The 57,671-nt window shown below is 29.6% G+C and carries 58 protein-coding genes (2 of these 58 only partly in view); 25 read left to right on the forward strand and 33 right to left on the reverse strand.

What is annotated here, in order from left to right:
* Positions 1 to 1,106: the 5' portion of an adenylate kinase gene (locus LXD69_RS01135; protein ID WP_246916781.1), read on the reverse strand. The gene continues 7 nt to the left of window position 1, outside the view; 1,106 of the gene's 1,113 nt are visible here — the first part of the coding sequence; its start codon is at positions 1,104 to 1,106; the stop codon falls past the left edge of the window.
* A 97-nt stretch (positions 1,107 to 1,203) separates the two neighbouring features.
* Between LXD69_RS01135 and LXD69_RS01140 the strand changes: the two genes are divergently transcribed.
* The gene (locus tag LXD69_RS01140) at positions 1,204 to 1,746 is read left to right on the forward strand and encodes a hypothetical protein (RefSeq protein WP_246916783.1); all 543 of its coding nucleotides are present in this window, start codon (positions 1,204 to 1,206) and stop codon (positions 1,744 to 1,746) included.
* 32 nt (positions 1,747 to 1,778) lie between these two features.
* Here the strand turns inward: LXD69_RS01140 and LXD69_RS01145 are convergent, their stop codons facing one another.
* Entirely contained in the window at positions 1,779 to 3,323 is a 1,545-nt protein-coding gene (locus tag LXD69_RS01145) for a T9SS-dependent choice-of-anchor J family protein (RefSeq protein WP_246916786.1), read from the reverse strand.
* Between the two features lie 170 nt (positions 3,324 to 3,493).
* Between LXD69_RS01145 and LXD69_RS01150 the strand changes: the two genes are divergently transcribed.
* The 5 genes from LXD69_RS01150 (at position 3,494) to LXD69_RS01170 (ending at position 9,369) form a co-directional block, all read left to right on the forward strand.
* Positions 3,494 to 4,651, forward strand: a complete 1,158-nt coding sequence (locus LXD69_RS01150) for a 5-(carboxyamino)imidazole ribonucleotide synthase (RefSeq protein WP_246916789.1) — start codon at positions 3,494 to 3,496, stop codon at positions 4,649 to 4,651.
* Positions 4,652 to 4,792: 141 nt separating this feature from the next.
* Positions 4,793 to 5,275, forward strand: coding sequence for a 5-(carboxyamino)imidazole ribonucleotide mutase (gene purE / locus LXD69_RS01155; protein ID WP_045968492.1), 483 nt, complete (start codon positions 4,793 to 4,795; stop codon positions 5,273 to 5,275).
* Between the two features lie 149 nt (positions 5,276 to 5,424).
* Positions 5,425 to 7,452 carry a M3 family metallopeptidase gene (locus LXD69_RS01160; RefSeq protein WP_246916792.1) on the forward strand — a complete coding sequence of 676 codons (2,028 nt, stop codon included), beginning with the start codon at positions 5,425 to 5,427 and terminating at the stop codon, positions 7,450 to 7,452.
* Between the two features lie 58 nt (positions 7,453 to 7,510).
* Positions 7,511 to 8,749, forward strand: a complete 1,239-nt coding sequence (gene pepT / locus LXD69_RS01165; RefSeq protein WP_246916795.1) for a peptidase T — start codon at positions 7,511 to 7,513, stop codon at positions 8,747 to 8,749.
* Positions 8,750 to 8,793: 44 nt separating this feature from the next.
* The gene (locus LXD69_RS01170; RefSeq protein WP_246916799.1) at positions 8,794 to 9,369 is read left to right on the forward strand and encodes a YdeI/OmpD-associated family protein; all 576 of its coding nucleotides are present in this window, start codon (positions 8,794 to 8,796) and stop codon (positions 9,367 to 9,369) included.
* 73 nt (positions 9,370 to 9,442) lie between these two features.
* Here the strand turns inward: LXD69_RS01170 and yajC are convergent, their stop codons facing one another.
* From yajC to LXD69_RS01190, 4 genes are all read right to left on the reverse strand, one after another.
* Positions 9,443 to 9,715 carry a preprotein translocase subunit YajC gene (gene yajC / locus LXD69_RS01175; protein WP_246916802.1) on the reverse strand — a complete coding sequence of 91 codons (273 nt, stop codon included), beginning with the start codon at positions 9,713 to 9,715 and terminating at the stop codon, positions 9,443 to 9,445.
* A 23-nt stretch (positions 9,716 to 9,738) separates the two neighbouring features.
* A complete protein-coding gene (locus tag LXD69_RS01180) occupies positions 9,739 to 10,200 on the reverse strand; it encodes a DUF1573 domain-containing protein (protein ID WP_246916806.1) in 462 nt (153 codons plus the stop codon).
* Between the two features lie 19 nt (positions 10,201 to 10,219).
* Positions 10,220 to 11,161: a transcription antitermination factor NusB gene (gene nusB, locus LXD69_RS01185; protein WP_246916809.1), complete on the reverse strand. Its 942-nt coding sequence runs from the start codon at positions 11,159 to 11,161 to the stop codon at positions 10,220 to 10,222.
* Positions 11,162 to 11,312: 151 nt separating this feature from the next.
* Positions 11,313 to 12,416 carry a Glu/Leu/Phe/Val dehydrogenase dimerization domain-containing protein gene (locus tag LXD69_RS01190; RefSeq protein WP_045968501.1) on the reverse strand — a complete coding sequence of 368 codons (1,104 nt, stop codon included), beginning with the start codon at positions 12,414 to 12,416 and terminating at the stop codon, positions 11,313 to 11,315.
* A gap of 188 nt (positions 12,417 to 12,604) precedes the next feature.
* Between LXD69_RS01190 and LXD69_RS01195 the strand changes: the two genes are divergently transcribed.
* A complete protein-coding gene (locus LXD69_RS01195; protein ID WP_246916812.1) occupies positions 12,605 to 14,365 on the forward strand; it encodes an ABC transporter ATP-binding protein in 1,761 nt (586 codons plus the stop codon).
* 69 nt (positions 14,366 to 14,434) lie between these two features.
* On the forward strand, positions 14,435 to 14,809 hold the full coding sequence (locus LXD69_RS01200) for a PUR family DNA/RNA-binding protein (protein WP_045968505.1): 375 nt from the start codon (positions 14,435 to 14,437) through the stop codon (positions 14,807 to 14,809).
* Between the two features lie 51 nt (positions 14,810 to 14,860).
* Here LXD69_RS01200 and LXD69_RS01205 read toward each other — a convergent pair whose 3' ends face one another.
* Positions 14,861 to 15,202, reverse strand: coding sequence for a tRNA-binding protein (locus LXD69_RS01205; RefSeq protein WP_045968507.1), 342 nt, complete (start codon positions 15,200 to 15,202; stop codon positions 14,861 to 14,863).
* Positions 15,203 to 15,324: 122 nt separating this feature from the next.
* Here LXD69_RS01205 and LXD69_RS01210 point away from each other — a divergent pair, with 122 nt between their 5' ends.
* Positions 15,325 to 15,879, forward strand: coding sequence for a thioredoxin family protein (locus tag LXD69_RS01210; protein WP_045968509.1), 555 nt, complete (start codon positions 15,325 to 15,327; stop codon positions 15,877 to 15,879).
* A gap of 31 nt (positions 15,880 to 15,910) precedes the next feature.
* Here the strand turns inward: LXD69_RS01210 and LXD69_RS01215 are convergent, their stop codons facing one another.
* The 5 genes from LXD69_RS01215 to LXD69_RS01235 all read right to left on the reverse strand — a co-directional run bounded on the left by LXD69_RS01215 (position 15,911) and on the right by LXD69_RS01235 (position 20,143).
* Positions 15,911 to 16,414 (reverse strand): hypothetical protein, encoded by a 504-nt coding sequence (locus LXD69_RS01215; RefSeq protein WP_045968511.1) that lies wholly within the window; start codon positions 16,412 to 16,414, stop codon positions 15,911 to 15,913.
* Positions 16,415 to 16,529: 115 nt separating this feature from the next.
* On the reverse strand, positions 16,530 to 17,546 hold the full coding sequence (locus LXD69_RS01220) for an MvdC/MvdD family ATP grasp protein (protein WP_045968513.1): 1,017 nt from the start codon (positions 17,544 to 17,546) through the stop codon (positions 16,530 to 16,532).
* A gap of 78 nt (positions 17,547 to 17,624) precedes the next feature.
* Entirely contained in the window at positions 17,625 to 18,614 is a 990-nt protein-coding gene (locus tag LXD69_RS01225; protein WP_045968515.1) for an MvdC/MvdD family ATP grasp protein, read from the reverse strand.
* A gap of 103 nt (positions 18,615 to 18,717) precedes the next feature.
* Positions 18,718 to 18,960 carry a microviridin/marinostatin family tricyclic proteinase inhibitor gene (locus LXD69_RS01230; RefSeq protein WP_045968517.1) on the reverse strand — a complete coding sequence of 81 codons (243 nt, stop codon included), beginning with the start codon at positions 18,958 to 18,960 and terminating at the stop codon, positions 18,718 to 18,720.
* Positions 18,961 to 19,210: 250 nt separating this feature from the next.
* Positions 19,211 to 20,143, reverse strand: a complete 933-nt coding sequence (locus LXD69_RS01235) for a peptidylprolyl isomerase (protein WP_246916817.1) — start codon at positions 20,141 to 20,143, stop codon at positions 19,211 to 19,213.
* 239 nt (positions 20,144 to 20,382) lie between these two features.
* Here LXD69_RS01235 and LXD69_RS01240 point away from each other — a divergent pair, with 239 nt between their 5' ends.
* The 8 genes from LXD69_RS01240 to rplS all read left to right on the forward strand — a co-directional run bounded on the left by LXD69_RS01240 (position 20,383) and on the right by rplS (position 28,611).
* A complete protein-coding gene (locus LXD69_RS01240; RefSeq protein WP_045968522.1) occupies positions 20,383 to 21,102 on the forward strand; it encodes a 3-ketoacyl-ACP reductase in 720 nt (239 codons plus the stop codon).
* Between the two features lie 107 nt (positions 21,103 to 21,209).
* A complete protein-coding gene (locus LXD69_RS01245) occupies positions 21,210 to 22,007 on the forward strand; it encodes a class I SAM-dependent methyltransferase (protein WP_246916820.1) in 798 nt (265 codons plus the stop codon).
* Positions 22,008 to 22,081: 74 nt separating this feature from the next.
* Entirely contained in the window at positions 22,082 to 22,597 is a 516-nt protein-coding gene (locus LXD69_RS01250; protein ID WP_246916823.1) for a DUF2975 domain-containing protein, read from the forward strand.
* A gap of 2 nt (positions 22,598 to 22,599) precedes the next feature.
* Entirely contained in the window at positions 22,600 to 22,806 is a 207-nt protein-coding gene (locus LXD69_RS01255; RefSeq protein ID WP_045968528.1) for a helix-turn-helix domain-containing protein, read from the forward strand.
* A 99-nt stretch (positions 22,807 to 22,905) separates the two neighbouring features.
* Positions 22,906 to 23,781: an ABC transporter ATP-binding protein gene (locus LXD69_RS01260; RefSeq protein WP_246916826.1), complete on the forward strand. Its 876-nt coding sequence runs from the start codon at positions 22,906 to 22,908 to the stop codon at positions 23,779 to 23,781.
* A gap of 4 nt (positions 23,782 to 23,785) precedes the next feature.
* A complete protein-coding gene (locus LXD69_RS01265; RefSeq protein ID WP_246916829.1) occupies positions 23,786 to 27,268 on the forward strand; it encodes an ABC transporter permease/M1 family aminopeptidase in 3,483 nt (1,160 codons plus the stop codon).
* Positions 27,269 to 27,398: 130 nt separating this feature from the next.
* Positions 27,399 to 28,076, forward strand: a complete 678-nt coding sequence (gene trmD, locus LXD69_RS01270) for a tRNA (guanosine(37)-N1)-methyltransferase TrmD (RefSeq protein WP_246916832.1) — start codon at positions 27,399 to 27,401, stop codon at positions 28,074 to 28,076.
* A gap of 181 nt (positions 28,077 to 28,257) precedes the next feature.
* Entirely contained in the window at positions 28,258 to 28,611 is a 354-nt protein-coding gene (rplS, locus tag LXD69_RS01275) for a 50S ribosomal protein L19 (RefSeq protein ID WP_045969279.1), read from the forward strand.
* Between the two features lie 149 nt (positions 28,612 to 28,760).
* Here rplS and lpdA read toward each other — a convergent pair whose 3' ends face one another.
* From lpdA to LXD69_RS01300, 5 genes are all read right to left on the reverse strand, one after another.
* Positions 28,761 to 30,164, reverse strand: a complete 1,404-nt coding sequence (gene lpdA / locus LXD69_RS01280; RefSeq protein ID WP_045968534.1) for a dihydrolipoyl dehydrogenase — start codon at positions 30,162 to 30,164, stop codon at positions 28,761 to 28,763.
* A gap of 183 nt (positions 30,165 to 30,347) precedes the next feature.
* Positions 30,348 to 30,539, reverse strand: a complete 192-nt coding sequence (locus LXD69_RS01285; protein ID WP_045968536.1) for a hypothetical protein — start codon at positions 30,537 to 30,539, stop codon at positions 30,348 to 30,350.
* A 162-nt stretch (positions 30,540 to 30,701) separates the two neighbouring features.
* Positions 30,702 to 30,905 (reverse strand): hypothetical protein, encoded by a 204-nt coding sequence (locus LXD69_RS01290; RefSeq protein ID WP_045968538.1) that lies wholly within the window; start codon positions 30,903 to 30,905, stop codon positions 30,702 to 30,704.
* A gap of 108 nt (positions 30,906 to 31,013) precedes the next feature.
* Complete coding sequence (locus LXD69_RS01295) at positions 31,014 to 31,205, reverse strand: hypothetical protein (protein WP_246916835.1); 192 nt, start codon at positions 31,203 to 31,205, stop codon at positions 31,014 to 31,016.
* Positions 31,206 to 31,620: 415 nt separating this feature from the next.
* Positions 31,621 to 32,085 carry an Lrp/AsnC family transcriptional regulator gene (locus tag LXD69_RS01300; protein ID WP_045968540.1) on the reverse strand — a complete coding sequence of 155 codons (465 nt, stop codon included), beginning with the start codon at positions 32,083 to 32,085 and terminating at the stop codon, positions 31,621 to 31,623.
* 149 nt (positions 32,086 to 32,234) lie between these two features.
* Between LXD69_RS01300 and LXD69_RS01305 the strand changes: the two genes are divergently transcribed.
* The 3 genes from LXD69_RS01305 to nhaC all read left to right on the forward strand — a co-directional run bounded on the left by LXD69_RS01305 (position 32,235) and on the right by nhaC (position 36,524).
* Positions 32,235 to 33,437, forward strand: a complete 1,203-nt coding sequence (locus LXD69_RS01305) for an aminotransferase class I/II-fold pyridoxal phosphate-dependent enzyme (protein ID WP_045968543.1) — start codon at positions 32,235 to 32,237, stop codon at positions 33,435 to 33,437.
* A gap of 81 nt (positions 33,438 to 33,518) precedes the next feature.
* On the forward strand, positions 33,519 to 34,874 hold the full coding sequence (locus tag LXD69_RS01310) for a M28 family peptidase (protein ID WP_246916837.1): 1,356 nt from the start codon (positions 33,519 to 33,521) through the stop codon (positions 34,872 to 34,874).
* 192 nt (positions 34,875 to 35,066) lie between these two features.
* The gene (gene nhaC, locus LXD69_RS01315; RefSeq protein ID WP_246916840.1) at positions 35,067 to 36,524 is read left to right on the forward strand and encodes a Na+/H+ antiporter NhaC; all 1,458 of its coding nucleotides are present in this window, start codon (positions 35,067 to 35,069) and stop codon (positions 36,522 to 36,524) included.
* Between the two features lie 77 nt (positions 36,525 to 36,601).
* Here the strand turns inward: nhaC and katG are convergent, their stop codons facing one another.
* Positions 36,602 to 38,818: a catalase/peroxidase HPI gene (gene katG / locus LXD69_RS01320; RefSeq protein ID WP_262916263.1), complete on the reverse strand. Its 2,217-nt coding sequence runs from the start codon at positions 38,816 to 38,818 to the stop codon at positions 36,602 to 36,604.
* Positions 38,819 to 39,113: 295 nt separating this feature from the next.
* Here katG and LXD69_RS01325 point away from each other — a divergent pair, with 295 nt between their 5' ends.
* From LXD69_RS01325 to LXD69_RS01340, 4 genes are all read left to right on the forward strand, one after another.
* Positions 39,114 to 39,749, forward strand: coding sequence for a peroxiredoxin (locus LXD69_RS01325; RefSeq protein ID WP_045968551.1), 636 nt, complete (start codon positions 39,114 to 39,116; stop codon positions 39,747 to 39,749).
* A 74-nt stretch (positions 39,750 to 39,823) separates the two neighbouring features.
* Positions 39,824 to 40,132 (forward strand): thioredoxin family protein, encoded by a 309-nt coding sequence (locus LXD69_RS01330; protein WP_045968553.1) that lies wholly within the window; start codon positions 39,824 to 39,826, stop codon positions 40,130 to 40,132.
* 7 nt (positions 40,133 to 40,139) lie between these two features.
* Positions 40,140 to 40,400, forward strand: a complete 261-nt coding sequence (locus tag LXD69_RS01335; protein WP_045968555.1) for a DUF6952 family protein — start codon at positions 40,140 to 40,142, stop codon at positions 40,398 to 40,400.
* A 107-nt stretch (positions 40,401 to 40,507) separates the two neighbouring features.
* Entirely contained in the window at positions 40,508 to 42,247 is a 1,740-nt protein-coding gene (locus tag LXD69_RS01340; RefSeq protein ID WP_246916844.1) for an alpha/beta fold hydrolase, read from the forward strand.
* Positions 42,248 to 42,257: 10 nt separating this feature from the next.
* Here LXD69_RS01340 and LXD69_RS01345 read toward each other — a convergent pair whose 3' ends face one another.
* The 12 genes from LXD69_RS01345 to LXD69_RS01400 form a co-directional block, all read right to left on the reverse strand.
* Positions 42,258 to 42,911, reverse strand: coding sequence for an MIP/aquaporin family protein (locus LXD69_RS01345; RefSeq protein ID WP_246916846.1), 654 nt, complete (start codon positions 42,909 to 42,911; stop codon positions 42,258 to 42,260).
* On the reverse strand, positions 42,901 to 43,518 hold the full coding sequence (locus LXD69_RS01350; RefSeq protein WP_246916850.1) for an arsenate-mycothiol transferase ArsC: 618 nt from the start codon (positions 43,516 to 43,518) through the stop codon (positions 42,901 to 42,903). The genes LXD69_RS01345 and LXD69_RS01350 overlap by 11 nt, the downstream gene beginning before the upstream one ends.
* A 38-nt stretch (positions 43,519 to 43,556) precedes the next feature.
* Complete coding sequence (locus LXD69_RS01355) at positions 43,557 to 44,030, reverse strand: DUF6428 family protein (protein ID WP_246916853.1); 474 nt, start codon at positions 44,028 to 44,030, stop codon at positions 43,557 to 43,559.
* A gap of 33 nt (positions 44,031 to 44,063) precedes the next feature.
* Complete coding sequence (locus tag LXD69_RS01360; protein ID WP_246916856.1) at positions 44,064 to 44,387, reverse strand: ArsR/SmtB family transcription factor; 324 nt, start codon at positions 44,385 to 44,387, stop codon at positions 44,064 to 44,066.
* A 113-nt stretch (positions 44,388 to 44,500) separates the two neighbouring features.
* A complete protein-coding gene (rpsA, locus tag LXD69_RS01365) occupies positions 44,501 to 46,264 on the reverse strand; it encodes a 30S ribosomal protein S1 (protein ID WP_246916860.1) in 1,764 nt (587 codons plus the stop codon).
* A 239-nt stretch (positions 46,265 to 46,503) separates the two neighbouring features.
* Positions 46,504 to 47,187, reverse strand: a complete 684-nt coding sequence (cmk, locus tag LXD69_RS01370; RefSeq protein ID WP_045968568.1) for a (d)CMP kinase — start codon at positions 47,185 to 47,187, stop codon at positions 46,504 to 46,506.
* Positions 47,188 to 47,238: 51 nt separating this feature from the next.
* Positions 47,239 to 48,258, reverse strand: coding sequence for a type IX secretion system protein PorQ (porQ, locus tag LXD69_RS01375; protein ID WP_045968569.1), 1,020 nt, complete (start codon positions 48,256 to 48,258; stop codon positions 47,239 to 47,241).
* Between the two features lie 226 nt (positions 48,259 to 48,484).
* The gene (locus LXD69_RS01380; RefSeq protein ID WP_161794130.1) at positions 48,485 to 48,658 is read right to left on the reverse strand and encodes a hypothetical protein; all 174 of its coding nucleotides are present in this window, start codon (positions 48,656 to 48,658) and stop codon (positions 48,485 to 48,487) included.
* Positions 48,659 to 48,782: 124 nt separating this feature from the next.
* Positions 48,783 to 51,239 (reverse strand): endopeptidase La, encoded by a 2,457-nt coding sequence (gene lon / locus LXD69_RS01385; RefSeq protein ID WP_246916862.1) that lies wholly within the window; start codon positions 51,237 to 51,239, stop codon positions 48,783 to 48,785.
* A gap of 199 nt (positions 51,240 to 51,438) precedes the next feature.
* Positions 51,439 to 52,650: a hypothetical protein gene (locus tag LXD69_RS01390; protein WP_246916865.1), complete on the reverse strand. Its 1,212-nt coding sequence runs from the start codon at positions 52,648 to 52,650 to the stop codon at positions 51,439 to 51,441.
* 42 nt (positions 52,651 to 52,692) lie between these two features.
* A complete protein-coding gene (locus LXD69_RS01395) occupies positions 52,693 to 53,982 on the reverse strand; it encodes an MFS transporter (RefSeq protein ID WP_045969281.1) in 1,290 nt (429 codons plus the stop codon).
* 60 nt (positions 53,983 to 54,042) lie between these two features.
* Complete coding sequence (locus LXD69_RS01400; protein ID WP_045968575.1) at positions 54,043 to 54,861, reverse strand: M48 family metallopeptidase; 819 nt, start codon at positions 54,859 to 54,861, stop codon at positions 54,043 to 54,045.
* A gap of 125 nt (positions 54,862 to 54,986) precedes the next feature.
* Here LXD69_RS01400 and LXD69_RS01405 point away from each other — a divergent pair, with 125 nt between their 5' ends.
* Positions 54,987 to 55,859, forward strand: a complete 873-nt coding sequence (locus tag LXD69_RS01405; RefSeq protein WP_246916868.1) for an alpha/beta hydrolase — start codon at positions 54,987 to 54,989, stop codon at positions 55,857 to 55,859.
* Between the two features lie 51 nt (positions 55,860 to 55,910).
* Here LXD69_RS01405 and LXD69_RS01410 read toward each other — a convergent pair whose 3' ends face one another.
* The 3 genes in view from LXD69_RS01410 to LXD69_RS01420 are tightly spaced (at most 42 nt apart) and all read right to left on the reverse strand, a layout consistent with a single transcriptional unit that may run on beyond the window.
* A complete protein-coding gene (locus LXD69_RS01410; protein ID WP_045968579.1) occupies positions 55,911 to 56,477 on the reverse strand; it encodes a chalcone isomerase family protein in 567 nt (188 codons plus the stop codon).
* Between the two features lie 42 nt (positions 56,478 to 56,519).
* Positions 56,520 to 57,083 (reverse strand): chalcone isomerase family protein, encoded by a 564-nt coding sequence (locus LXD69_RS01415; RefSeq protein ID WP_045968581.1) that lies wholly within the window; start codon positions 57,081 to 57,083, stop codon positions 56,520 to 56,522.
* A gap of 25 nt (positions 57,084 to 57,108) precedes the next feature.
* Positions 57,109 to 57,671, reverse strand: the 3' portion of a protein-coding gene (locus tag LXD69_RS01420; protein WP_045968583.1) for a YihY/virulence factor BrkB family protein. 364 nt of this gene lie beyond the right edge of the window; the window shows 563 of its 927 coding nt (coding positions 365–927); the start codon falls outside the window, past its right edge — the gene reads right to left on this strand; it ends in the stop codon at positions 57,109 to 57,111.

Here is a 57,671-nt window from a genome sequence, read left to right on the forward strand (position 1 = left end):
TTATCAATCACTTTTGACAACCTTTCCGTTATTTCTACAATTTCACCTATTCCATCAACTGCTTTAAACTTACCTTGTTTCTTGTAATAATCCATTAATGGAGCTGTTTTTTCATTATATTCTTCATAACGATTTCTTATTTTTTCCACATCTTGGTCGTCTGTTCTACCTGAAGTTTTCCCTCTTTCTAATAATCGCTGTACTAAAATTTCATCATCTGCTTCTAATGCAACTGTAGCTGTGACTTCCCAATTTTTAGATTGCAAAAAACTATCTAATGAATTTGCTTGATTAATTGTTCTTGGAAAACCATCAAATAAAAAACCTTTTGAGTTTGGATTTTTCTCTACCTCATCTTGTAACATTTTAATAGTCACTTCATCTGGTACTAAATCTCCTTTATCCATATACGATTTAGCTAATTTACCAAGATCCGTATCATTCTTAATATTGTACCTAAAAATATCTCCTGTAGATAAATGAACAAGATTATATTTCTTTTTTAAAAATTCTGCTTGCGTACCTTTTCCTGCTCCCGGCTTTCCAAATAATACGATGTTAATCATTTTGTTGTGTGTGTTTGATAATTGATATACTTGTTTCAAATTTCTTCCTAAACCATCGTAATCTAACCCAAAACCTACAATAAATTTATTAGGAATTCGTATTCCTATGTAATCTATTTTAATGTCTTTTGTATAAGCTTCTGGTTTAAAAAACAATGTAGCTATTTTAAAATGCTTTACTCCTAATCCTTTAAAGAGTTTCTTCAACTCTTCCACTGTGTTTCCTGTATCTACTATATCTTCTATAATTACTACACTTCTTCCTTCTACATCTTGGTTTAAGCCAATTAATTCTTTTACTTCATTTGTAGTTTTCGTCCCTTCATAAGATGCCATTTTAATAAAACTCACTTCACATGTACTGGAATATTGTTTCATCAAATCAGACAAGAACATGAATGATCCATTCAAAACTCCAATGAATATCGGAACTTCATCATAGAAATCATCTTCAATTTGTTTAGCAACATTTTGAATTGCAAAATTTATTTCTTGTTCTGGAATAAAAGCTTCAAATTTTTTGTCGTGTAGTTGAATCACAAGAGTTAGTTTTAAAAATAAACGACAAATTTAATAAACTATAAAGTATTACAGTATTAAGTATCAATATTTTTTTCATTTTTACTATTTTTAACTCATGAAATCGGCTTTTTATATTAAAATAGAAAATAGCACTGCACATAGAAAATCACGAGACTCTATTTGTGAATTGGCATTAAATAATTCTCAAAACTTAGAAAAATTGTTTGATTTTGCTTTAGACTTAGAAAATAAAAATCACTTTAAGGCATGTTGGAGCTTAGAATTAGTGCTAGAACAAAACATTCTTTTAATAATTCCATATTTAACTTTATTTTGTGACACCCTTTCAAGATACAAACATGATTCTGCAATTCGATCTATTTCGAAAATTTGTCTTTTTATTTCAAAATCAAAACAAATTGAATTATCTGACAAACAAGAACAACAAATAATTGAAACTTGTATGGATTGGTTAATTCAAGATGAAAAAGTTGCGACAAAAGCTTATGCTATGCGTGCACTTCATAATTTTAGTAAAACTCATTTATGGATTAGAGATGAATTAAAAGTAATTTTAACTCAAGATTACAGTTTTCATTCTGCTGCATACAAAGCCGCTGCAAAAGATATATTAAACAAAAATAGACACCTAAAATAAGTGTCTATTTTTTATCCTTTTTAAAACGAATCTTACTCTTTTACTATTTTAATAGTCTCAATATTCTCTCCAATATAAACCTTAACCAAATAATTACCAGAAGGAATACTACTCATATCTAATTCGGCAGTTGTCAAATCTATATTTTTATACAAAACTTTTTGTCCTAACAAATTAAATACCTCAACAGTATTAATTTCTGAAGAATAAGACAAACTCAAACTATTTTTTACAGGATTTGGATAATATGAAAACTCACTCTTATCAAATCCATCTGATGATAAAACTGATGATTGAACAGTTACATCGTCTAAATTTAATCCTCTTGCCCAGTTTGAAGTTCCTTCAAATGCTATATAATATGTTGCTGAAGGATTTGGTAAAGCTAATGTGACTTGCGTCCATGCAGCTTGTTCATCAACATAATCCGTACCTATTTGTACCCAAGGAGAAACTGCACTTTCTTTATAAAAAACTCTTAACTCATCTACATCACCGAACCAATTAACATTTGCGTAATAAAACTCTAATTCCGGACTCGCTACACCTGTTAAATCTAAAGGAGGTAATACTAATTTTGTTGCATTTCCTGCATTAGCCGTTCTAAACTCAGCCATTACAGCTCCTGTTCTTGGTGTAATTGAATTATTTCCATTTGCAGCAACATATGTCCAATCTTCAGATCCTGACACATTCTCATCATCCCAACACGTAGGAATTGTTCCATTCTCAAAACCCTCCACAAAAGGAAATGAAGTTAAAGAAGAGCATAATGTTGTAAAGGCTTTAGGACCTTCCCAAGTACTAAAATTAGAACTTCCACAATCTCTTCTAACATAATATTCATAATCCGTATTAGGCATCAACCCAGTTAATGTAGTATTTGTAGCTCCCATTACTGTTGGAACTATAGTGCCTGTTCCTACTACAAAACCTGGCGCACCATATTCCACCTCAAAATCACCTATATCAGAAGTCCAAGACAAGTCCACTTCTGAATCACTAATTACTATAGCAGCAGGATTAGTAGGAGACAAACAAGATGGTAAAGCAGTAACTTCAACATCATCTAAGTCGAAAGCAAACATATCTGTTGTTAAAGAATAAAAACCAATATAAATGGTTTGTCCAACATAAGCAGATAAATCATACTGATACTTATAAAACTCTAGACCACTTACAGGAGCAACACTTGCTTCTAAAGTTTCTGTAAAATCTGCTGGTGCAACTCCAGTAGTCGATAATTTCAAACTAATAACTTCTGGATATAGCGGATCTCTACTTCGTGCCCAAAAAGTTAAAAAATCAGAAACTCCAGTTGTAACATTAACCGCTGGAGATATCAAATAGTCATCATGAGCAGTAGAACCATACAATATTACAGCAACATTTGTTCCACTATGTGCTAAAATCTCCGATGTAGAAAAATCAGCTATTTCCCAAGTTTCAGAATCTCCACCATTTAATACAGTCCATCCTGTAGGTAAAGTTGTTCCTCCATCAAAATTCTCTAAAAACTGTGCACTAACCAAAGTTGGCAGTGTCAATAACCCCAATAAAAGTAATTTTTTAATCATAATTTAATTTTCATTTAATGTTTATAGCACAACAATATACAAAAAAATGTAACTGAATATCAAATGCTTGAAAAATAAATTTTATATTATCATTTGTCTAAGTATCTTTGCATAGATAACTACAAACAACAAAAATAGCAACCGAAATAACAGTAGGTTCACAATACACAATGAATTACTTTTCATCAGATTTTAGACTTGGCATACTTGGTGGTGGTCAATTAGGTAAAATGTTACTAACTGAAACACGAAAATTTGACATTCAAACATTTGTTTTAGATCCAAGTGAAGAAGCTCCTTCTCGTTTTGGTTGTAATAATTTTTACAAAGGCAGTTTAATGGATTTTGATACCGTTTATCAATTCGGAAAAATGGTTAACCTTTTAACTATTGAAATTGAAAATGTGAATTTAGATGCTTTAGATTTACTCGAAGAAGAAGGATTACCCATTTTCCCCTCTCCAAAAACGTTACGATTAATACAAAATAAGGGAAAACAGAAAGACTTATATGTTACTAATAATATTCCAACTTCTAAACACTTACGATTTGTAGGGCTAGATGATTTAAAAAACAGTTTATCAAAAGACGAATTAGATTTCCCTTTTGTATGGAAAAGTGCTCAATTTGGATACGATGGCAATGGAGTTAAAATATGTCGTTCTGCATTAGATCTAATTAAATTACCTGATGTAGAATGTATTGCAGAAGAATTAATTCCTTTTAAAAATGAATTAGCCGTAATTGTAGCTCGAAATTTTTCAGGCGAAATAAAAACCTATCCTGTTGTAGAAATGGAATTTCATCCAGAAGCAAATCAAGTTGAATATGTAATTTGCCCTGCTAGAATAAACGATTCTATTACTCAAAAAGCACAAGAAGTTGCTCTTAAAGTATCTGAAACTTTTAATCACGTAGGGTTATTAGCAGTAGAAATGTTTCAAACAGAAGATGATGAAATCTTAGTAAACGAAGTAGCTCCAAGACCTCACAATTCTGGGCATTATAGCATCGAAGCGAGCTATACATCACAATTTGAAAATCATTTAAGAGCAATATTAGATTTACCATTAGGAAGCACCGACAGTAAAGTTGCTGGAATTATGGTTAACTTAGTAGGCGAAGAAGGTTTTGAAGGACCAGTTTACTACGAAAACATAGAGCAGATAATGGCAATTAATGGTGTCATACCTCATATTTATGGAAAAAAAGAGACTCGCCCTTTTAGAAAAATGGGACATGTTACTATTGTAAACAGAGATATGGTAGTAGCTCGAAGAATTGCTGAAGAAGTAAAGAATAGCATTAGAGTGATTAGTATTCAATAGAAAGTTTTAAGTATTTATCTATTAGAAAAATAAAACAATTTTTTACCCAGTAAGAAATTTATTTATCTTTTTAAATCATAGCCTTATTATATTTCTAATTCAAACAGAATCTTAAAAACCTTTTAAACAAAATAAATACAAATGAGTAAAGTAGCCGTAATAATGGGTAGTATTTCAGATATGCCAGTAATGCAAGATGCCATAAACATATTAAAAGAATTCAATATAGAAACCGAAGTAGATATAGTTTCTGCACATAGAACACCTGAAAAATTATTCGATTTTAGTAAAAATGCTCATAATCGTGGAATTTCAGTAATAATTGCGGGTGCAGGTGGAGCAGCACATTTACCTGGAATGGTAGCTTCTATGTCTCCACTTCCTGTAATTGGTGTTCCTGTAAAATCAAGCAATTCAATAGATGGCTGGGATTCTGTTTTATCTATTTTACAAATGCCTGGAGGAGTTCCTGTTGCAACTGTTGCACTAAATGGAGCAAAAAATGCAGGAATACTAGCCGCTCAAATCATTGGAAGTAATAATGAAGAGGTTTTAAACAGTATTATCAGTTACAAAGAAGAACTTAAACAAGCTGTATTAAGAGCTTCAGAAAATTTAAAATAAAAAAATCCCGATGCAAGAAACATCGGGACAAAAATCTATTCACATTTAAGTGACAACTATAAAAAAATTCTCTTTTGGGGCAAAAAGGTGTTTTTTAAACATCATTTCGTCGACAAAAATATACACTTTATCGATATAAAAAAATATTTATGACACTTTTTTTAAATAAATTTGAAAAAAAATACAATTCAGCTCCTTTCAGTAATATAAATCTTACAGACTATAAGCCTGCTTTTGAAAAATGTATTAAAAAAGCGAAAGATGAGATTAATTCAATTATAAACAATGATCAAAATCCTACTTTTCAAAACACAATTGAGGCATTAGATTTTGCTGGTGAAAATTTAGACCGTTTATCTAGTATCTTTTTCAATTTGAATTCTGCTGAAACTTCAGATGAAATGCAAAAAATAGCACAAGAAATATCTCCTCTATTAACAGAATTTAGTAATGACATCACTCTTAACGAGGATTTATTCAAAAAAGTAAAAATAATTTTTGATAATAAAAGCACATTATCTCTAACTCCCGAACAAAACACATTACTAGAAAAAAAATATAAAGGATTTGTTAGAAATGGAGCTCTATTAAATGAGGAGCAAAAAACAAAGCTTAGAGAAATTGACACTAAACTAGCTAAACTAAAATTAACTTATGGCGAAAATGTTTTAGCAGAAACAAATAATTACCACTTACACATTATGGAAGAATCAAAACTAAAAGGTCTTCCAGAAGGAGCAAAAGAAGCCGCAGCTTCATTAGCTAAATCAAAAGAATTAGATGGTTGGGCTTTTACTTTAGACTATCCAAGTTACATTCCTTTTGTTACTTATATCGAAAATAGAGAATTAAGAAAAGAATTAAGTATTGCAGCAGGAAAAAAAGGATTTCAAAACAACGAATTTGATAATCAAGATAACATAAAAGACATTGTTAAGTTTCGTCATGAAAGAGCCAATTTATTAGGCTATAATTCCCATTCTCACTTTGTTTTAGAAGAACGAATGGCTCAAAATCCAGAAAAAGTAATTTCTTTTTTAAATAATTTATTAGAAAAAGCCAAACCAGCTGCAGAACAAGAATTTAGTGAACTAACCTCTTTTGCAAAAGAATTAGATGGAATTGAAAAATTAGAAAAATGGGATGGTGCTTATTACTCTGAAAAATTAAAACAAAAACGTTTCAGTTTAGATGATGAAAAATTAAAACCGTATTTCAAATTAGAAAATGTTTTAAATGGTGCTTTTACAATAGCGGAAAAACTATACGGTATTACATTTAAAGAAATTCACGATATTGACAAATATCACGAAGACGTTCAAACATTTGAAGTATCAGACTTAGAAGGAAATTTTGTTGCTTTATTTTATACCGATTTTTTTCCAAGAAAAGGAAAAAGAAACGGAGCTTGGATGACATCATATAAGCCACAATATATAAAAAACAATATAAATGAACGACCTCATATTTCAAATGTTTGTAATTTCACTCCACCAACACCAACAAAACCATCACTCTTAACGTTTAATGAGGTAACTACTCTTTTTCATGAATTTGGTCATGGTTTACATGGAATGCTGGCTAACACAACTTATCCTAGCTTATCTGGAACATCAGTCTATTGGGATTTTGTAGAACTTCCTAGTCAAATTATGGAAAACTGGTGTTATGAACCAGAAGCACTAGCATTATTTGCAAAACACTACGAAACTGGTGAAATTATTCCTCAAGAATATGTAGAAAAAATTAAAGAAAGTGCTAATTTTTTAGAAGGCATAGCAACTATGCGTCAAATCAGTTTTGGCTTATTAGATATTGCCTATCATGGAAAAGTGCAAACCATTGAAGATGTAAAAAGTTTTGAAGAAACTGCTTTCGAAAGCACTAAATTATATCCTGATGTAATTGAAAACTGTATGAGTACTTCTTTTTCTCATATTTTCCAAGGTGGTTATTCTTCTGGATACTATAGTTATAAATGGGCTGAAGTATTAGATGCCGATGCTTTTGCATATTTTCAAGAAGAAGGAATTTTCAACAAAGAAATTGCAACAAAATTCAAAGAAAATATCTTATCAAAAGGAGGAACTGAACACCCAATGATATTATACAAAAAATTTAGAGGACAAGAACCAAAACCAGATGCATTGTTAAAGCGTGCTGGACTAATAAATTAATTAACAAATATCGAATTCAAATTATATAGTATATTTGCAACTGAATAAAAAATAAAAAATGCAACACATTATTGATCGCTTTATAAGCTATGTAACTATAGATACAGAATCTGATCCAAACTCAAGTTCAACTCCTAGTACTGAAAAACAATGGGATTTAGCTAATAAATTAGTTGAAGAATTAAAAGCAATGGGAATGCAAGATGTTACCATTGATGAAAACGCTTATATAATGGCTACTTTACCAAGTAATGTTGACCATGAAGTTCCAACTATTGGTTTCGTTTCACATTTTGACACTACTCCAGATTTTACAGGTGCCAATGTAAAACCTCAAATTATTGAAAATTATGATGGGAAAGATATTATTTTAAATGCTGAACAGAATATAGTTTTATCCCCAAATTATTTTGAAGACTTATTACTATATAAAGGACAAACTATCATTACTACTGATGGAACAACTCTACTTGGAGCAGATGATAAAGCTGGTATTACTGAAATAATGAGCGCCATGGAATACTTAATTCAACATCCTGAAATAAAACATGGTAAAATTCGTGTTGGTTTTACTCCAGATGAAGAAATTGGACGTGGTGCACATAAATTTGATGTAGAAAAATTTGGTTGTGACTGGGCTTATACCATGGATGGAAGCCAAATAGGTGAACTTGAATATGAAAATTTCAATGCAGCAGGAGCAAAAATAACTTTCAAAGGAAAAAGTGTTCATCCTGGTTATGCAAAAGGAAAAATGATTAATTCTATGCTTTTAGCAAATCAATTTATATCTTCTCTTCCATCTAATGAAGTTCCAGAAAAAACAACTGATTATGAAGGATTTTTCCATGTGCATCATTTAAATGGAACACTTGAAGAAACTGTTTTAGAATTAATCATCAGAGATCATGATAAAGAAATATTTGAAGCTAGAAAGGAACTAATTCATACAATTGCTAATCAAATAAATACGCAATATGCAAAACAATTTGGAGAAGATATTTGTATTGCCGAAGTAAAAGATCAATATTACAATATGCGTGAAAAAGTAGAACCTGTATATCATATTGTAGAAATTGCAGAAAAAGCAATGAAAGAATTAAATATCACTCCTATTATTAAACCAATACGTGGAGGAACAGATGGTTCTCAATTATCTTACAAAGGATTACCTTGTCCTAATATTTTTGCAGGAGGACATAATTTTCATGGTAAATATGAATATGTACCGGTAGAAAGTATGATAAAAGCAACCGAAGTAATTGTAAAAATTGCAGAATTAACAGCATATAATTAATAATAAAGCGGAAATTAATTTCCGCTTTATTTTTTATAAAGTATATGACTGATAAAAAAATATGGGATAAAGCGAATCAATGGAATGAAGAATTAGAACTTCTAAAATCTATTATTAATACTACTAATTTAATTGAAACTACAAAATGGGGAACATCTGTCTATACACATAATAATAAAAACATTATTGGCATAGGAGGTTTTAAATCTTATTTTGGACTTTGGTTTTTTAATGGTGTATTTTTAAAAGACGAGTACAATCTTTTAATAAATGCTCAAGAAGGGACTACAAAATCACTTCGCCAAATGCGTTTTCAGTCTAAAGCAGATATTAATGAAAAAATTATTCTAGAGTATCTTACAGAAGCCATTAAAGTAGAAGAAAATGGTCTTTCTATAAAGCCTCAAAAAAAAGAACAATTAGTTTCTGCTTTTTTACAAAATGAATTTAAATCAGACTTAAATTTAAAAATAGCATTTGAAAAATTATCTCCATATAAACAGCGTGAATTTATTGAATATATTGAAACTGCTAAACAAGAAAAAACGAAGCTTTCAAGATTTGAAAAAATTAAACCAATGATATTAGCGAACATTGGACTAAATGACAAATACAGATAGTATATTTCTTATAAATGAAAAACCTCGAATTTTTTTCAAAATTTGAGGTTTTTCATTTAGTAATATTTTTTTATTACTTTTTTTCTGCAAGTTTTGCACTCATCTCTAAAGAAATTGCTGACTTTTCCATCTTAATTTTTCCAGCCATTGTTTCAATTACAACTGTTGTTTCAGATAATTCAGCTATTTTGCCATGAATCCCTGCTTTAGTAATTATTTTATCTCCTATTTTTAAAGCTGCTTCAAAAGCTTTTTCCTTTTTTGCTCTTTGCTGATTTGGTCTTATCATTAAAAAATAAAAGATTGCAATCATTAACAATATTTGTATTACGAGTGTAGAATTCATATTCTCTTTAATTTAATATTATATTATTTAGCTTGTTCCTTACCTAATACATTTGCTTTAATCGTGAAAGTTTCTTTTCCAGATTCTGTATTAGTTGTTAACGTAACTGTTTTACTTTGTTGTCCAGATTTACCTGATGAATCAAATGTTACTTTTATAGGAGCTGTTTCTCCAGGCTTTAAAGGTTGCTTAGGATAATCTGGAACAGTACATCCACATGTAGCTTCAGCATTTGAAATAATTAAATCGCTTTCACCTATATTTTTCACTATAAATTCAGTACTAACTTTATCACCAGATGTAATAGTTCCAAAATCGTGATCTGCTTTATCAAATTCAACTTTTGGTAATTTACCAACCATTGCTTTTTCTGCTTCCACAACTTTCATGTCTTCGTCTGTTATTTTTAAATTCGCGTTTTCTTTACAAGAAACAACTGAAAATAAAAATGATAAAGTGACTAAGCTTAACGTTTTTTTCAACATAACTATAAAAATTAATTGTTTATAATAATCCTCTTCCCGCTTTATTTAGGCGATTGTCTTTTTCAAATTCTTTAATTAAATTATCTAAAATTCCGTTTATAAAAATACTACTTTTTGGTGTAGAATATTCTTTTGCAATTTCTAAATATTCATTAATTGTTACTTTAACTGGAATTGATGGGAATTTTAATAACTCACAAATTGCCATTTTTAAAATGATTGTGTCTATTTCTGCAATTCTATCTGAATCCCAATTTGGTGTTTTGTCAAGATATTCTTTTGATAATTCAGTTTCATTTAAAATCGTTTTTCTAAATAAACTTTTCACATATTCTTTATCATCAATATCTTTATATAATTTAGAAATCAAAAAATCATCATCAGTTGCTCTAAATTTCTTCAATTGTTTTAAAATCAATGTATTCACAGAAGGTAAATCATCTAACCATGTTAATTTATGCTCTTCTAAATAATCATATAATTTTTCATTTGGAGCAATCACTTCTGTAAATAAATCAGCAATAAAATCTTTATCTTCATTAAACGAATTCTCTGGAGAAGACATATATTCTAAATAGAGACTACTTGCTTTTATAGCTTCAAGTAGAAATAAAATAATATCATCATTTCTTTTCCAATTTGTAATAGATCTACTATCTATAGCATCAATCAATGAATTACTATTTGATAACAATTTTAAAACTCTATTCTCAGTAAACTTTTTGCTTGGATTGCGCTCTTCTTTAGTAGCCAAATGTTTTTTAGAAGCTAATTCTAAATATTCTAGTTCTTTTTCTCTGATTTCAATAAATGCAGACAATATCAAAAGATACAAATCATGCATATTATCAATACTTTGAAACAAGAATTTTTCCTCTTTATCAAGACTTTCTCCTTGATGTTGGTGCATTGCATATATACTTTGCATCACTTTAACTCGTATATGTCTTCTATTTAACATACTAATTTAAGAACTTTTAAAAATTAAGAAAGCGAAAGAAAATCTTTCGCTTTGCAAAAATACATATTTTTTTTATTTTAGGTTGAAAGTTCATAAAGATTTAGAATATACAATTTCTGAAATCAGAAATTATTATTATTCTACAATCGTCTTATTTTAAACTTTCGTTTTTCTTATCATCAATACGTTTTTGTGCAATTGACATTGCTGCTTGATGAGTTGTAATATTGTTTTTAGTAGCAAAATCAAAAATCTCAAGAGAAGTATTATAAATATTCTCTGTTTTTTCCATTACTTGAGCTTTTGTTAAATTCGCCAATTCAGAATAAACATTAATTACTCCACCAGCATTAATTAAGAAATCTGGCGCATAAAGAATTCCTTTCTCTTTCAAGATATTTCCGTGAACTACTTCATTTGCTAATTGATTATTTGCAGCTCCAGCTATAACTTTTGCTTTTAATTTACCAATAGTATCGTCGTTAATAGTTGCACCTAAAGCACAAGGAGCATAAATATCAACATCTGCACCATATAAATCATCTCCTGTAAAAATCTTAGCACCATATTTAGCACCTACATCATGTAGACGTTGCTCATTAATATCAGAAATAGTCACAATTGCTCCATTTTCGGTTAGATGTTGTACTAAGACTTCACCTACGTGACCAATTCCTTGGACTAATACTTTTTTACCTTCTAAATTATCTGTTCCAAATTGATATTTTGCTGCCGCTTTAAGCCCCATAAAAACACCATAAGCAGTAATAGGAGATGGATTTCCTGATCCTCCTTTTTCTTCTGAAATACCTGTTACGTATTTTGTAACCTCACGAACAGTATCCATATCTTTAGTTTCCATTCCTACATCTTCGGCAGTAATGTATTTTCCTGATAGAGAATCTACAAACTGTCCAAAACGTCTCATTAATTCTGGCGTTTTTTGTGTCTTAGCATCTCCAATGATAACTGCTTTTCCTCCTCCAAGGTTTAAACCTGAAATTGAAGATTTAAAAGACATTCCTCTTGACAAACGTAAAACATCATTTAACGCTTCCCATTCATTAGTGTAATTCCACATTCTAGTTCCACCAAGAGCTGGTCCTAAAACTGTATTATGAATTCCAATAATTGCTTTTAATCCTGTATCTTTGTCATGGCAAAATACAACTTGCTCATGTCCGTCAAATGAGATTTGACCAAAAACAGGATCAACTTTATGTAGCTCTTTTGCTAGTAATAAATCTGTTGACATGTAATTTGTGTTGAAAATTATTCAATAATTAATCACAATATTACGAATAAAATTAAAATGAATTGTTTTTTTATGCTTTTTTTAATGATTTGATAATTAATTATTATAAATCAGACATTTACAATATTTTAAATAAATCATAAAATTTTATCTTATTTACACAAATATTTACATCTTTGCACTTTTAAATGAAAGAACTACAATACTTAAATAAATATTTTGCAAAATATAAATACCGATTTTTACTTGGTATCCTTATAACAATTGCTGCACAAATATTCTCACTATTCACTCCTGAGTTGATAGGTAATTCAATAAAAGCAATTGAAAAATACACACAACATAAAGACACTTCTATTGATGTAATAAAAGCCGCTCTTTATAAAAACATATTACTTATCTTAGTAACTACAATAATTGCTGGTTTTTTTACTTTTTTAATGCGTCAGACTATCATTGTAATGTCGAGATATATTGAATTTGATTTAAAAAACGAAATCTTTAATCATTATCAAAAACTTAGTCAAAGCTTTTACAAGCAAAATCGTACTGGTGATTTAATGAATCGTATTAGTGAAGATGTTGGTAAAGTAAGAATGTATGTTGGTCCCGCAATAATGTATTCATTCAATACATTAATTCGATTTACAGTAGTTATTATATACATGTATAATATTTCACCGAAATTAACACTATATTCATTACTACCATTACCTCTTTTATCATATGGCATTTTTAAAATAAGTTCTGAAATTCATAAAAAGAGTAGTTTGTTTCAACAAAACTTATCCACATTATCTTCTTTTGCACAAGAAATGTTTTCTGGAATAAGAGTGATAAAAGCTTATGCAATTGAAGAACATAAATTAAACGAATTTTCAACACTAACAAATGACAGTAACAAAAAAGCAATGAGTTTAGCCAAAACCAATTCGCTTTTTGGACCTTTAATGATTTTACTTATTGGATTAAGTAATTTAGTGGTAATTTATGTAGGTGGAATGATGTACATTAAAGGCACTATTCCTGACATAGGTGTTATTGCGCAATTTATATTATACATAAATATGCTAACTTGGCCAGTAGCATCATTAGGTTGGGTTTCTTCTTTAATTCAAGAAGCTGAGGCCTCACAAAAAAGAATAAATGAATTTTTAAAAATTGAACCTTCAATTACAAATGAAATAAGCACTAGAAGTGAAATAATAGGTAAGATTGAATTTAAAAATGTTTCTTTCACTTATGATGATACAAATATTGAAGCTTTAAAAAACATTAATTTTACTGTAAATCCTGGAGAAACATTAGCAATACTTGGCAATACTGGTTCAGGAAAATCAACGATTCTTTCCTTAATTAGTCGTTTATACGATGTAACAGATGGACAAATTTTGATTGATGAAAAACCTATTCAAAAAGTAAATCTTAATGATTTAAGAAATCATATTGGAGTTGTACCACAAGATGCTTTTTTATTTTCTGATTCTATAAAGAATAACATAAAATTTGGGAACGAGAATGCTTCTGACAATGAAATAATAGACGTTGCAAAAAAAGCAGTAGTTCACCACAACATAGAAGCTTTTACCGATCAGTATGAAACAGTGTTAGGAGAACGCGGCATAACGCTTTCTGGTGGTCAAAAACAACGTGTTTCTATTGCTCGCGCCTTAATTAAGAATGCTCCTATTTTATTATTAGATGATTGCTTAAGTGCAGTTGATACAGAAACAGAAGAAGCAATTTTAAATAATTTAATGTCTTTTTGTCAAAATAAAACAACAATTATTGTAAGTCACAGAATATCATCTGCAAAAAATGCAGACATAATAATAATATTAGAGCAAGGGAAAATAATACAAAAAGGTACTCACAATCAATTAATAGTTGAAGATGGATATTACAAAGAACTCTATTTTAAACAACTTTCAGAAAAAGAAAATGTATAAACTATTGCTTTATACATTTTTTTTTTAGACTTTTGGTAAACTATAAAACAATAAATTGACAGTTGGATTATGAGAGAAAATGAAATGTTAGAAAAAGAAGATATCTTTTCTAAGGTATTAAGAGCTGGAAGAAGGACTTATTTCTTCGATGTAAGAGCTACAAAGGCTGATGATTATTACATTACCATTACTGAAAGTAAAAAATTTACAGAAGAAGATGGATCTTACCATTTTAAAAAACATAAAATCTATTTATACAAAGAAGATTTTGTGGCTTTTAAAGAAATTTTAGATGAAATGACTGATTTTGTAGTATCTCAAAAGGGAGAAGAAGTAATTTCTGAAAGACATCAAAAAGACTTCAAGAAAGAAGTTTACAACGATTCAGATGATACTACACCATCTACTGATAGTTTCACAAATGTAAGTTTTGACGATATTTAATCGCATACTTTAAAAATACGAAAGCCTGAAATAATTTATTTCAGGCTTTTTTTATGCCATTCTTTGACCATTTTCTACTTTAAAATTTGGAGAAAGCAACACAACATCATTAGTTTCTCCTAATAGTCCTAATACCAAGCATTCGCTCATAAAATTTCCGATTTGTTTTCTAGGAAAATTGACAACTGCAATAATTTGTTTCCCTACTAAATCTTCTTTCTTATAATGATCTGTTATTTGAGCAGATGATTTTTTAATCCCTATTTCGACTCCAAAATCAATTTGCAACTGATATGCTGGTTTTCTAGCTTTAGGAAAATCGTTAACTTCAATGATTGTTCCTACTCTTATATCTATTTTTTCAAAATCGTTCCAAGTAATTTCTGGTTTCATGTTTTTTGTTTTTTTTCAAAAATAAGAATTTTCAAACATTCTGTAACATATTTAGGTTTTATAACGTATAACTAATATAGATGTAACATTTTAAAGTCTATATCCTTAAAACAAACCTCATCATGGCACAAACACCTTCAAACATGTTACCATTAGGAACAAAAGCTCCTGATTTTTTATTACCTGCTACTAATTTTAATACAAATTTTAATTTTGATGAATGTAGAGGAAATAAAGGGACTCTTGTTATGTTTATTTGCAATCACTGCCCGTTTGTACTTCATGTAATTGATGAAATTGTCATGATTTCCAATGATTATCGTGTACAAGGATTAGGAATTGTTGCTATTTCAAGTAATGATATTATAAAATATCCACAAGATTCACCAGAAAAAATGGCTGATTTTGCTTTAGAAAATAAAATAGATTTTCCTTATCTCTTTGATGAAACTCAAGAAGTAGCTAAAGCTTATAATGCTGCCTGCACTCCAGATTTTTATTTGTTTGACAACCGTGATCAATTAGTTTATAGAGGACAGTTAGACGACTCTCGTCCAGCAAATGCAATTCCTGTAAGTGGAAGTGATTTAAGAAATGCTATTGATGCCATTATTTATAACAGAAAAGTAGTTGAACCTCAAAAACCTAGTATTGGTTGCAATATTAAATGGAAGTAATTTATTTCAGTGAATAATAAAAAAATAAGCTTTATTTTCTTTCCAAGATAACCTCAATAGGTCTATTCGTTCTTGGACCAAATTGACGTGATTGTTTTTCGTTTTCGCTAGAACACAAAATATACATATTATAACTCTGCAACGGAATTATTTGAGTTTTAAATATTCCTGAAACATCTTCAATTTTTATACTAAAAGTGCTAGCAGGAAATGTATTACTCACAGAAATAAAATAATTATCCTTTGCATATGGAAAAAAATAACGATCTTTTTCTTCTTCTTTATTAATCAAATAATTTTGTTTAAAAGTAAGAGGCTGATTGCTATTATTCCAACTATACATATTGTTTATATTAATAACTTCAATTTCGTTTTCATTAACAATTGTTATTTTCAAATCTTTTTCATTTTCCGTCTTACCATTTTCATGCACATTTACTACTATATACGATGTGAAATCATAACCACAGTGTTGGATTTGACTAAATGTAATTAAAGAAAAAAGAAGAAAAAAAGAAGAATATAAACGTTTCATAAATTAAATAATATTGGTAAAAATACAAAATCAAAAATAATACCATCTTTTATATACAAAAACCACTTGTTAAAAGAATTAATAAGTGGTTTTCTCTCTTTATATAATGACTAAATTAATAAACAGCCGTTTCTAAAACTGGCTTATAACGTCTAGGCTTCTCTCCTAACAACACCTTACTTAACTGAGTTGTTATAGCTCCATCAACTAATAAATCTAGCCAATAAAACTCACCTGCTGAATTAATCTCTAAGAAATAATGTTGACCATCAGGCGTTACAATAATATCTATCGCACCGTAATTTATTTGATAAACATCCATCAACTCTAACAATTTATTTTCAATATCTGATGGTAATTCATAAGGAACCCAATCATTCAACAATGTAGTTCCTTCTCTTCTCCAATCTACTTTTGCATTTGATAATTTTTGAGAGTCTACTGCAAAGGCAAAAACTTCATCTCCTACAATAGTAATTCTTAACTCAACTGCTTTTTCTAATTTCTCCTGAAATTGCATTGGACAATATTGAAGAGTATCTATTGATTCTAAATCTTCTTCTTTAATTATATTTGTAAAAACAACATTCTCTAAACCATCTTGATAAATAGCAAAAGAACTTTGCATCTTAGCAATAGCTCCATTTGGATGTGCTTTCACAAATCTTTTAGCTTCTTCTGGACTATTTGTTATACATGTTTCAGGAACAAGCAGACCTAAAGATGAAGCTATTTTCATTTGTTCTTCTTTACTATCTAATCGTCTATAAGAGCTATATTTTCCTATTTGGAAACAATTCAAGCTTTCTAGCATACCATACAACGTAACCCGAACTTCCCCATGAACACTACTTAAATATTCTCCTTCAAGAATAGAGTTTAATCCTTGAGCTAAATGATGACTTCTTCTATACCACAAAGCTTCAATATCATGTATAGATTCTCTATGTCCTTCATAATCTAAAAAAACTTTCCATTGTTTATCCTCATAACAAGAACTTAATGAATATTTAGTAGGATACTCGTCTACATTAAAGCGAATAGGATATCCTCCCATCTCTTTAATCTTATTAGAAATAACGGTTATGCATTCATTATCCCTAGTATGGGTAATAATCAATACTTTTTTCATATATCTTAAATTAAAAAATTATCAAATTTTATTAGAAAACAGAATTCCCATAAATAAAAAAAATCACACTTTCTTATTTTATGTATTTCTATTATTTTTTCTATTCACTAGTTTTTCGGCAATTGTTTCACCTATAGGATAACCTAAGTCTCTTTGAAGCATTCCCCATTCTCCTTGTGGATTTACTTCTAAAAAAACATATTGTCCATCTTTTTGTCTAATCATATCTATTGCTCCAAAAAACAATCCCATGCTTTTCATCATCTCAGTAATTGAAGAGCAAACATTTTTTGGTAGCTCATAAACATCCCAACCTACATTTTTTTCTTTTGTTGCTCGCCAATCTATCTTACCTGTTTCCGACAATGTTGCATTTATTTTACCCACAAAAAAATCACCATCAATATAAATTATTCTTAATTCATATTGTTTTTCAATCTTTTTTTGGAAAATCATTGGACAATATTCTAAACTATTTTTTAATTGTTGCAAATGATCTTCAACAAGAAGTGTTGTTGGAAAAAAAGAAGTATTTCCTTTCATACTTCTAGACAATGAACCATGTAATTTAGCAATAACTTGCTTATCACATACATCATAAAAAAAATGCTTAACTACCTCCTCATTGTTAGTAAAAACACTTTCTGGAATAGTAAGTCCTGCTTTTTGAGCTAATCTTAATTGCTCAAATTTATTTTCACCTATACTATGGTCTATATCTATTGGATTAATCCAAACTTTATCTTTTAAAGATTCAAAAAACAATCTTCTCATAGTATTATATTCCTGTAGATATATTGATTGATATGTTTTATCTAAATCTTCAGGAATAGTAATTCCCCACAATTTTCTATACCAAACCGCTTCAATAGAATCTGAAGTAAAACGATTTGTCCCATCAATTATTTCTAATACTGGCTTACCTGATGTGTTTCTATAAGACATCGACAATTTACTAGAAAAATCATCTGAGTTTAATCTGTAAACACTTTCACCTAATTCTTTTAATCGTTTTATTACAATATCAATTGTATAGTAATCTTTACTATGACTTATACATAAAATCATAATAATTTATTTAGAATCAGAAAAATTTGCATATTATTTATTGTTTGTTTTTAATAAATTAAAAAAACAAAGAGTAACGGTTTAACCGTTACTCTTATAATTTTTAAAGTAAATCAACTGGTCCACCATCATCAGAATCTGAAGGGTGCTTCATTGTATGAACTTGGTCTGATAATGGAGTAGTAGTATCATCATCAGAATCTGAAGGATATTTTAAAGTATGAGCTACATCTTCTAAAATAGAAGTAACTTTTGCTCCACCTTGTACTTCATTTGACTCTTCTTTAGTCAATTGGCTTTCTAAAAAATTTGCGAAAAATGGCTTTTTCAAATTTTGATTCTTCATGTTTTTGTTTTTTAAAGTTAATTTTAATTTTTAGTTTATTTGCAAATAACTGATGTCGAATTTAGTATTTTTTTACGGAAAAAACTCACAATAAAATCATAATAAAACGTTAAAATAAAAAATAAAATTTATATAACTCTATAAAAAAAAGAGTTTTACATATTTTTTGCGTTATTTTTCTAGAACAAATGCAGTATAAAAACAAAAAAAACCGCCTAAAAGGCGGTTTAACGAATTTAGTATAATAAATTTATTTTACATCCATTAATTCAACATCAAACACTAAAGTTGCATCTGGTGGAATAACTCCTCCTGCTCCACGTGAACCATATCCTAAATATGATGGAATAACAAAACGTGCTTTATCTCCTACTTTTAACAAAGCAATACCTTCGTCCCAACCTTCAATAACTTGTCCAACTCCTAATTGAAAATCAATAGGTTGTTTTCTTTTATATGAAGAATCAAAAACTTGTCCATTTTCTAATGCACCTTGATAGTGAACAGATACTTTTTTTCCTTTCTCTGCTTGAGTACCATTTCCTTTTTGAATAATTTGATAACGTAATCCACTTTCAGTTTTTTGAAAACCTGCTGCTAATTTCTCTAATGCTTCTTCAGCCAACCTTTTTTGATCAGCCAACCTTTTTTCTCTAGATCCTTCAAAAGTTCTAAATGCTTCAATTGCATTCCAGTTTTTAGCTTCATCACCAACTCTAACAATCTCTATAGATTCAATCACATCATTTTGAGCAACAGCATCAACTACATCTTGTCCTTCAACAACATGTCCAAAAACAGTATGTTTACCATCTAACCATCCTGTTTCAACGTGTGTAATAAAAAATTGAGATCCATTTGTACCAGGACCTGCATTTGCCATTGACAACACACCTGGTCTATCGTGCTTTAATTCTGGATGAAACTCATCATCAAATTTATACCCTGCATCTCCTGTTCCTGTTCCTAATGGACAACCTCCTTGAATCATAAAATCAGGAATTACACGGTGAAATTTCAATCCGTTGTAATATGGTGTTCCCATTGATTTTGCTTTATTCTCTAACTGTCCTTCTGCTAGTCCTACAAAATTACCTACAGTTCCTGGGGTTTTATCATGTGTTAGCTTTACTAAAATACTCCCTTTTGGAGTATTAAACTTTGCGTAAATTCCGTCTTGCATTTTATTGAATTTAAATTATATGTCACAAAATTAGTGATTTTATTAGAGAAAAAAAATTACCCTAAAACTTATAAATTGAATACATTTTTAAAAGTATTTTATTCTTTATTTTAAAACCAGATAAACTTCAATTTTTAAATCGCATATCCTTTTCAATCATAAAATTATTTTAAAATTAAACTACAATCCGATCTATTAACTGCTAAATACTTAATTTTACCCCAAATAAAATTACTAAAATGGGAAAATTAAAAGGAAAAAAAGCAATTATAACTGGAGGAAGTAGAGGCTTAGGAAAAGCAACTGCTATTGCTTTTGCAAAAGAAGGGATAGATGTTGCCATCACAGGACGACATGAACAAACATTATTAGAAACTGTTTCAGAATTAAAAGCTCTAGGTGTAAATGCAACCTATGCAATATTTGATGTAAGTAATTATGAAGAGGTTAAAAATGGAATTAAAAAAATTATTAGCGTTCTTGGTTCTGTAGATATTCTAGTTAATAATGCAGGAATTGCCGCTTTTGGATCATTTAATGACATGGAAGTAAGTAAATGGAACGAAATCATACAGACTAATGTTATGGGAATGTATTATGTAACCAAAGAAGTACTTCCTTTTTTAATTGAAAAAAACCAAGGAGACATTATTAATATTTCTTCAACTGCTGGTTTAAGTGGAAACCCTAACACATCTGCTTATTCTGCTTCAAAATTTGCAGTTATAGGCATGTCTGAATCATTAATGAAAGAAGTACGCAAAAATAACATTAGAGTTTGCACATTAACACCAAGTACTATTGCTTCAGATATGTCAATTGAACTAGGAATTGCGAGTAAAGATTCTACAGAGACTGTTTTACAACCTGACGATTTTGCTGAACTAATTGTAACAAGTTTACAATTACCTAGAAGAGCCATGTTAAAAAGCGCATCATTATGGTCAACTAATCCATAGTTTTAAGACAAAATTTTCAATAAAAACAGATGACTAAAAACATATCTTTGGTTATCTGTTTTTTTTTGTAAATTGAAAAATCATTTAAGACCTTAATATAAACACAGATGAAAGTTGAAAATTACATTGAAATCAATAAAAAAACATGGAATAATAAAGTTCCTTTTCATATTGATTCTCAATTTTACGATATGGAAAATTTTCTAAAAGGTAAAAACTCTCTTCCAGAAATAGACATAACACTACTTGAAAATATCAAAGGAAAAAATATTTTGCATTTACAATGCCATTTTGGTCAAGATTCTCTTTCTTTAACTAGACTAGGAGCCAAAGTTACAGGAATAGATTTATCAGACAAAGCTATTGAAAAAGCAAGAGAATTAAATAACCAATTAAGATTAGATGCTTCTTTTATTTGTTGTGATGTTTATGAAACTTTAAAACATTTAAAAGAGAAATTTGATATCGTTTATACCAGTTATGGAACAATTGGTTGGCTACCTGATTTAGATAAATGGGCAGAAGTTATTTCTGGAGCTTTGAAACCCAATGGAAAATTTGTTTTTGTAGAATTTCATCCCGTTTTGTGGATGTTTGATGACAATTTTACCAAAATTCAGTACCATTATCACAATGAGCAACCTATAATTGAAGAATACACTGGAACATATGCCAACAAAAAAGCTGAAATTACCACCAATTATATAGGTTGGAATCATTCTCTTTCAGAAGTATTTCAAGCCTTATTAAAAAATGGTTTACAAATAGAACATTTTAATGAATATGATTATTCCAATTACGATTGTTTCAACGAAACAGTTGAGTTTGAACCTAGAAAATTCAGAATAAAACATTTAGAAAATAGAATCCCAATGATGTATAGTTTAAAATGCTCTAAAAAATAATTTCATAAAAAAAGCGATTAATTATCGTAAAACAATAATTATTTATATATTTACAGTAATAATTTATTCGTTTTATGAAAACTACTAGAATCATTTCTGCATTTTTATTCTACTTAGTAAGAATAATTTCACTTTTTTATTTTGCAACTACTCTTTACATTATTATTGTAACTAGCTTAAAAACAACTGCTTTAAGGATATTAGAAAACAATCGTTTTGCTGTATGCTATCCATTTACTAATAAGAATTTTATTTTAGGTAGCGAATATAATCTTGCTTACATCATTGAAATGGTTGTCACACTAGCTTTTTACAGTCTGTTTTTCTTTGGTTTAAGTAATGTTTTTAAAGCATTCAAACAGACAAAACTTTTTACGTGTAAAGGAGTTTTTCATTTGAAAGCATTTTACATAACTAATCTTCTAATAGCTCCTATTGTTTTTGGAATTATAAGTATACAACCCAAAGAAGATTTTCCTTATTTAGCTATGATAGTTGCTCATGCCATCATTGGAATTTTTGCTTTTTTTATTGCAGCTATTTTCCAACAAGGTGTAAATTTACAAACTGATCAAGACTTAATTATTTAGATATGCCAATTATTGTAAACATTGATGTTATGCTAGCTAAACGTAAAATGCAAAGTAAAGAGTTGGCAGAAAAACTTGGAATAACTCAAGCCAATTTATCCATTCTAAAAACAGGAAAAGCGAAAGGTATTCGCTTTGAAACTTTAGAAGCTATTTGCAAAGTTCTAGAATGTCAACCAGGTGATATTTTGGAATTCGTTACAGAATAATTACTACTTAAAATAATTCTATTTTTTTCGACAAAAAACCGTCGACAGGAATTCTTTTGTTTAAAATTTAAAAATAAAAATCATCAAAATCAATCAAAAATGAACCGTTTAAAAATTAAAAATCTCCAAAAAACATATAAAAATGGAGTCACAGCTACTAACAACATATCGCTTGATATAACAAATGGAATGTTTGGATTATTAGGACCAAATGGAGCTGGAAAATCTTCCTTAATGAAAACTATTGCAGGTTTACAAAGTCCAGATAGTGGTTCTATTTTATTTAACAATGTAGATATTATCAAAGACCCTTCTTTTATTAAAAGGCAATTGGGTTTTTTGCCTCAAGATTTTGGCGTTTACCCAAAAATTAATGCTACAGATTTATTAAATCACATTGCTATCTTAAAAGGATTAACTAATAAAAATGAGCGAAAAGAACAAGTAAACATTTTATTAGAAAAAGTAAATCTTACTTCACATAGAAATAAAGAAGTACATACTTTTTCTGGAGGAATGCGTCAGCGATTTGGTATTGCACAGGCTTTATTAGGAAACCCACAACTTATTATTGTTGATGAACCAACAGCAGGACTTGACCCTGAAGAACGAAATCGTTTCAATAATTTACTAAATGAAATAGGTGAAGATATTATTATTATTCTCTCAACTCATTTAGTAGAAGATGTGAAAAATCTTTGTACACAAATGGCAATTATTGAAAAAGGAACTGTTTTAGCTCAAGGCAAACCAAATGATTTTATTGAAGTTCTAAACGGACAATTATGGCAAAAAACAATTGACAAGAAAGAAATTCTCGAATATGAACAAAAACATAATGTTATTTTAACTCAGTTAAACATGGGCAAATCTACTATTCATGTAAGAGCTAAAAACAAACCAGATGACAGTTTTGAATTAATTCGACCTAATCTTGAAGACGTCTATTTTTCCATTCTAAATCAAAATAAATAATCACATGAATACCTTATTATATTTTGAATTACAATCTTATTTTAAGAAAATAGGATTCTATATAGTAATCGTTTTTTTAATTGGAATAGGAATACTTACTGGTTCTACTTTTTCAATTTCACTTAGCCCTGATATCTATAAAAACTCATCATATACAATTGCTTATATGATAGGTTTTCTAAGTCTCTTATCCATACTTTTTACAACTCTTTTAGCTTCACAAATTTTATTTAAAGAGAAAGAAGCCAACTTTAGTTTGATATTATATGCAACACCTATAACAAAAACAAGTTACTTATGGAATCGTTTTTTTCTAATTTTTGGATTAAGCGTCTTCTTTCTTATTCTTGTTATATTAGGTTTTGGAATAGGTCAATCGTTAAAATTAAACGAATCTAATTATTCTAATTTCGTTCTATTATTTTATCTTTTACCTTTTTTATTGTTTGGCTTTATTAATACTCTATTTTGCAGTGCTGTAATTTGCAGCGTTAGTTGGATAACCCAAAATAAATTAACAACTTACATTTCTGGTTTGTTCATTTACATCTTATACATGGTAATGTTACTCTTTTCTGGCTCACCTTTAATGGCTAAATCAATGCCACAATCAAAAGAAGCCATGAGAATTTCTGCTATTTTAGATCCTTTTGGACTTTCTGGCTTCTTTTCGCAAACAAATCATTACTCAATTCTTCAAAAAAATACTGATTTATTATTTCCAACTGATTTATTTTTAATAAACAGATTAGGCGTTATTGGAATTTCACTACTCTTTTTACTTATTGCTTTTAAACTATTTTCATTTAGCAACTCTGAAAAGAGAACCAGAAAAGACACGTTAAAATTAAATGACACTAATACAAATAAAACTATTCCATTAAAACCTATATCCCCAATCTTTAATAAAAGAAACACACTAAAAAAACTGCTGTCTTTCGTACATTTAGACTTAACATATATCACTAAAGGAATTCCTTTCATTTTAATATGTTTTGGATTGTTATTTAGTGTTTCTATGGAAATCTATGATGCTATTGAAAAAGGAATTCGTTTACCTCAAAAATATGCATCATCTGGATTAATGGCTAATGCAATTATTGACACATTCCCCCTTCTGGGTTTAATAGTTATTCTTTTTTATGCTCATGAAATTATTTGGAGAAGCAGAAATAGTAATTTTCATCTTATTGAAAATACAACTCCTCTAAATGAAACCACAATTTTTCTGTCTAAATGGCTCTCATTATCAATAATCATAGTGTTTTTAAGCACATTAATGCTTTTATTAGGTGTAACTTTCCAATTCTTGTACACTTATCCATACTTTGATTGGCAAGCTTATTTAGGTATATATATATTTGTTAGTTTCCCTTTAATTTTAAGTGCTGGACTTATTTGTATCATTCAAAAATGGATTAACAACAAATATATTGGACTTACTATTTCATCAGTTTTTATTCTTCTTACTGCAACTCCTGTTGGAAAATCAATTTTAATTCATCCATTACTTCGTTTTCAATTGCCTTTCAAAGGAATTTATAGTGACATGAATGAATATGGAACTTACTTTTCTGCATTTTGTTGGCGCAATCTATTTGGTTTAGCCATTATACTAATCTTTTTTATACTTAACCTAAAAACAAAAAGAATAAAATTAAAGTTTACTTCATTAATTTTATTTCTACTCTTACTTCCAGTAGCTTATATTTCTGGTATAATTTTTACAAATGGCTATGTATTTGAAAATCCAAAAACGAAACTAGAAGAACAAGCTAACTATGAAAGAAAATATCGCAAATTTGAAAACATTCCTCAACCATCTATTACAGATGTCGTTACTAATATAGCTTTATTTCCACTTCAAAATAACTATGAAATAAATGGAACTTATACTCTTCAAAACAAAACTGAACAACCTATTTTTCAAATTTTGATAAATTTTGAAGAAGGTTTCACTATTAAAAAAGCAACTTTAAATCATAATAACGAAGTATATAATACTACAAAACAATATGAAATATTAAACTTAAAACAACCCTTATTACCAAATGAAAAGGCCCATTTTTATTTTATTTTAAATTACCAATGGGTTCCTGTTAATGGACACAAATCCTTTAATTCAATCGTAGAAAATGGTTCTTTTATGCGAATCAGCAGATATTATCCGCAATTTGGATATTTATCTAAAAACGAAATAGAAAAAGAAGAAGATAGAAAAAAATTCCAGCTTCAAAATGCTACTACAATTCGTAAACTTGATGAAGCAAAGACTCTAGTTGATGATTTTATTAACTTAAAAATGACTATTTCTACCGAAGGAAATCAAACAGCTATTGGTGTAGGAGAACTAATCAAACAATGGAAAGATAAGGGACGAAATTATTTTATTTACGAAACAACTTCTCCTATTCCTTTTCGTTTTGCAGTTTCTTCAGCTAAATATGCCACAAAAACAACAACTCATAATGGTAAAAAAATTGAAATTTATTATCATCCATCACATTATGAAAATGTAGAACATTTACTTAAAAATATTGAGTTAACATTAGATTATTGTGAAACCAATTTTAAAGAATATCCTTTTAAAACAATTCGTTTTGCTGAAGTTTCCGCTTTTACTAAAGGTTTTGCCGCTACAGCTTATCCAGGAAGCACCTTTATGACAGAAGACATAGTATTTCATACTAATATAAAAGCAGACAAACAACAAGATGTTATTAACGAATTAGCCGGCCACGAATTATCCCATATTTGGTGGGGAAATAATCAAATTAATCCTGACGATAGAGAAGGTTATACGATGCTAACAGAAACATTAGCCATGTATACCGAATTGATGTTGGTAAAAAAAATGTATGGTAAAAAAAGAGTTTTAGAAAATGTCGACTTACACTTAGGAATCTATCTTGATGAAAGAAGTTTCACTATAGAACAGCCATTATACAAAGTAAATCATTATGATACGCATATTAATTATTCAAAAGGGTTGGTTATTATGTATCAACTTAGCGAAATAATAGGAGAACAAAAAATAAATTTAGCGTTACAAAACTTCCTAGAAAAAAACACCTATCCAAACTTAAATCCTATTTCTACAGATTTTATTAATGAATTATATGCAATTACTGACAAAAATTTGCACCCAAAAATCGATGATTTGTTCAAGAAAATTACTATTTACGATTTTCAAACCAAAGACATAATTGTAAAAGAGAAAAAGGGTCTTTACGAAGTATCTTTTGAAATTATTGCAAATAAATTTTATGAAGACGGTAAGGGCAATATATCTAAAACATTTTTTAATGACAATGTTGAAATATTCTTTCATTTTATAGATGGAAGCGAAAAAACAATACAAACAGCATTATTTAAAAACAATCTTGACTTTAAAATAATTTTAGATAAAAAACCGCTGTATTTATATTTTGATCCTAATCAAAAGTTTATAAAAAGAACTAATGAAGCTATTCCCATAAAACAATGATTCAAAATGAAAGTATTTTTGATGAAAACGACAATACAGTTTAGAGTTTAATTTTGTTTCAGATTTAAAGTTAACTAAATTTGCACCTTATACTCATACTTGAAAAACTAAACTTCTAATAAAAGTAAAAATGCGCATTGACATCATAACTGTTTTACCTGAATTAATTAAAAGTCCATTTGAAGCTTCTATTCTGAAAAGAGCTATTGAAAAAGGACTAGTAGAAGTGCATTTTCACAACTTAAGGGATTACACTACTAACAAACAAAAAAGTGTCGATGATTATCAATTTGGAGGTGGAGCTGGAATGGTTATGAATATACAACCAATAGACGATTGTATTACTAAATTAAAGAATGAGCGCGAATATGATGAAATTATTTACATGACACCTGATGGAGAAACGCTTAATCAAAGTATTGCAAATGGAATGTCATTGTTAAAAAATATTATTATTCTATGCGGACATTACAAAGGTGTAGATCAACGAGTACGTGATCATTTCATTACAAGAGAAATTTCAATTGGTGATTATGTTTTAAGTGGTGGCGAATTAGGAGCAGCAATACTTTGCGATAGCGTTATCCGTTTAATTCCTGGAGTATTAAACAATGAAACATCGGCATTAACAGATAGTTTTCAAGATAATTTATTATCTCCACCTATCTACACTAGACCAGCAGATTACAAAGGTTGGAAAGTTCCTGAGATTCTTTTAAGTGGTAATTTTCCTAAAATTGAAGAATGGCGTGAACAAAAGGCATACGAACACACAAAAAACAGAAGGCCCGATTTATTAAATGAATAACAATTACGTCTTTACAATCATAATTACGTCTTTACAATCATAATTATATCTTATTAAAGTAAATAATCTTTTTTTATGGTTTATAATTCATAATTATTTTATAATTTTGCAGCCATATTTGGACCAACCTCTAGCGATAGACGTGTATGTTGCTCTAAATCAAACAATTATTTTATTCAAAATGGCTAATTTAGTAGATTTCGTACAAAACGAATTTGTAACAAAAAAAGATTTCCCAGAATTTAATGCTGGAGACACAATTACTGTGTATTATGAAATCAAAGAGGGTGAAAAAACTAGAACTCAGTTCTTCAAAGGTGTAGTAATCCAAAAAAGAGGTGCAGGATTAACTGAAACTTTTACAATTCGTAAAATGTCTGGAGCTGTTGGTGTAGAGCGTATCTTCCCAGTGAACATGCCAGCTTTACAAAAAGTTGAAGTTAACCAAAGAGGTAAAGTTCGTAGAGCTCGTATATTCTACTTCAGAGAACTTACTGGTAAAAAAGCAAAAATCAAAGAAAAAAGAAGAAGATAATCTTCTATTTCTGTCTCATAAAAAAGTCGCAATATTATTGCGACTTTTTTTTATATCTTCACCCTAACTTAAAATATCATTACATAAAAAAACCGAGAATATCATTTTCTCGGTTTTTCTATTTTTACTACATACCAAAAAGCTTAAAACTAAACATGTAGTGGTCTATTATCTGTTGCAGCTAATGCTGCTTCTTTAATCGCTTCTGCAAATGTAGGATGTGCATGACTCATTCTTGAAATATCTTCCGCACTTGCTCTAAACTCCATTGCAGTTACTGCTTCTGCAATTAGGTCTGCACAACGAGCGCCTATCATATGAACTCCTAAAACTTCATCTGTCTTAGCATCTGCCAAAATCTTCACAAAACCATCAACATCTCCACCTGCTCTAGCTCTTCCTAATGCTTTAAATGGAAAACTTCCGCTTTTATAAGCAACTCCTTCTGTTTTCAATTGCTCTTCTGTTTTACCAACAGCAGCAACCTCTGGCCATGTATAAACCACACCTGGAATTAAATTATAATCAATATGAGGTTTTTGACCTGCTAAAATCTCAGCTACCATAACACCTTCTTCTTCTGCCTTATGAGCTAACATTGCTCCTCTAACTACATCACCTATTGCATAAATATTTGACACATTTGTTTGCAAATGATCATTTACTTCAACAACTCCTCTATCAGAAATTTTAACACCAGCTTTATCAGCATTTAATCCATCAGTATAAGGACGACGACCAACAGAAACTAATGAATAATCTCCTTCTAAAGTGATTACTTCTCCTTTTGTATTTTCCGCTTTTACTGTTACAACATCTCCATTCCTATCAACAGATTGAACTTTATGAGAAGTATAAAATTTCATTCCTTGTTTTTTCAGCACTTTTGTCAATTCTTTCGATAAAGCAGCATCCATTCCTGGTATAATTCTATCCATATACTCTACCACAGAAACTTGAGCTCCCAATCTTAAATACACTTGGCCCAACTCAATACCAATAACTCCTCCTCCAATAATCACTAAGTGTTTTGGCACTTCTGGCAACTTTAAAGCTTCAGTAGATGTGATTACTCGTTCTTTATCTAATGTAATAAATGGCAAAGAAGATGGTTTTGAACCTGTTGCTATAATTATATTTTTAGATTCAATTATTTCAGACGCTCCATCATTTTTAGACACTTTCACATGTGTAGCATCTTCAAATGAACCAATCCCTTCAAAAACAGTAATATTATTCTTATCCATTAAATATTTGACCCCACCAGAGGTTTGATCAACTACCGCTTGTTTACGAGCAATCATTTTTTCCAGATTTACTTTAACCTCACCAGAAACTTCTATTCCGTGATCAGCAAAATGTTGTAATTCTTGATAATGATGTGATGAAGCCAATAATGCTTTAGAAGGAATACATCCTACATTTAAACATGTACCTCCAAGTGTAGAATATTTTTCAATGATAGCTGTTTTCAACCCTAGTTGAGCGCAACGAATTGCTGAAACATATCCTCCTGGACCTGAACCTATAATAACTACGTCAAATGAACTCATAGTATTTATCTTTATTAATGTTGTGTTTAAATAAATTGTGGTACAAAATTAAGGAATTAAGTTTACACGACTTTAGTTTATTTTGAAAATATAACACTTTTTCTTATTCAAATAATTCCTTACAAAGAACAAAAAAATAGCCTTGAAATAATCAAGGCTACTTTTAAAATTTATTTCTAGAAATTACATTTCTTCTTGACAAGTATACACTTGAGCACATGCAAAATAAATTCTACAATAATCTGGACCTGTTACAGAACCTCTGCAATCACATCCACATTTTGAAAAATCCAATTTAGCTTGTCCTTTAATTTGCTTCATGTTTTCTCTTGATAATACTTCTATTCCTGAAATGTTCAAAAATTTAGCTTTCATAATTTAGTTTGTTTTTGTGTTAAAATTCTATCAAATATAGAAAAAAATAATAACCAAACAAATTAAATATTCATATTTTCCCTTTTAATATGTAAAAAATACTTTACAAAAAAACCATCTAATTTAAATTAGATGGTTTCATACAAAACATTCGTTTGTTAATTACATTTCTTGTTCGTCTTTACATGTATAAACTTGAGGACAACCAATATATTGACTACAATAAAATGGTCCAGTTACAGAACCTGCGCAATCACATCCACATTTTGATAAATCTACAGGACCAGAAATCCCTCCTAAAATTTGTTTTTGATTTTTTCTAGTCAATTTAGTAATTCCTGAAATACTTAATAATCTGCTTTTCATAATTTTGTTTGTTTTTGTGTTAAAATAACGTCTAATATAAAAATTTTAATACACATAATTATTATTTATTTAAAAAATAAAACAATTTCAAAATTAATCTAAGGACATTTACTCGTTACATGTATAAACTTGCGGACAATATATATGTCTACGACAGTAAAAAGGTCCTGTTACTGATCCACTACAAGAACATCCACATTTTGACAAGTCTACAGGTTCCAAAATGCCTCCAAAAATTTGTTTTTGATTTTCCCTAGTTAGAACTTTAATTTCTGAGATACTTAATAATTTTGATTTCATAATTTTATCTATTTGTGTTAAAATATTATCAAATATAAAAAATAATAACCAAATTAAACTAAAAAACACTTGTAAAACATTTTCACAAGTGTTTAATTAATTATTTTTATATAATAATCTGTATTGAATATTTAGGACAGATCAATTACCTAAATATATTATATAATAAACAATACAATAAATTTATCTTAACAAGTATATACTTGAGGACATGCAAAGTATTTACTACAATAAAAAGGCCTGTTACTAATCCACTACAAGAACATCCACATTTTGACAAATTTATAGAATCAGAAATTCTAGCAAAAATTTGTTTTTAGTTTTCTCTAGTTAAAACTTTAATTTCTGAAATGTTTAGTAATTTACTTTTCATGATACGTTTGTTATTTATGTTAATAATAACTAATATACAGAATTATTTATTTAGTCTAAATGATGTTGTATTTTTAACTTCACTAATCATAAACGTACTATGAGTACTTCCAATGTGCTGAATAGTTGTTAACTTGGTAACCATAAATTCCCGATATGCTTCCATATCTTTTACAAAGATTTTCAAAATATAGTCATAATCTCCACTTACATGAAAACATTCTAATACCTCATCTAATTTAACAACCTCTTTTTCAAATTGCGAAATAAGATCTATATTATGCTGTGTTAATCTCACATGACAAAAAACAACAAAGTTTTTTTCTATCTTTGCTTTATCTAAAACAGCAACATATTTACTTATAACCTTCTCACGTTCTAATTTTTTAATTCTTTCATAGACCGCTGTTACAGACAGATTCAATTTTAAAGACAATTCTTTTGTTGTCTTTTTTGTATCTTCTTGTAATAATTCTAATAATTTCTCATCAATTTTATCTAACTTCATTTTTGTTTGTTTTTGACAAAATTACAATAATTAAGAATAAAAATCTAATAAAAACAAAATATAAAGAATTAAAAACTGTTTTTTAGTAATTATGTTGAAAATATGAAGCCGAATAATGATATTTGATTTATAAACCTAAAATCAAAATCATGAATTCATTTAATCCCGCTGACAAAATACAAGATTTACAATATTTTGGAGAATTTGGAGGAGTAAATCCTTCTATATCTGATTCTTCAACTTATACATTCCTTTCTGCAAAAACAATGTTTGATACTTTTGAAGGTAACGCAGAAGGCTGTTATTTATATTCCAGACACTCATCTCCTAGTAATTTATATTTAGACAAAGCTCTTGCAGCAATGGAAGGAACAGAATCTGCAAACGTTTCTGCATCTGGAATGGGAGCTATTACCCCTACTCTATTACAATTATGTGAAAATGGAGATCATATCGTTTCTAGTAGAACTATTTATGGAGGAACATACGCTTTTCTTAAGAATTTTGCTCCAAGAATGGGAATCAAAACCACTTTTGTAGATATTACAAAACTTGAAACAGTAGAAGCTTCAATAACACCAAACACAAAGGTTCTATATTGTGAAACTGTAAGTAACCCATTATTAGAAGTGGCAGATTTAACTGGTTTATCTAAAATTGCAAAAAAGCACAATTTAAAATTAGTAGTCGATAATACCTTTTCACCATTATCTGTTTCTCCAATTAAACTAGGTGCTGACATTGTAATTCACAGCTTAACAAAATATATAAATGGCAGTAGTGATACTGTAGGCGGAGTAATTTGTGCTTCACAAGACTTTATAAATGACTTAAAAAATGTAAATTCTGGAGCAAGTATGCTATTAGGTCCAACAATGGACAGTATGCGTAGCGCTAGTATAATGAAAAACCTAAGAACATTACACTTACGCATCAAACAACATAGTACTAATGCAGCTTATTTAGCCGAAAAATTTGAAAAAGACGGAATTAAAACAGTCTATCCTGGATTAAAAAGTCATCCTAGTCATGAAATATATAAAAACATGATAAATCCAGAATATGGTTTTGGAGGAATGATGACTATTGATGTGGGTTCTTTAAATAAGGCTAATGAATTAATGGAATTAATGCAGGAACGTAACTTAGGATATTTAGCAGTTAGCTTAGGGTTTTACAAAACATTATTTAGCGCACCTGGAACATCTACTTCTTCTGAAATTCCACTAGAAGAACAAGTAGAAATGGGATTAACCGATGGTTTAATACGCTTTTCAGTTGGTTTAGACAATAACATTGAAAGAACGTATAGTATGATGAAAGATTGCATGAAAGAATTACACATTTTATAATAAATAAAAGCAAATTTGTGATAAAATCCAATTACAGAATATGTAGTTGGATTTTTTTTACCTTTGAAAGAAAGACTAAAAATGAAAAAATCCCTTTTAATTTTAACTTTATTCTATTTTCTTTTAGGATTTACACAAACCGACTCTAGAATTTACGACATCATCAACCAAATATCATCTGAAAGAATACAAAAAGACATTACAACATTAACAAATTTTGGCACAAGAAACACATTTAGCGATACTATCTCTAAAACAAGAGGAATTGGAGCAGCTAGAAGATGGATTAAATCTGAATTTGAAACAATCTCAAAAGAATGCAAAAATTGCTTAGACGTATTTTATCAAAAAGATTTTGTAACAACTAATGATGGAGAACGCGTTCCAAAAGATACTTGGATTGTAAATGTAGTTGCGATACAAAAAGGAACAAAATACCCAAATCGATATATTATAATGAGTGGTGACATTGATAGTCGAAATTCAGACACAATGGACTTTACTACTGACGCTCCTGGTGCAAATGACAATGCCTCTGGAATGGCTGGAACAATTGAAGCTGCACGAGTTTTATCTAAACATAAATTTGAAAACAGTATTATTTACGTAGGTCTTTCTGGAGAAGAACAAGGACTATTTGGAGGAAAAGGGCTAGCTAATTATGCGAAAAATAAAAACTGGGAAATTATAGGCGTTTTAAATAATGATATGATTGGTAATATTGAAGGAATTGATGGAGTAATTGACAATAGAACTTTTAGAATATTTTCAGAACCAACATCCACAACTGAAACCGAAAAAGAACGTAATATGAGACGCTTTTATGGAGGTGAAGTTGACGGTATTTCTAGACAATTAGCTCGATATATTGAAAGAACAACTAAAACTTATATGCCCGAAATGAACCCAATGATGATATATCGATTAGATCGATTTGGAAGAGGTGGTCATCACAGACCTTTTAATGATTTAGGTTTTGCAGGTATTCGGATAATCGAAGCACATGAAAATTATAATCGTCAACATCAAAATATCAGAGAAGAAAACGGAATAAAATATGGAGATGTTTTAGAAGGTGTTAATTTTGAATATGTAAAAAAACTAACTGCTGTGAATGCTATTAATTTAGCAGCTCTTGCTTGGTCTCCTCCTGCTCCAAAAAATGTTTTAATTGGTGGAATTGTAAAACCAAATGTAAAACTACGTTGGGAAAAAAATTCAGACACTAGTATATTAGGCTACAAAATATATTGGAGATTAACAACTTCTCCACAATGGGAATTTAGCCGATTTGTTGGCAATATTGATAATTTCGAATTAGAAGGTATTGTTATTGATAATTATTTTTTTGGAGTATCAACAGTAGGAAAAAATGGTCACGAAAGCCCCATAGTCTTCCCTAATGATATTATCAAAGAGACATTTAGAAAGAGATAATTATTTTCACTTTTAAGTAAAAACAAAATTTGCTTTTTTAACAACAATACAGAGGAAAATAAAATTATACTTAGAATCATTAAAACAAATGACACTAAATAACAAGTTCTTATAAAATAAATCATTTTTGATGTCACGCAACTTTGTCATTACTAACTCTTTTTTCTATATTGCATCCTCAAAAAAAAATAAATGGACACTAAAATAAATTCAAATAAAGAGTTAAGTATATGGGAAGCATTGATTCCTGTTGCAGCTCTAATTACAATGTTAGGTTATAATGTTTATATTTTTGAAGACAACGCATTAGGAGGCAGTAATCAATTCATATTATTACTAGGCGCAACAGTAGCTGCAATAGTTGGTTACTTCAACAAAGTAAGTTTTTCAAAAATGCTTGATGAAGTAGCTGAAAACATTAAATCTACAACTGGTGCCATTTTAATCTTATTAATGGTTGGTGCACTTGCTGGAACATGGCTAGTTAGCGGTATTATTCCATCTATGATATATTATGGTTTACAAATTCTAAGTCCAGCAATATTTTTACCTGCTACTTTAATCATTTGCTCTGTAATTTCAATTTCTACAGGAAGTTCATGGACTACTTCAGCTACTGTCGGTATTGCTTTAATAGGTATTGGTGGAGCATTAGGTTTCGATAAAGGAATGATTGCAGGAGCTGTTATTTCTGGTGCCTATTTTGGAGACAAACTATCTCCAATGTCCGACACAACTAATTTAGCACCAGCAATGGCAGGAACAGACTTGTTTACACATATAAAGTACATGTCATTAACAACAGTTCCAAGTTATATAGTAACATTAATTTTATTTATCATTTTAGGATTAACCATTGAAACAAGTGGAATTGCTGATTCTTCAACTCTTTTAAACGATATTCAAAAATCTTTTCATATAACTCCATGGTTATTCTTAGTACCTGTTATTGTAATAGGACTAATTGTAAAGAAAACAGAACCATTAGTTGCGTTATTAATTGGAACACTTTTAGCTGGAATTTTCGCAATTATTTTCCAACCAGAAATTGTTTTAATGCTTTCAGGTGGGAAAAGTTTAAATTTCGCAAATGCATATAAAGGAATATTAAATGCTATAACTACAGACTCTGTAATCCCTACAGAAAATGAAACATTGACAGACTTGTTCAAATCTGGAGGAATGCAAAAAATGCTAGGCACAATATGGTTAATTTTATGTGCTATGGTCTTTGGCGGAATTATGGATGCAATTGGAGCATTATCAAGAATTAGCCAAGCTCTTCTTAAAATGGCAAAATCTACATTCGGATTATTTGCTTCAACTGTTGGAAGTTGCTTAGCTCTAAACATTACCGCATCAGATCAATATCTAGCAATTGTTGTACCTGGCAAGATGTTTTCAAAAGCATACAAAGATAAAGGACTAGCCCCTGAAAATCTAAGTAGAACCTTAGAAGATTCTGGAACGGTTACCTCTGTTTTAATACCTTGGAACACTTGTGGAGCTTATCAATCTGGAACATTGGGCGTTGATACATTTGATTACTTACCTTATGCTTTCTTTAATATTATAAGTCCATTCATGACTTTAATTTTTGCCGCATTCAACATTAAAATTAAACAATTAGCTTCTAGTGTAAAAAACTAACATTTACGTGATAAGTCTAATAACAAAATAGAGGTCTAATATTTTTAGACCTCTATTTTGTTTATATAATCATATTATTAATTCAAATCAAAACGATCAAGATTCATTACTTTATTCCAAGTAGCGATAAAATATTTCACAAAATCTTCTTGAGAATCTTTAGAACCATATACTTCAGCAAGCGCTCTAAGTTCCGAATTAGACCCAAAAATAAGATCTACTCTTGTTCCTGTCCATTTTAATTTACCTGTTTTACGATCACGCCCTTCGAATACATCTTGGACATCCGAAGTTGCTTTCCAAGTTGTTCCAAAATCAAGAAGGTTAACAAAGAAATCATTTGTCAATGACCCTGGATTTTTTGTAAACACACCATGTTTAGTTTGCCTATGATTAACATTTAAAACACGTAATCCTCCTACAAGAACAGTCATTTCTGGAGCAGTCAACGTCATTAGTTGAGCACGATCAATTAACATTTCTTCAGCTGACACACTATATTTGGCTTTCATATAATTTCGGAAACCATCTGCTTTTGGTTCTAAAATAGTAAAAGAATCTATATCTGTTTGCTCTTGTGATGCATCTGTACGTCCTGGAGTAAAAGGAACTTTCACATCATGTCCTGCATTTTTAGCAGCTTGTTCTACTCCTACACAACCACCTAATACAATTAAATCTGCAATTGAAACCTTCTTATTTCCTGACTGATTTGCATTAAATTCTTTTTGAATAGCCTCTAATTTCATTAGAACATTTGATAATTCTACTGGGTTATTAACATCCCAATCTTTTTGTGGAGCTAAACGAAGACGAGCTCCATTTGCTCCGCCTCTTTTATCTGAACCACGAAAAGTAGATGCAGAAGCCCAAGCAGTTGAAACCAATTGAGAAATAGATAATCCAGATTCTCTTATCTTAACTTTAAGTTCAACTATATCTTCATCATTAACTAATTCATGATTAACTACAGGTATAGGATCTTGCCAAATTAATTCTTCTTTAGGAACTTCAGGTCCTAAATAACGTTCAACTGGTCCCATATCTCGATGTGTCAATTTAAACCATGCTCTTGAAAACGCATCAGCAAATTTATCAGGATTTTCATAAAAATGTCTTGATATTTTTTCATAAACAGGATCTACTCTTAAAGAAAGATCAGTTGTTAGCATAAATGGAGCATGACTCTTAGATGAATTATGTGCATCAGGAACCGTACCAGCTCCTGCTCCATTTTTTGGCCTCCATTGATGTGCTCCTGCTGGACTTTTAGTTAATTCCCATTCAAATCCAAAAAGATTTTCAAAAAAATTATTACTCCATTTTGTTGGAGTAGTAGTCCAAGCTCCTTCTAATCCACTACTAATTGTATTTTCTCCATTACCACTACCAAATGTATTTTTCCAACCAAGACCTTGCTCTTCAATAGTTGCTGCTGCAGGTTCTTTTCCTACATATTTATTTGGATCAGCAGCACCATGTGTTTTACCAAAAGTATGTCCTCCTGCAATAAGTGCAACTGTTTCTTCGTCGTTCATTGCCATACGGCCAAAAGTTTCACGAATATCTTTAGCAGCAGCAAGTGGATCAGGAACTCCATTAGGGCCTTCTGGATTCACATAAATCAATCCCATTTGTACAGCTCCTAATGGGTTTTCCAATTCACGATCTCCACTATAACGTTTATCTCCTAACCATTCTTTTTCTGACCCCCAATACACATCTTCTTCTGGCTCCCAAACATCTTCTCTTCCTCCTGCAAAACCAAAAGTTTTAAGTCCCATAGATTCTAAAGCACAGTTTCCTGCTAAAATCATTAAATCTGCCCATGAAATCTTCTTACCATATTTTTGTTTAATTGGCCAAAGCAATAATCGAGCTTTATCAAGATTAACATTATCAGGCCAACTATTTAATGGTGCAAATCGTTGTGTTCCTGAACCTGCTCCTCCTCTACCATCTGCAATTCTATAAGTTCCCGCACTATGCCAAGCCATACGAATAAAAAACGGCCCGTAATGCCCGTAATCAGCAGGCCACCAATCTTGAGAATCTGTCATTAATTCGAATAAATCTTTTTTTACTGCTTTTAAGTCTAAACTATTGAAAGCCTCAGCATAATTAAATGTTCCTCCCATCGGGTTAGATAAAGCCGAATTCTGTCTTAGAATATTAATTTTTAATTGATTAGGCCACCAATCACTATTCTTTGTACCAAAACCAGCACTTTGTTTCATCGCTCCTCCAGAAAATGGGCACTTACTTTCACCATTCAGTTTTTTGTTGTTTTCCATAATACTATTGTTTTTTATTGATTAACTTTCCATGCTAAATTAGTTATTAAAAACTATTGAAATTATTTTTATAATAGATAAAAACTATACTTGAATTAAAAGCTGTTATAAATTTAATTTTTTTATTTTAAAATTTTATTAATAAATTATTAAAAAAAATCCTAAAAAAGCAATTAAAAGATAATACTTATAATACAATAGAAAATTACAATCAAAACCTATTCAACAATACTAAAATAGAGCTTATTTTTGCAACATAATATTAGAATTAATAATCCATTAAATATTTTAAACTATGTCATTAGTAGGAAAAAAATTTCCAAACATTACAGTTGATGCAATCTCTGAAATGGGAGATAACTTAAGAATCAACGTTTTAGAAGAAGCTACAAAAAACAACAAGAAAGTTTTATTGTTTTGGTATCCAAAAGATTTCACTTTTGTTTGCCCTACTGAATTACATGCTTTCCAAGCTGCTTTAGGTGAATTTGAAAAAAGAAACACAATTGTAATTGGTGCTTCTTGTGATACAAATGAAGTGCACTTTGCTTGGTTAAACACTCCGAAAAACAATGGTGGAATTGAAGGTGTTACATATCCTTTAATTGCTGACACTACAAGAAATTTATCTGCTGCTTTAGAGATTCTTGATGCTGAATGGGTTTATGATGAAAATTTAGGAGAAGAAATCCTTGAAGGTTCAAACGTAACTTTTAGAGCAACATATTTAATTGACGAAGATGGAAAAATTTTCCATGAAAGTGTAAATGATATGCCATTAGGTAGAAATGTAAACGAATATTTACGCTTAATTGATGCTTATACTCATGTTCAAACAAAAGGTGAGGTTTGTCCTGCAAATTGGGAAGAAGGGAAAGAGGCTATGAATGCTGATAGATTAAGTACTGCTGCATACTTAAGTCAAAACTAATTTTATTAAATAATTACTTAAGGCAATCGTAATGAATTAATTTATATTACGGTTGCCTTTTTTAAACAAAAAAAATGATACAAGAATTAAACCAAGATAATTTACAAGAGATTGTAAACTCAAATGATACCATAATTGTACAATACTCAGCTTCATGGTGTGGAAATTGTAGGATAATGAAACCTAAATTTAAAAAACTAGCTTCAGAAAACGAATCGATTGCATTTTATATTGTAGATGCTGAACAATTTCCTGAATCGAGAAAATTAGCAAAAGTTGATAATTTACCTACTTTTGCAACTTTTAAAAATGGAAAATTAGTTAATCAAACGCAAACTAATAAATTAGAAGTCTTAACTGAATTAATAAACGAAGTAATCTAATATTTTTATGAAATTACCAGTAATAAAACAATTAACTCAATTTATTGAAGACAATGACGCTGATTATCTTATTGAAACTATTGAGGTTTTAGAAAACCTTACAGAGGTTTCATCATTAAAAGATGAAGAGCTGGATGTTATAGGCGAATTAATTTCAAATATGTATGGAGCTCTCGAAGTTCAAAAATTGATTAAAGAAGGTGCTGATAAAAAAACAGCACTAAATAATTTTATGAAACGTGTTCTCGGATCTATTGATAAAGAATAATTGAAGCTCTCAAAACATGAGAGCTTTTTTTATAACAAAAAAACATATATTTTATATTTTTTTAACATTTTATTTATATATTGTACAACATTAACCCGTTTTCATATATGAATAAAACTACTCTACTACTTAGCTCAATATTTTTCTTTTCATTTATAAACTTATTTTCACAAAATGAAGAGTATCAAATAAAACCAAGACTTATCGAATTTGAATCAATAGGAAAATTAGGAGATAGCGTTCTTTCTATAAAAATGCCAATAGCTACTAATTCATTAAGAGTAACAACCTCTAACAAACTACCATATCCTATAATTTTTATTCATGGTCTTAATTCTAGTTCTGAAACATGGAACACAACTTCTAATTATTTAGATTCTCAGTATTCTTTTACATTTGGAGGCAGATTTGATTTCTGCTTAAATGCTGACAATGACAATACTATAGCAAACACTAATTTCTATCCTGTTTCTGGAGCTGATATTGCTGCATTTGAAACCACAATAATGCAAAATGGCGATTATTATTATGTGAATTTTAATGTGAATCCGGATGGAACAATAGGAACAGATGCATTAAGCAATCAGTGCGCTATAACAAAACAAGGAGTTGCACTAAAAAAAGCCATTGAGCGTGTATTAGAATTAACAGGTAAAAACAAAGTAATACTTGTTGGTCATAGTATGGGTGGATTAGCTTCTAGAGAATATATCCAAAATTCTTCTAACTGGCAAGCAGATAATGCTCATCATGTAGCCAAATTATTAACAGTCGGCACACCAAACGGAGGTAGTAATTCCAGCGATTCTGGTATTGGCATTTTTGTAGGTATTGATACACATTCAGAAGCTATTAGAGATTTAAAAACAACTTATTATTATAGCAGTGATCCAGGTCGCTATTTATTTGGTGGTATTGAAATCAATAATTCTTCAAATATGAACGAACACTTATTTGGAAGTGATTTTTTTAATATTGATGTTAATTGCAATGGGACTATTGGCGATAACATAATTGGTTTAAATCAAAAATCTATTGATAATTTAATTGATTTTTCTAGTATCATTGGACGATTAAATGGAAATCCAACCGATGGAGTTGTTACCGAAGAATCTGCAACTATGGATAATTTTATAACTGGGTTAACATATCCTACTAAATATTTTTATTACACCTCTTCTGGTCTTGAAGTACACACTGCTTTACCTAGCCAGTACTCACTTTTAATTCAAGGATTAGATGAACCTAATTTTAAAGAATTAGCTTATGAAATTGACACAAATGTAAATTATACAGGATTTACTACCGTTCAAGAAGATACTAATTCCCTTATTGACAATGACTATTTCAGGTTTAATGTTACTGAAAATATTTTATCTACTGTTGAAGTTAGTAATATTAGTACAAGTCAAATGGAAGCTTCAATTTTAGATGAATCTGGAATTTTAATTGGAACTATAGAAAACAACAATGGCTCTTCTTTGATTGTAAATAATGTTTTAAGCTCTGGAACTTATTATTTAAAGCTTTCTAGTCTTTCACCTACTAATTCTGATTATCAAACTCCATATAATTTCTCAATTACAACAACACTTTCTACAAATTCTTTTGAAGACACAGGTATTGTTTTCTATCCTAACCCTGTTAAAGATATTTTAAATATTGAAAATATTCATTTCACAAAAATGAGTTTATATACAACACTAGGTCAATTACTTGAAATTAGAGTCAACACAAATGCTTCTACAAAAAATAAAATTGATTTATCTAATTATGCAAAGGGAATTTATTTTATTTCATTAGAGAATGATAATGAAACTAAAACTATTAAAATTATAAAAGAATAATAAAGACTCTTCATTTTAATACACTCAACTTAAATTTAAAAATATACATTGCCAAAGCCATTCCAAGTATTGGTGCTGCAAAATACAACCATAAAACACTACTATTTCCAGAAACAATAGCAGGTCCAAATGTTCTGGCTGGATTCATTGAAGCACCACAAACTGGTCCTGCCAACCATGCTTCTAGAAAAACAGTAAAACCAATTAAAAATGAAACTCTTTTTATTAAAAAAGAACGATTTGTTGAAATTAGAATGACTAACATTAAAATAAAACTAAGAAAGAGTTCATAAAGAAAAGCTTCTTGCCACAGATTTCTAGGCAATGTATTTCCTAATTTATGATTGTCAGGAAATAACACGTATAAAAAACAGCTTGCTGATAAAGCACCTATTAATTGAAATAAAATATACCAAGATGCTTTTTTAATTGTTATTTTTTTATCCAACATCATACCGATTGTAACTGCTGGATTTATATGACAATCTGATATTTTACCAAGGAAATGAACAAGCATCCAAACGGTTAACCCAAAAACAATTCCTATTCCAAATTCTTGAATGATTCCGTTGTATTCCTCACTAATGATTATTGAGCCTGTTCCGAATAAGACTAACAAAAATGTACCAATAAATTCACTAAAGTAATGCTTTCTATCCTTCATTTTTTAGATTTGAAAAAACATACGTCATTTCCAAGGCTATTTGTAAACTTCTTTCTTCATACTTTTCATTCATTAGAATTGTTTCATCAAATTCTTTTGGATCATCATAACGAATAGGGAATCGTTTTTCTGCACCCATAATAAACGGACAGCCTTCATCTGCTTGTGAACATGTCATTATTGCTGCAAAATTTGACTTTGGATTAAAATTGTCATCAAAAACTTTTGAAAACCCTATAATTGGCAATTCATTTTCTGAAAACTTAATAGCATAAATAGGATTTTTTTCATGACTTAATTTTTGAATTTCAAAACCATGATTCTGTAAAGTTTCAATAACTTTTGGATATATAGCTGTTACATCTGTTCCTCCAGAATAGCACTTTACTCTTTGAACACCATAATAAAAGGCTATTGTTTGTGCCCAAATTTGAGACAAATGACTTCTTCTTGAATTATGTGTACAAATGAAATTTAAATTTATTGTTTCTTTCTTATCTAGCTTTAACTGAATATAATCAATTAATGGTTGAAGTATTTCTTTTCTCTCTTTAGAAATTAATGAAAGTTGAAATTTTTCAATAGTTTCAGATATTTTTGTTATCATGTTTTTAGTTTTAGCTCAGGTAGAGGTAAAATGATTCTCTAACAACACCCAGAATTTGGCTCACATGAGCTTGCTTTTGATTTCCATTCTCCTATTTTAACTTTTGGTTTTTCAGATGGAATTCCACATTTATCTTGAGCCAAACAATTTGTTAATTTTGAAATTAGCAAGAAATTAATTCCATCAAAATCCAAACTAAACTTACCTATAGTATCTTTCATTTGATATTCTACTTCTATTTCTAAATCTGGAATTTGTAATACTTTTTGAGACAGTTCTATAATATGAATTAATTTTTCTGGATGTAAACGATGATCATAATCATTTGCTTCCCATAACTGAAAATTTGCCACTTCTTCTAAACGAGTTGTTCCTCCACAATCAATAAAATGCTTTGTTATTTTTCCCACTTCAGTAACATGAAAATGCGACGGAACTAAATTTCCATTTGGAAGCTGAAAAGCAATTGTTTCTACTTTTTTCAACACTTCATTTATTTCTGATAATTTCATTTTATTTAAAATTAGTTATTAATAATTATATCGTTAGCAACATTTTTGACTCAAATGATTTGAAATATTTCCAAAATAAGATTCAATTTTCTTAATTATTTCTGGATTAAGACAATAACAAATTGCTGTTCCTTCTATAGTTCCTTTTATAATATTTGCATTCTTTAATTCCTTTAAATGCTGAGAAACTGTTGGCTGAGCCAATGGCAATTCGTTTACAATATCTCCACAGATACAAGAATCTACACTTAGTAAATATTGAACAATTGCAATTCTCGCTGGATGAGACATCGCTTTAAACAAATTAGCTATTTCATTTTGTTCTTCTGTAAAGAATTCTGTTTTTGAAACTCCCATAAATTTATTATTATATTGCAATATTACGATATAATAATGAAACTACAAAATAATAGTATAAAAAAAGTCCTGATTTTCATCAGGACTTTTTAGTATTTAAAAGAATTTAGAGATTATTTTTCTCCTTTTTCCATTTTTGCTTTTAATTCAGCTAATGCATCAATATCACCTAAAGTTGATTTTTCTACATTATTATTAGAAGAAGCTGTTTCTACAGATTTAACTGCTTTTTCTTCTTCTTCACGGAAGATAGCTGTATGAGAAGCCACTACTCTTTTGAATTCTTTATTAAACTCAATAACTTTAAAGTCAGCAGATTCACCTTTTTTCAATTTTTTACCATCTTCTTTTTCTAAATGACGAGTAGGAATAAATGCTACAACATCATCACCGAAATCTACAGTTGCACCTTTGTCAACGATTTCACCGATAACACCATTATGAATAGTACCAACAGCGAAAGCATCTTCATGCTTATCCCATGGATTTTCTGTAGTTTGCTTATGACCTAAAGATAGTTTACGACCATCTACATCTAATTCTAAAACTACTACTTCCATGTTATCTCCAACATTCACAAATTCTGATGGATGCTTGATTTTCTTAGTCCAAGATAAGTCAGAAATATAAACTAAACCATCAATACCTTCTTCTAATTCCACGAAGATACCAAAGTTTGTAAAGTTTCTAACGATACCTGTATGCTTAGAACCTACTGGATATTTAGCAGTGATATCTGTCCAAGGATCTTGCGTTAATTGCTTAATACCTAAAGACATTTTTCTTTCATCTCTATCTAAAGTTAAAACTACCGCTTCAACCTCATCTCCAATTTTCATAAAATCTTGTGCACTTCTTAAATGAGTTGACCAAGACATTTCAGAAACGTGAATTAATCCTTCAACACCTTCAGCAACTTCAATGAAAGCACCATAATCAGCTAAAACAACTACTTTACCTTTTACTTTATCACCAATAGTTAAATCAGCACTTAAAGCATCCCATGGATGAGCATTTAATTGTTTTAAACCTAATTGAATTCTTGTTTTCTCATCATCGAAATCAAGGATTACAACATTTAATTTTTGATCTAATTCAAGAACTTCACTTGGGTGATTAATTCTAGACCAAGAAAGATCTGTAATATGGATTAATCCATCTACACCACCTAAGTCAATAAACACACCGTAAGAAGTAATGTTTTTAACCACACCTTCTAAAACTTGTCCTTTTTCTAATTGACCAATGATTTCTTTCTTTTGTTCTTCAATATCAGCCTCGATAAGCGCTTTATGAGAAACTACTACGTTTTTAAATTCGTGGTTGATTTTCACAACTTTGAATTCCATAGTTTTGTTTACATATTGATCGTAATCACGGATTGGTTTCACGTCAATTTGAGAACCTGGTAAGAAAGCTTCAATACCAAATACATCAACGATCATTCCTCCTTTAGTTCTGCATTTTACAAAACCATTAACGATTTCACCAGACTCATGAGCAGCAATAACTCTATCCCATGCTTTGATAGTTCTCGCTTTTCTGTGTGATAATACTAATTGACCTGTTTTATCTTCACGAATATCGATAAGTACTTCTACTTTATCACCAACTTTTAAATTTGGATTGTAACGAAATTCGTTTAAAGAAATAACACCTTCAGATTTAGCATTGATATCAACGATAGCGTCTCTATCTGTAATTCTAACTACAATTCCTTCTACAACTTCCTCGTCTTTTGTAGAGATGAAAGTTTTAGATACTAATTCTTCAAATTCTTGTAAGTTTTTTTCATCTACTACATCAATACCTTCTTGGTAATTGTGCCAGTTAAAATTTGCTAAAAACTCTTCTTGTGTTTTGTTAATTTCAGACATGCTGATTTAAAAATTTGTATGCTCTGTTCTTATAGGGTTTCTTATACAGATTAAAAACAGCAACAGTGTTTACATAAATGATTGATACCTAATGGAAACCCAATTCCGTCAAAAGGTGTGCAAAATTACGAATAATTTATTAACTACCAAACATTTGTAAAAAAAAGACTCTTATTAAAGAAGATAAAAAAGATTCTAAAATAAATTCAGAATAACATTTTTTAAATTAGATCTATTAATTAAATTTTCTCTTCTATTAACTTCATAACTAATTCAAATTGTTCTTTTTTATTCATCGCAGAGTTATCAACCTCAATAGCATCATCTGCTTTTACCAAAGGAGAATCTTCTCTATGTGTGTCAATATAGTCGCGTTGCTGTACATTCTCTAGTACTTCTTGATAAGTCACGTTTTGTCCTTTTTCTACTAATTCATCAAAACGTCTTTGCGCTCTTGTTTCCGCAGAAGCATTCATAAACAATTTTAATTCGGCGTCTGGAAAAACTACGGTTCCAATATCTCTACCATCCATCACAATAGCTTTATTTTTACCCATAGCTTGTTGTTGTTCTACTAATTTAGCTCTCACTTCAGAAATTTCAGCTATTTGGCTTACGTTTCGAGAAACTTCAATAGTACGAATAGGTTGTTCTACATTTTCACCATTTAAATACATCTCAGCAAAACCTAAATCAGGGTTAAAACGAAATTCTAATTTAATTGCTAGTAATTCATTAATTAAACCCTCTTTATTTAAATGATTTTCACCAACAAAACCGTTTTGCATTGCAAAATAAGTCACGGCTCTATACATAGCACCTGTATCTACATATACATAACCTAATTCTTTTGCTAATTGCTTAGCCAACGTACTTTTTCCTGTTGACGAAAATCCGTCTATTGCTATTGTAATTTTTTTCATTTTAATTTTCTTAGAAAATCTATTCGTTTTTCTCTATTTTTTTCTAAAAATTTATTCTAAATCTATCATTAATCCAAATAAACTTGTGTTTGCAGCAACGGTATATCTTGAATAGGAATAATCAAATTTAATTTTTCCAAATCGCAATCCAAATCCTGCTGAGATTCCTGAAAAGCTTCTCTGATCCACAATGCTTAATTCTTGCCCTCTTCTAAAATTGTATCCTAAACGAACATTAAATCCTTTTTCTGGAAATAATTCTGCTCCAATAATAACGTGTCGCAATGCATTATTAAAAAAGGATACCTTCTCTTCATTGGTTTCCCCATCTAAAGTATTTTCTGCTCTATTTGGGTTTGAAAAAGCGATATTCCATTGTTGTAAATTTTCTAAAGTAAGATGCCATCGAATAGGAACATTTTCAACCAATTGAGAAATTCCAGCATCTATTGAAAGTGGTAATTTCTCTCTCACATCTTGATAAGGTGTTATTTGAAACCCTATATTACGAATAGTGAATCCGTAATTAATATCATTTTTATCATCAACATACAAAAAACCTAAATCTGTAGCAACTCCCCATGAATTATACGATTCTAATGTGGAAGAAATTAATTTCACATTAGTTCCAATATACATATCTGTCCATGGAATATTATAAGCATAACCCATAGATAAAGCAGCTTCACTTCCTGTAAAATTAGAAGTTAAATTCCCTAATTCATCTCTTCCTTCAAAATCTCCGTAATTAATATAACTTATTCCTGCATGAAAAGTTTGCACATGTCTATCCCAAGTATAAGCATAGGCAGCAGTTCCATAAGAAACTTCTCCATAATAACTTCCGTAATTTGTAGATAATCTTTTATGCATTTCAGGATTTATTGTTGCTGGATTATAAAATGCTTGATTTACATCATAGTCAACCACAGTAACTGTTTTTCCTCCTAATGCTGCTTGACGCGGTGATTGCGCTAAGTTTAAAAACTGATATACATATTTACCTCCTATTTGCCCATAATGAACAGTAGAAAATAACAACAAAGAGAACAGTACACTTTTTTTAAACATTATTTTTTATATATAAGCTATAAACGCTTTTGCGAAGATAAAATTATATACGAATATATTAAAAACAAATTCCGACTTATTTCTAAATCGGAATTTTATTATTTTGAAAATGATTAACACTATAATTTCTTAGCACTCTTCACTTTTTGATTTATTATTGCGATATCAAGCACTTCACTCATTTTATCAACATAATTACATTTATTGCAAACTCCAATACTCCTTATTAACAAGGGAAATTAGTATCTGTAATTGGTTCACATGGATCATATGTTCGAAGGTTTTGACAATAAATCACATAGTCAGCACACAAAGTAGGATGCCCTCCTCCTTTTACACTTTTTTTATCCATCCTAGACAATTCTTTAGTTCCTTTTTGATTTAAGATTTTTTTTAACATAATAAAAATAGATTATAGATTAATATTACTGAAAAAACAATAAGTAAATTCAGACTACTTACCAAAGCTAACCATATATTTCTAGTTAAATGTTAAAAAACAAAGATTATCAACTCAAAAAAACTTAATTATCTAATTTTTTAGCACTCTTTACTTTTTGATTTATTATTGCAATATTAAGCACTTCACTCATTTTATCAACATAATGAAATGTTAATCCCTTTAAATATTCAGGTTTTATTTCATCAATATCACGCTTGTTTTCATGACATAGAATAATTTCTTTAATATTAGCTCTTTTTGCTGCTAATATTTTTTCTTTAATTCCACCAACAGGTAATACTTTTCCCCTTAATGTGATTTCTCCAGTCATGGCTAAATTTTTCTTCACTTTTTTTTGCGTAAAAGTAGAAACCATAGAAGTCAACATTGCAATTCCTGCACTTGGTCCATCTTTTGGAGTAGCTCCTTCTGGAACGTGAATATGAATATTATTCCCTGTTAATATTTCATTTGATATTCCTAATAATTCATTGTTAGATTTTATATATTCTAACGCAATAGTAACTGATTCTTTCATTACAGTTCCCAAATTCCCTGTCATAGTCATAGCTCCTTTCCCTTTTGAAATAGTAGATTCTATAAATAAAATATCACCTCCTACTGAAGTCCAAGCCAAACCTGTAACAACACCTGCTGTATCATTATTCTCGTATTTATCTCTTTCTAATCTTGGTGATTTTAACACTTCAATTATATCTTCATCCGTTAATACTTTATTATAAGGTTCTTCCATTGCAATTGATTTTGCAGCATTACGAACCATTTGCGCTATTTTTTTATCTAAACCACGAACACCTGATTCACGCGTATAACCTACAACAATTTTCTCTAATTGTTTTTTCCCTATTTGCAAATCATCGGTTGTTAATCCATGCTCTTTTAATTGCTTAGGCAGTAAATGTTTTTTAGCAATTTCCACTTTTTCTTCAATTGTATAACCCGACATGTTTATAATTTCCATTCTATCCTTAAGTGCAGGCTGAATGGTTGACAAACTATTTGAAGTAGCGATAAACATTATTTTAGATAAATCATAACCTATTTCAAGGAAATTATCATGAAATTCCGAGTTTTGTTCTGGATCTAAAACTTCTAACAATGCAGAAGATGGATCTCCATTAAAACTACTTGACAATTTATCGATTTCATCTAAAACAAATACAGGATTTGATGTTTTTGCTTTCTTAATACTTTGAATAATACGTCCTGGCATTGCACCAATATATGTTTTCCTATGTCCGCGAATTTCTGCTTCATCTCTCATTCCTCCTAAAGAAATACGAACATATTCTCTACCCAATGCCTCTGCTACTGATTTTCCAATAGATGTTTTACCAACTCCTGGAGGACCATATAAACATAAAATAGGGGATTTCATATCATTTCGAAGTTTTAAAACAGCTAAGTGTTCAATAATTCGCTCTTTAACATCTTCTAAACCAAAATGATCCCTATCTAATATTTTTTGCGCTCTTTTTAAATCGAAATTATCCTTTGAATATTCATTCCATGGTAAATCTAAAAACAACTCTAGATAATTTCTTTGTATTCCAAAATCTGGTGAATTAGGATTAGAACGTTGCAACTTTGACACTTCTTTTTCAAAATGTTTTGCTACATCTTCATTCCATTTTTTTGATTTTGCTTTTTCACGCATTTCTTCAATTTCTGCCTCGTAAGAAACTCCTCCTAATTCTTCTTGGATAGTTTTCATTTGTTGATGCAGAAAATATTCTCTTTGCTGTTGATCTAAATCAAAACGAACTTTAGATTGTATATCATTTTTTAATTCGAGCTTTTGCAACTCTAAATTCATAAAACGTAGCGTTTCCAATGCTCTTTCTTTCAAATTATTAATAGAAAGTAAATCTTGTTTTTCAGTAACAGACAAATTCATGTTTGAAGAAACAAAATTGATTAAAAACGGATTACTTTCTATATTTTTAATTGCAAAAGTAGCTTCTGTAGGAATATTTGGACTTTCTCTAATAATTTGAATAGCCAAGTCTTTTATTGATTCAACTATTGTATTAAATTCAGCATCATTACTTTCTGGACGAACCTCGCTTACTTCTTTTATTGTTGCTTTTAAATAAGGTTCTTCTTGAGTAAATGCATCAATTTCAAATCTTTTTTTACCTTGAAGAATTACTGTTGTATTTCCATCAGGCATTTTTAAGACTCTAATTATACGAGCTACTGTTCCTATATGATGTACATCATTTGGAGTAGGTTCTTCTACATTCTCATCTTTTTGTGCTACTACACCAATTACTTTTCCTCCAGCATTAGCATCATTAATCAATTTAATTGATTTATCTCTTCCTGCTGTAATAGGAATTACAACTCCAGGAAACAAAACTGTATTTCTCAAGGAAAGTATTGGTAGATCATTTGGCAACACTTCATTATTCATTTCCTCTTCATCTTCAGGCGTCAATAAAGGAATTAATTCAGCATCACTATTTATTTCTTGAAGTGACAAGTTGTCAAGTGTTATTATTTTTTGATTTGGCATAACTATAAAAGGGTCATTTTGTCATTAATTATATTAAAACTAGGCTTATATATTCTTTCAAAACCACTATTAAATGACTGAAAATCAATACTAATAAAAGAATTCATTATTTATAAGCTATATATGAAATCAAGATTTATGCCATAAAAAAATCCCGAAGTATAAATTCGGGATTTTATATCATTGTTATAAGTTCTTTCTAATCAAAATAACTATTATCTAAACCATAATTAAATGTACCATTAGTAATTTCATAAACAGTTGACTGACCTGTCTTTTCATAAGTAATATTAAATGTCCCTTTTATTCTCTTTGTTACTAAATTAAATTCAGTTATTGTAATTGAACCACCTGTAACTCTTGCGTAATCAGGCGCTCCTCCTACATTAGGTAAAATTAAACTAGCTTGACAATAAGAAGGACCACTTAAGTCAAATGTTTCATATAATTGATAAGTTCCTAAAACCCATTTATCATTTGGTATATGTAGATTAATCTCTGTTAGAAAGCCTAGATTATCACTTGTATCTCCTTGAATTTTCAAATATCTTGTATCTCCGACTGGGGCACCATCATTTAATACAACAACGTCATTTCCTGTAATAGAATATAAAAACGGTTTCATATTATCATATTGAATCCCATTAATATTTGCCGTCATTAATGCAGGTGAATTATCAACTTGACTTACAGCCGCTGTAAAAGAAACTTCATTACCGTAGGCAGTTCCATTAGCATTTGTAGCATAAGCTCTAAGATAAATTACTGAACCCGGAACAATTTGTAATTGCTGGATTGTTGAAACATAACTACCCATTCCTGAACCATCAATTGTTTTTCTAGTACTTGGCAAAACAGGATTAGATGAAGTACTCCAAACTACTCCTCTCGCAGTAACAGGGGAACCTCCATCAGCAGAAATATTTCCTCCACTTACAGCACTAGGATAAATATTATTAGTAACAGGTGTAGTTATCAATACAGGAAGATTAGATGCTACTACCGTAGTGAACATAACCTGATTCCCGTAAGAAACACCACTCGAATTAATTGCATAAGCACGAACATAATAAGTATTCCCTGCTACTAAACCTGAAATAGATGAAGTATAACTTCCAACTCCAGAACCATCAACAGTATTATTATCAGACAATGTAGGATTTTGATTTACACTCCAAACTACTCCTCTTGAAGAAATTGACAAACCCCCATCAGATGTGATATTTCCTCCTGTAGTTACTGAAGAAGCTGTAATATCACTTACTGATCTTGTAACTATCACAGCTAATTGTGGATTTCCATTATCAATTTGACTTGACAAAGCTGGATCTAATGGTTCTATATTACAAGAATTTAATGTAAAAAGAGTTGCTAATACAGTAAAAGCAAAAAGTAAATTTATTTTTTTCATCAAGGTTAATTTTAATAATTTTTTCAAAAATAACATAATATTTTATTTTTTAGGCACTCTTAAAAGCAAAAAGACCCCTATAATAAAAAATAATGTTAAAAACACAATAGCATTTCTCATTGACCCAGATATTTGATCTATTGTTGCGAATATCCCCATTCCAATAACAATTCCTATTTTTTCAGCTACATCATAAAAACTAAAATAAGAAGCTGTATCTTCTGTTTCTGGTAAAAATTTTGAATAAGTTGATCGTGATAATGACTGAATTCCCCCCATTACTATTCCTACAAAAGCAGCAGTAATATAAAAATGTATAGGTTCAGTTACAAAAAACGCAAAAACACATATTATTGCCCAAATAATATTAATAAACAAAAGTGTTTTTATATTTCCAAACTTAGCAGCTAATTTAGATGTCATATATGCTCCTGCAACTGCTACCAATTGAATAACTAAAATACTTATTATCAATCCTGTTGTTTTCTCACTATCTGTTGCCCAGTTTATCTCTTGTTCTCCAAAATATGTAGCTACAAGCATTACTGTTTGTACTGCCATGCTATAAACAAAAAAAGCGACTAAATATCTTTCTAATCGGATATTGTGAAACAATTGTTTTTGAACTTTTTTTAATTCTTTAAATCCATTAAATAAAATTTCTCTAGTAACTTTTTGTTTTGAATGATTTCCTTTTGGCAAGTAATAAAAAGTGTATTGACTAAACAATAACCACCAAATCCCTGTAAGAACGAAAGACAATCGCATTGCATCTAATGCCTCTCCTCCTTCTTTCCCTAACACTAAATACAAACAAATTAACAACAACAAAACACTTCCTATATATCCTAATGAATATCCTTTAGCACTTAAACTATCTTGTTGTTCTTTATAAGCAATATCAGGCAGGTATGAATTATAGTACACTAAACTTCCCCAAAAACCTATTAATCCAAAATAAAAACAGACAACTCCAAAGTAAATATTCTCTTCAGAAAACCAATATAATCCAATACATGAAAACGCTCCTAAATAACAAAAAAATTGCATAAAACGCTTTTTATTACCTACATAATCCGCAATACCTGAAAGTAATGGAGACAATATAGCAACTGTTAAAAAAGCAAAAGCCGTTACATAACTTATTAAAGAAGTAGGCTTAAACAGCATTCCTAAGAATTCTAAATCTGGACCATCTTTAGGAAATATAAATCCGAAATACAATGGAAAAATTGATGATGAAATCACTAATGAATATACCGAATTAGCCCAATCATAAAATGCCCAAGAATTTAGTAATTTCTTACTTCCTTTTTGTAATGTTTTAGTCATAAATAATAAATTAAAAAAGTCCTGCTTTGCAGGACTTCGAATATACATATTATATTTAAATTATTTAAAAGTAACCCCAAACTTTGCCGCTTCTGCTTTTGCTTGCGGAATTAAAGATGTTATTTCTCTAATTCTTGTTTCATTACTTGGATGTGTACTTAATATTTCTGGTGGAGCAGAACCTGAAGACAATGCAGACATTCTTTCCCATACTTTTACAGCGTTAACAGGATCATATCCTGCAATTGCCATTAAAGTTAAGCCAATCATATCTGCTTCACTTTCATGTTTTCTACTAAATGGTAACATACCTCCTACTTGAGAACCAACTCCATAAGCTTGCATAACTAACGCTTGAGTCTGAGGATCTTTGTTCCCTACTGCAACTTGTGCTCCAGCAGCTCCTAATTGTTGTAATAAGCCTGCACTCATTCTTTGTTGTCCGTGATTTGCTAATGCATGAGCAACTTCATGTCCCATTACGGACGCAATTCCTGCATCATCTTTACAGACTGGTAATATTCCTGTATAAAAAACAATTTTTCCTCCAGGCATACACCATGCATTTAATTCTTTACTTTCTACCAAATTATACTCCCAAGCATACCCTTCTAAATAATCTGATTTTCCATTTGCATTTAGCCATCTTTCTGCAGCTGTCTTTATCTTCATTCCTATATTTTCAATCCTCTTTGCATCAGTTGTTCCTTTGACAACCTTATTTTCAGACAGAAATTGTCCATATTGTTGAAAAGCAGATGGAAAAATTTGGCTATTTGGCACAAATGCCATAGTTCGTTCTCCTGTAAATGGATTTTTTGCGCACGATAATACTAGCCCAAAAAACAATACTAAAACAATTTTTATTTTATTATTCATCACATTCTATTTTATACAAAGTTAATACATTTAAAAAATCATATCAAATATTAGCCCAAAAAATATTTTTAAGATAATATTAATAATTAATCTTTTTTATAAATAGTAATTTCGCAATTAAAAAGATGTCAAAAAGACGAAAAAATATTTCAAGTAATTCAATTCCATCATCAATTTTATTTTTAGCAGGTTCATTACAGAGAATCTCACACACTTTTACTGTTAAATTTGCTAAAAAACTCTTTACAAAACCTATAAAATATAAAATTCCAAAAAGAGAATTTGAAATGGATAATAATTCTAAACAAGAATTATTTTATATCCCATCAATAGATAAAAAAATTATGGTATACCATTATGGTAATAGTCCTAAAAAAGTCCTTCTTGTTCATGGATGGTCTGGAAGAGGAACTCAACTTGTAAAAATTGCAGATCGATTATTAGAATTAGGATTTTCAACAATAAGTTTTGATGCACCAGCTCATGGGAAATCATCAGGGAAATCATCATTAATGATAGAGTTTATTGAAAGCATCTTAGAATTAGAAAAGAAATTTGGCCCATTTGAATTTGCAATAGGTCATTCTCTTGGAAGTATGTCTATTTTAAATGCAATAAAGAAAGGTTTACAAGTAAAAAAAGCTGTAATAATAGGAAGTGGAGATAGTGTTAATGACATATTATTTGATTTTGTATCTAAGTTAAATTTAAAACCAATAATTGCAGTAAAAATGAGAGAATCTTTTGAGAAAGACCTACAAATACCAATGGAAAGCTTCTCTGCTTATATAGCTGCAAAAGATGTTCACATTCCAACTCTTATTATTCACGATAAAGATGATGAAGATGTGCCATATACTGCTTCAGAAAACATAGAAAAGCACATAAAAAATAGTAAATTAATACTGACTACCAACTTAGGACATCGAAAAATATTAGGAGATAAGAATGTGATAAATGAAATTGAAAACTTCTTAATTGAAGAGAACAATAAATAAAAGTAAAAAGCACTTCTATAGAAGTGCTTTTTACTTTTATTTATTGGAAGTTTATTTCCCTAACATACTCGATTTTAATTTTTTATCTGCTGGCTTATCTGACAACCAGATTCCAAACAGCGCTTTTTTAAAATCTTGCCCTTCAATAGTCCCTTTTTTTGTACCATTTTTATAAACTACAATCCCAACTTCTGGTAGATTTGCAATTGTAAATGAATCTCCTTTATTAAATTTATCTTTAAAAAAAGATTTAAATTTATCAATTTTTGATTTAAGTGGTGCTGTATTTCCTCCTGTAGAGTTTTCAAAACCTTCATTAACGGCATTAATCATTTTTTCTGAAGTAATCATTCCAGAAACAATATCCAATTTTATCACAGCTGCATCTGTACTATTCATAATTTCATTTGCATTTGTACTTTTTTTAGGAAGATATAAAGATCCTACGTAAAGATCTATCCAAAACTTCTCTCTAACTCCTGCTCCATTCAATGTTAAGTTACGACCTTCAACAGTCAATGAGTTATCTAATTTAACTCCTGAAACTGTTTTTTGTGCATTAATCGAAAATGATGTTAAAATAGCCACCATTAAAAATGTAAAAAATTGTTTTTTCATAGTTTTTTCTTTATTCAATCTTATAAAAGTAATAAATTAATATTAACTATCCAACATTGCTCTTTTTAATTTTTCATCAGCCGGTTTAATACATAACCACACTCCAAATAATGCTTTTTTAAAATCCTTACCATCAATAGTTCCTTTTTTTATCCCATTTTTAAAAACCGTAACTCCTGATTTTGGATTATACACAATCATGAACTCATCTCGTTCTTTAATTTCATCTTTAAAAAAAGATTTAAATTTATCGACTTTTGGCTTTATAGCTGACAAATTTCCATTTGTAGCATTCAAAAAACCTTCATCTAACAATTCAATCATTTTTTCAGAAGAAACCATACTTGAAACTACATTCATTTTAATAATAGATGCATCATCACTGTTTATAATTTCATCTGCATTTGTACTTTTTTTAGGCAAATACAATGATACTACATACAAATCAATCCACATTTTTTCCTTAACTCCAGCTCCATTTAAAACAAGTTTGTTACCTCCAAACGAAAGGGTTTCATAAATACTTACTCCTGAGACTTTCTCTTGAGCAAAACAAAAAGTTATAGGTAATATCAAAAACATTAATAGTAAGTAAAGTTTTCTCATAATTTATAATTGTATTAATTTTTTGTTAAATATATAAATTTTTTCTTTTTAATTTATTAATTGTAGCGTTTAATTCAAAACCAAGTAAAAGAATCATACAATTAATCCAAATATAAAACATCAATACAAGTAGTGTACCTATAGAACCATACAATTCATTATACCTTGCAAACTTTTCTACATATATACCAAAAATGTAAGATGTTAAAATAATTAATAACGTTGTAAAAACCGCTCCATAACTTATAAATGATATATTTTGAGTTTCTTTTGCTCCAAATTTATATAGAATAGAAACTGTAATTAAAATCATTAAAATAACAAACAGATACCTACCCCATTCAATTAAGTAGACATCACTACTTATAAGTCCTTGAAAGTTAATTTTTTGAATTATTACTTCAAAAACAACTATTGATGCCACCGTAACAATTAAGATTAAAGATAAAGCTATTGATATTGCTAAAGCTATAAAATATTGCTTAAAAAAACCTCTTGTTATGGTTATATGTGTTGACATTTCAAAACCTCCTAATATAGCATTAACTCCATTTGTCATCAAAAAAATAGATAAAATAAACCCCGAAG

This window comes from Flavobacterium sediminilitoris (assembly GCF_023008245.1).
Lineage (GTDB): Bacteria > Bacteroidota > Bacteroidia > Flavobacteriales > Flavobacteriaceae > Flavobacterium > Flavobacterium sediminilitoris.

What these genes read in the sequence shown, in the direction of transcription:
- LXD69_RS01345 (WP_246916846.1), bottom strand. Translation starts at nt 42,911, where the DNA reads ATGAAGGATAGAAAGCATTACTTTAGTGAATTTATTGGTACATTTTTG.
- LXD69_RS01340 (WP_246916844.1), top strand. Translation starts at nt 40,508, where the DNA reads ATGAATAAAACTACTCTACTACTTAGCTCAATATTTTTCTTTTCATTT.
- LXD69_RS01225 (WP_045968515.1), bottom strand. Translation starts at nt 18,614, where the DNA reads ATGATTTTATGTATAAGTCATAGTAAAGATTACTATACAATTGATATT.
- LXD69_RS01210 (WP_045968509.1), top strand. Translation starts at nt 15,325, where the DNA reads ATGGCACAAACACCTTCAAACATGTTACCATTAGGAACAAAAGCTCCT.
- LXD69_RS01380 (WP_161794130.1), bottom strand. Translation starts at nt 48,658, where the DNA reads ATGTTAAAAAAAATCTTAAATCAAAAAGGAACTAAAGAATTGTCTAGG.
- LXD69_RS01300 (WP_045968540.1), bottom strand. Translation starts at nt 32,085, where the DNA reads ATGAAGTTAGATAAAATTGATGAGAAATTATTAGAATTATTACAAGAA.
- katG (WP_262916263.1), bottom strand. Translation starts at nt 38,818, where the DNA reads ATGGAAAACAACAAAAAACTGAATGGTGAAAGTAAGTGCCCATTTTCT.
- LXD69_RS01295 (WP_246916835.1), bottom strand. Translation starts at nt 31,205, where the DNA reads ATGAAATCAAAATTATTAAGTATCTCAGAAATTAAAGTTCTAACTAGG.
- LXD69_RS01405 (WP_246916868.1), top strand. Translation starts at nt 54,987, where the DNA reads ATGTCAAAAAGACGAAAAAATATTTCAAGTAATTCAATTCCATCATCA.
- yajC (WP_246916802.1), bottom strand. Translation starts at nt 9,715, where the DNA reads ATGAATTCTACACTCGTAATACAAATATTGTTAATGATTGCAATCTTT.
- LXD69_RS01330 (WP_045968553.1), top strand. Translation starts at nt 39,824, where the DNA reads ATGATACAAGAATTAAACCAAGATAATTTACAAGAGATTGTAAACTCA.
- LXD69_RS01415 (WP_045968581.1), bottom strand. Translation starts at nt 57,083, where the DNA reads ATGAGAAAACTTTACTTACTATTAATGTTTTTGATATTACCTATAACT.
- pepT (WP_246916795.1), top strand. Translation starts at nt 7,511, where the DNA reads ATGCAACACATTATTGATCGCTTTATAAGCTATGTAACTATAGATACA.
- LXD69_RS01265 (WP_246916829.1), top strand. Translation starts at nt 23,786, where the DNA reads ATGAATACCTTATTATATTTTGAATTACAATCTTATTTTAAGAAAATA.
- LXD69_RS01215 (WP_045968511.1), bottom strand. Translation starts at nt 16,414, where the DNA reads ATGAAACGTTTATATTCTTCTTTTTTTCTTCTTTTTTCTTTAATTACA.
- LXD69_RS01255 (WP_045968528.1), top strand. Translation starts at nt 22,600, where the DNA reads ATGCCAATTATTGTAAACATTGATGTTATGCTAGCTAAACGTAAAATG.
- LXD69_RS01230 (WP_045968517.1), bottom strand. Translation starts at nt 18,960, where the DNA reads ATGAAGAATCAAAATTTGAAAAAGCCATTTTTCGCAAATTTTTTAGAA.
- trmD (WP_246916832.1), top strand. Translation starts at nt 27,399, where the DNA reads ATGCGCATTGACATCATAACTGTTTTACCTGAATTAATTAAAAGTCCA.
- LXD69_RS01160 (WP_246916792.1), top strand. Translation starts at nt 5,425, where the DNA reads ATGACACTTTTTTTAAATAAATTTGAAAAAAAATACAATTCAGCTCCT.
- LXD69_RS01195 (WP_246916812.1), top strand. Translation starts at nt 12,605, where the DNA reads ATGAAAGAACTACAATACTTAAATAAATATTTTGCAAAATATAAATAC.
- LXD69_RS01285 (WP_045968536.1), bottom strand. Translation starts at nt 30,539, where the DNA reads ATGAAAGCTAAATTTTTGAACATTTCAGGAATAGAAGTATTATCAAGA.
- LXD69_RS01170 (WP_246916799.1), top strand. Translation starts at nt 8,794, where the DNA reads ATGACTGATAAAAAAATATGGGATAAAGCGAATCAATGGAATGAAGAA.
- LXD69_RS01140 (WP_246916783.1), top strand. Translation starts at nt 1,204, where the DNA reads ATGAAATCGGCTTTTTATATTAAAATAGAAAATAGCACTGCACATAGA.
- LXD69_RS01145 (WP_246916786.1), bottom strand. Translation starts at nt 3,323, where the DNA reads ATGATTAAAAAATTACTTTTATTGGGGTTATTGACACTGCCAACTTTG.
- nhaC (WP_246916840.1), top strand. Translation starts at nt 35,067, where the DNA reads ATGGACACTAAAATAAATTCAAATAAAGAGTTAAGTATATGGGAAGCA.
- purE (WP_045968492.1), top strand. Translation starts at nt 4,793, where the DNA reads ATGAGTAAAGTAGCCGTAATAATGGGTAGTATTTCAGATATGCCAGTA.
- LXD69_RS01245 (WP_246916820.1), top strand. Translation starts at nt 21,210, where the DNA reads ATGAAAGTTGAAAATTACATTGAAATCAATAAAAAAACATGGAATAAT.
- LXD69_RS01350 (WP_246916850.1), bottom strand. Translation starts at nt 43,518, where the DNA reads ATGATAACAAAAATATCTGAAACTATTGAAAAATTTCAACTTTCATTA.
- lpdA (WP_045968534.1), bottom strand. Translation starts at nt 30,164, where the DNA reads ATGAGTTCATTTGACGTAGTTATTATAGGTTCAGGTCCAGGAGGATAT.
- LXD69_RS01220 (WP_045968513.1), bottom strand. Translation starts at nt 17,546, where the DNA reads ATGAAAAAAGTATTGATTATTACCCATACTAGGGATAATGAATGCATA.
- LXD69_RS01305 (WP_045968543.1), top strand. Translation starts at nt 32,235, where the DNA reads ATGAATTCATTTAATCCCGCTGACAAAATACAAGATTTACAATATTTT.
- LXD69_RS01410 (WP_045968579.1), bottom strand. Translation starts at nt 56,477, where the DNA reads ATGAAAAAACAATTTTTTACATTTTTAATGGTGGCTATTTTAACATCA.
- LXD69_RS01260 (WP_246916826.1), top strand. Translation starts at nt 22,906, where the DNA reads ATGAACCGTTTAAAAATTAAAAATCTCCAAAAAACATATAAAAATGGA.
- LXD69_RS01150 (WP_246916789.1), top strand. Translation starts at nt 3,494, where the DNA reads ATGAATTACTTTTCATCAGATTTTAGACTTGGCATACTTGGTGGTGGT.
- LXD69_RS01360 (WP_246916856.1), bottom strand. Translation starts at nt 44,387, where the DNA reads ATGGGAGTTTCAAAAACAGAATTCTTTACAGAAGAACAAAATGAAATA.
- LXD69_RS01390 (WP_246916865.1), bottom strand. Translation starts at nt 52,650, where the DNA reads ATGAAAAAAATAAATTTACTTTTTGCTTTTACTGTATTAGCAACTCTT.
- LXD69_RS01200 (WP_045968505.1), top strand. Translation starts at nt 14,435, where the DNA reads ATGAGAGAAAATGAAATGTTAGAAAAAGAAGATATCTTTTCTAAGGTA.
- lon (WP_246916862.1), bottom strand. Translation starts at nt 51,239, where the DNA reads ATGCCAAATCAAAAAATAATAACACTTGACAACTTGTCACTTCAAGAA.
- LXD69_RS01325 (WP_045968551.1), top strand. Translation starts at nt 39,114, where the DNA reads ATGTCATTAGTAGGAAAAAAATTTCCAAACATTACAGTTGATGCAATC.
- LXD69_RS01395 (WP_045969281.1), bottom strand. Translation starts at nt 53,982, where the DNA reads ATGACTAAAACATTACAAAAAGGAAGTAAGAAATTACTAAATTCTTGG.
- LXD69_RS01205 (WP_045968507.1), bottom strand. Translation starts at nt 15,202, where the DNA reads ATGAAACCAGAAATTACTTGGAACGATTTTGAAAAAATAGATATAAGA.
- LXD69_RS01240 (WP_045968522.1), top strand. Translation starts at nt 20,383, where the DNA reads ATGGGAAAATTAAAAGGAAAAAAAGCAATTATAACTGGAGGAAGTAGA.
- LXD69_RS01355 (WP_246916853.1), bottom strand. Translation starts at nt 44,030, where the DNA reads ATGAAATTATCAGAAATAAATGAAGTGTTGAAAAAAGTAGAAACAATT.
- cmk (WP_045968568.1), bottom strand. Translation starts at nt 47,187, where the DNA reads ATGAAAAAAATTACAATAGCAATAGACGGATTTTCGTCAACAGGAAAA.
- nusB (WP_246916809.1), bottom strand. Translation starts at nt 11,161, where the DNA reads ATGTTAAATAGAAGACATATACGAGTTAAAGTGATGCAAAGTATATAT.
- LXD69_RS01190 (WP_045968501.1), bottom strand. Translation starts at nt 12,416, where the DNA reads ATGTCAACAGATTTATTACTAGCAAAAGAGCTACATAAAGTTGATCCT.
- LXD69_RS01335 (WP_045968555.1), top strand. Translation starts at nt 40,140, where the DNA reads ATGAAATTACCAGTAATAAAACAATTAACTCAATTTATTGAAGACAAT.
- rpsA (WP_246916860.1), bottom strand. Translation starts at nt 46,264, where the DNA reads ATGTCTGAAATTAACAAAACACAAGAAGAGTTTTTAGCAAATTTTAAC.
- LXD69_RS01400 (WP_045968575.1), bottom strand. Translation starts at nt 54,861, where the DNA reads ATGAATAATAAAATAAAAATTGTTTTAGTATTGTTTTTTGGGCTAGTA.
- LXD69_RS01180 (WP_246916806.1), bottom strand. Translation starts at nt 10,200, where the DNA reads ATGTTGAAAAAAACGTTAAGCTTAGTCACTTTATCATTTTTATTTTCA.
- LXD69_RS01290 (WP_045968538.1), bottom strand. Translation starts at nt 30,905, where the DNA reads ATGAAAAGCAGATTATTAAGTATTTCAGGAATTACTAAATTGACTAGA.
- porQ (WP_045968569.1), bottom strand. Translation starts at nt 48,258, where the DNA reads ATGTTTAAAAAAAGTGTACTGTTCTCTTTGTTGTTATTTTCTACTGTT.
- LXD69_RS01250 (WP_246916823.1), top strand. Translation starts at nt 22,082, where the DNA reads ATGAAAACTACTAGAATCATTTCTGCATTTTTATTCTACTTAGTAAGA.
- LXD69_RS01310 (WP_246916837.1), top strand. Translation starts at nt 33,519, where the DNA reads ATGAAAAAATCCCTTTTAATTTTAACTTTATTCTATTTTCTTTTAGGA.
- LXD69_RS01235 (WP_246916817.1), bottom strand. Translation starts at nt 20,143, where the DNA reads ATGCAAGACGGAATTTACGCAAAGTTTAATACTCCAAAAGGGAGTATT.
- rplS (WP_045969279.1), top strand. Translation starts at nt 28,258, where the DNA reads ATGGCTAATTTAGTAGATTTCGTACAAAACGAATTTGTAACAAAAAAA.